51 protein-coding genes, 2 tRNA genes, 1 rRNA gene and 1 pseudogene (1 of these 55 running past the window's edge) are annotated in these 57,671 nt (G+C 41.9%); 24 read left to right on the top strand and 31 right to left on the bottom strand.

All coding sequences use genetic code 11. From position 1 onward, the window contains the following. The 7 genes from F957_RS20470 to F957_RS20440 form a co-directional block, all read right to left on the bottom strand. A tRNA-Ala gene (locus tag F957_RS20470) sits at positions 1-76 on the bottom strand. A gap of 55 nt (positions 77-131) precedes the next feature. Next, a tRNA-Ile gene (locus tag F957_RS20465) sits at positions 132-208 on the bottom strand. 59 nt (positions 209-267) lie between these two features. After that, a 16S ribosomal RNA gene (locus F957_RS20460) occupies positions 268-1,805 on the bottom strand. Positions 1,806-2,227: 422 nt separating this feature from the next. Further along, on the bottom strand, positions 2,228-2,785 hold the full coding sequence (locus F957_RS20455; RefSeq protein ID WP_016660063.1) for a peptidylprolyl isomerase: 558 nt from the start codon (positions 2,783-2,785) through the stop codon (positions 2,228-2,230). Between the two features lie 132 nt (positions 2,786-2,917). Beyond that, complete coding sequence (locus tag F957_RS20450) at positions 2,918-3,988, bottom strand: alpha/beta hydrolase (protein ID WP_016543246.1); 1,071 nt, start codon at positions 3,986-3,988, stop codon at positions 2,918-2,920. A 361-nt stretch (positions 3,989-4,349) separates the two neighbouring features. Beyond that, positions 4,350-4,589 carry a hypothetical protein gene (locus F957_RS20445; protein WP_016543245.1) on the bottom strand — a complete coding sequence of 80 codons (240 nt, stop codon included), beginning with the start codon at positions 4,587-4,589 and terminating at the stop codon, positions 4,350-4,352. A 389-nt stretch (positions 4,590-4,978) separates the two neighbouring features. Next, positions 4,979-5,833 (bottom strand): MBL fold metallo-hydrolase, encoded by an 855-nt coding sequence (locus F957_RS20440; protein WP_016543244.1) that lies wholly within the window; start codon positions 5,831-5,833, stop codon positions 4,979-4,981. Positions 5,834-5,940: 107 nt separating this feature from the next. Here F957_RS20440 and F957_RS20435 point away from each other — a divergent pair, with 107 nt between their 5' ends. The 3 genes from F957_RS20435 to dnaK all read left to right on the top strand — a co-directional run bounded on the left by F957_RS20435 (position 5,941) and on the right by dnaK (position 9,634). After that, positions 5,941-6,834, top strand: coding sequence for a LysR family transcriptional regulator (locus F957_RS20435; protein ID WP_016660065.1), 894 nt, complete (start codon positions 5,941-5,943; stop codon positions 6,832-6,834). Positions 6,835-6,994: 160 nt separating this feature from the next. Further along, positions 6,995-7,540, top strand: coding sequence for a nucleotide exchange factor GrpE (gene grpE, locus F957_RS20430; RefSeq protein WP_016543243.1), 546 nt, complete (start codon positions 6,995-6,997; stop codon positions 7,538-7,540). Positions 7,541-7,690: 150 nt separating this feature from the next. Beyond that, on the top strand, positions 7,691-9,634 hold the full coding sequence (gene dnaK, locus F957_RS20425; RefSeq protein ID WP_016543242.1) for a molecular chaperone DnaK: 1,944 nt from the start codon (positions 7,691-7,693) through the stop codon (positions 9,632-9,634). A 47-nt stretch (positions 9,635-9,681) separates the two neighbouring features. On the opposite strand, the gene F957_RS20420 is transcribed toward dnaK, so the two are convergent. Beyond that, positions 9,682-10,566: an MBL fold metallo-hydrolase gene (locus F957_RS20420; RefSeq protein ID WP_016543241.1), complete on the bottom strand. Its 885-nt coding sequence runs from the start codon at positions 10,564-10,566 to the stop codon at positions 9,682-9,684. 199 nt (positions 10,567-10,765) lie between these two features. Here F957_RS20420 and F957_RS20415 point away from each other — a divergent pair, with 199 nt between their 5' ends. The 5 genes from F957_RS20415 to F957_RS20395 all read left to right on the top strand — a co-directional run bounded on the left by F957_RS20415 (position 10,766) and on the right by F957_RS20395 (position 15,178). Further along, a complete protein-coding gene (locus F957_RS20415) occupies positions 10,766-11,182 on the top strand; it encodes a hypothetical protein (protein WP_016660066.1) in 417 nt (138 codons plus the stop codon). Then, positions 11,179-12,087 (top strand): matrixin family metalloprotease, encoded by a 909-nt coding sequence (locus F957_RS20410; protein WP_016543240.1) that lies wholly within the window; start codon positions 11,179-11,181, stop codon positions 12,085-12,087. The genes F957_RS20415 and F957_RS20410 overlap by 4 nt, the downstream gene beginning before the upstream one ends. A gap of 381 nt (positions 12,088-12,468) precedes the next feature. Then, on the top strand, positions 12,469-13,380 hold the full coding sequence (locus F957_RS20405) for a matrixin family metalloprotease (protein ID WP_016543239.1): 912 nt from the start codon (positions 12,469-12,471) through the stop codon (positions 13,378-13,380). 385 nt (positions 13,381-13,765) lie between these two features. After that, positions 13,766-14,674: a matrixin family metalloprotease gene (locus F957_RS20400; protein WP_016660067.1), complete on the top strand. Its 909-nt coding sequence runs from the start codon at positions 13,766-13,768 to the stop codon at positions 14,672-14,674. A gap of 120 nt (positions 14,675-14,794) precedes the next feature. After that, positions 14,795-15,178, top strand: coding sequence for a hypothetical protein (locus tag F957_RS20395; protein WP_167539957.1), 384 nt, complete (start codon positions 14,795-14,797; stop codon positions 15,176-15,178). Between the two features lie 58 nt (positions 15,179-15,236). Here F957_RS20395 and F957_RS20390 read toward each other — a convergent pair whose 3' ends face one another. The 5 genes from F957_RS20390 to purE form a co-directional block, all read right to left on the bottom strand. Further along, complete coding sequence (locus tag F957_RS20390) at positions 15,237-16,532, bottom strand: lytic murein transglycosylase (protein ID WP_016543237.1); 1,296 nt, start codon at positions 16,530-16,532, stop codon at positions 15,237-15,239. 564 nt (positions 16,533-17,096) lie between these two features. Further along, complete coding sequence (locus F957_RS20385) at positions 17,097-17,567, bottom strand: fatty acid desaturase (protein WP_228129665.1); 471 nt, start codon at positions 17,565-17,567, stop codon at positions 17,097-17,099. 81 nt (positions 17,568-17,648) lie between these two features. After that, on the bottom strand, positions 17,649-18,068 hold the full coding sequence (locus tag F957_RS20380; protein ID WP_016543234.1) for a fatty acid desaturase family protein: 420 nt from the start codon (positions 18,066-18,068) through the stop codon (positions 17,649-17,651). 328 nt (positions 18,069-18,396) lie between these two features. Beyond that, a complete protein-coding gene (locus F957_RS20375) occupies positions 18,397-19,518 on the bottom strand; it encodes a 5-(carboxyamino)imidazole ribonucleotide synthase (RefSeq protein WP_016543233.1) in 1,122 nt (373 codons plus the stop codon). 68 nt (positions 19,519-19,586) lie between these two features. Further along, complete coding sequence (purE, locus tag F957_RS20370) at positions 19,587-20,102, bottom strand: 5-(carboxyamino)imidazole ribonucleotide mutase (protein ID WP_004656816.1); 516 nt, start codon at positions 20,100-20,102, stop codon at positions 19,587-19,589. A 229-nt stretch (positions 20,103-20,331) separates the two neighbouring features. Here purE and F957_RS20365 point away from each other — a divergent pair, with 229 nt between their 5' ends. Beyond that, positions 20,332-20,790 carry a hypothetical protein gene (locus F957_RS20365; protein ID WP_016543232.1) on the top strand — a complete coding sequence of 153 codons (459 nt, stop codon included), beginning with the start codon at positions 20,332-20,334 and terminating at the stop codon, positions 20,788-20,790. A gap of 64 nt (positions 20,791-20,854) precedes the next feature. Here F957_RS20365 and F957_RS20360 read toward each other — a convergent pair whose 3' ends face one another. After that, positions 20,855-21,205, bottom strand: coding sequence for a DMT family protein (locus F957_RS20360; protein WP_016543231.1), 351 nt, complete (start codon positions 21,203-21,205; stop codon positions 20,855-20,857). A gap of 222 nt (positions 21,206-21,427) precedes the next feature. Here F957_RS20360 and mpl point away from each other — a divergent pair, with 222 nt between their 5' ends. Continuing rightward, on the top strand, positions 21,428-22,789 hold the full coding sequence (gene mpl / locus F957_RS20355) for a UDP-N-acetylmuramate:L-alanyl-gamma-D-glutamyl-meso-diaminopimelate ligase (protein WP_016543230.1): 1,362 nt from the start codon (positions 21,428-21,430) through the stop codon (positions 22,787-22,789). Positions 22,790-23,111: 322 nt separating this feature from the next. On the opposite strand, the gene F957_RS20350 is transcribed toward mpl, so the two are convergent. The 4 genes from F957_RS20350 to F957_RS20335 are packed head-to-tail and all read right to left on the bottom strand — an operon-like array spanning position 23,112 to position 26,935. Continuing rightward, positions 23,112-23,855, bottom strand: coding sequence for an SDR family oxidoreductase (locus F957_RS20350; RefSeq protein ID WP_016543229.1), 744 nt, complete (start codon positions 23,853-23,855; stop codon positions 23,112-23,114). Positions 23,856-23,872: 17 nt separating this feature from the next. After that, positions 23,873-24,571 carry a histidine phosphatase family protein gene (locus F957_RS20345; protein ID WP_016543228.1) on the bottom strand — a complete coding sequence of 233 codons (699 nt, stop codon included), beginning with the start codon at positions 24,569-24,571 and terminating at the stop codon, positions 23,873-23,875. Next, positions 24,568-25,689, bottom strand: a complete 1,122-nt coding sequence (locus F957_RS20340; RefSeq protein WP_016543227.1) for a phosphotransferase family protein — start codon at positions 25,687-25,689, stop codon at positions 24,568-24,570. The genes F957_RS20345 and F957_RS20340 overlap by 4 nt, the downstream gene beginning before the upstream one ends. Positions 25,690-25,705: 16 nt before the next feature. Further along, entirely contained in the window at positions 25,706-26,935 is a 1,230-nt protein-coding gene (locus tag F957_RS20335) for an acyl-CoA dehydrogenase family protein (RefSeq protein ID WP_016660068.1), read from the bottom strand. A 105-nt stretch (positions 26,936-27,040) separates the two neighbouring features. On the opposite strand from F957_RS20335, the gene F957_RS20330 reads away from it, so the two are divergent. Then, the gene (locus F957_RS20330) at positions 27,041-27,958 is read left to right on the top strand and encodes a LysR family transcriptional regulator (RefSeq protein WP_016543225.1); all 918 of its coding nucleotides are present in this window, start codon (positions 27,041-27,043) and stop codon (positions 27,956-27,958) included. A 59-nt stretch (positions 27,959-28,017) separates the two neighbouring features. Here the strand turns inward: F957_RS20330 and F957_RS20325 are convergent, their stop codons facing one another. Next, on the bottom strand, positions 28,018-29,217 hold the full coding sequence (locus F957_RS20325) for a low temperature requirement protein A (protein WP_016543224.1): 1,200 nt from the start codon (positions 29,215-29,217) through the stop codon (positions 28,018-28,020). Positions 29,218-29,609: 392 nt separating this feature from the next. On the opposite strand from F957_RS20325, the gene F957_RS20320 reads away from it, so the two are divergent. After that, complete coding sequence (locus F957_RS20320; RefSeq protein WP_016543223.1) at positions 29,610-30,566, top strand: TerC family protein; 957 nt, start codon at positions 29,610-29,612, stop codon at positions 30,564-30,566. 60 nt (positions 30,567-30,626) lie between these two features. Here the strand turns inward: F957_RS20320 and F957_RS21005 are convergent. Continuing rightward, a pseudogene (locus F957_RS21005) lies at positions 30,627-31,217 on the bottom strand (nucleotidyltransferase family protein). Between the two features lie 139 nt (positions 31,218-31,356). Between F957_RS21005 and guaD the strand changes: the two are divergent. From guaD to F957_RS20295, 3 genes are all read left to right on the top strand, one after another. After that, positions 31,357-32,685: a guanine deaminase gene (gene guaD / locus F957_RS20305; RefSeq protein WP_016543220.1), complete on the top strand. Its 1,329-nt coding sequence runs from the start codon at positions 31,357-31,359 to the stop codon at positions 32,683-32,685. 212 nt (positions 32,686-32,897) lie between these two features. After that, positions 32,898-33,428: a hypoxanthine phosphoribosyltransferase gene (hpt, locus tag F957_RS20300; RefSeq protein ID WP_016162105.1), complete on the top strand. Its 531-nt coding sequence runs from the start codon at positions 32,898-32,900 to the stop codon at positions 33,426-33,428. Between the two features lie 203 nt (positions 33,429-33,631). Then, positions 33,632-33,883 (top strand): GlsB/YeaQ/YmgE family stress response membrane protein, encoded by a 252-nt coding sequence (locus F957_RS20295; RefSeq protein ID WP_016543219.1) that lies wholly within the window; start codon positions 33,632-33,634, stop codon positions 33,881-33,883. Positions 33,884-33,937: 54 nt separating this feature from the next. Here F957_RS20295 and F957_RS20290 read toward each other — a convergent pair whose 3' ends face one another. Continuing rightward, the gene (locus F957_RS20290) at positions 33,938-34,636 is read right to left on the bottom strand and encodes a DsbC family protein (RefSeq protein WP_016543218.1); all 699 of its coding nucleotides are present in this window, start codon (positions 34,634-34,636) and stop codon (positions 33,938-33,940) included. Between the two features lie 434 nt (positions 34,637-35,070). Here F957_RS20290 and F957_RS20285 point away from each other — a divergent pair, with 434 nt between their 5' ends. Next, positions 35,071-36,258, top strand: coding sequence for a PilT/PilU family type 4a pilus ATPase (locus F957_RS20285; protein ID WP_016543217.1), 1,188 nt, complete (start codon positions 35,071-35,073; stop codon positions 36,256-36,258). A gap of 53 nt (positions 36,259-36,311) precedes the next feature. Here the strand turns inward: F957_RS20285 and F957_RS20280 are convergent, their stop codons facing one another. From F957_RS20280 to rpmH, 6 genes are all read right to left on the bottom strand, one after another. Then, the gene (locus F957_RS20280; RefSeq protein ID WP_016543216.1) at positions 36,312-37,127 is read right to left on the bottom strand and encodes a DUF2310 family Zn-ribbon-containing protein; all 816 of its coding nucleotides are present in this window, start codon (positions 37,125-37,127) and stop codon (positions 36,312-36,314) included. Positions 37,128-37,290: 163 nt separating this feature from the next. Beyond that, on the bottom strand, positions 37,291-38,646 hold the full coding sequence (gene mnmE / locus F957_RS20275; RefSeq protein WP_016543215.1) for a tRNA uridine-5-carboxymethylaminomethyl(34) synthesis GTPase MnmE: 1,356 nt from the start codon (positions 38,644-38,646) through the stop codon (positions 37,291-37,293). Between the two features lie 114 nt (positions 38,647-38,760). After that, positions 38,761-40,521, bottom strand: a complete 1,761-nt coding sequence (gene yidC / locus F957_RS20270; protein ID WP_016543214.1) for a membrane protein insertase YidC — start codon at positions 40,519-40,521, stop codon at positions 38,761-38,763. 2 nt (positions 40,522-40,523) lie between these two features. Beyond that, entirely contained in the window at positions 40,524-40,847 is a 324-nt protein-coding gene (gene yidD / locus F957_RS20265; RefSeq protein ID WP_004803336.1) for a membrane protein insertion efficiency factor YidD, read from the bottom strand. Positions 40,848-40,856: 9 nt separating this feature from the next. Next, entirely contained in the window at positions 40,857-41,252 is a 396-nt protein-coding gene (rnpA, locus tag F957_RS20260; RefSeq protein ID WP_004656857.1) for a ribonuclease P protein component, read from the bottom strand. A gap of 27 nt (positions 41,253-41,279) precedes the next feature. Further along, positions 41,280-41,414: a 50S ribosomal protein L34 gene (gene rpmH, locus F957_RS20255; RefSeq protein ID WP_000831329.1), complete on the bottom strand. Its 135-nt coding sequence runs from the start codon at positions 41,412-41,414 to the stop codon at positions 41,280-41,282. Positions 41,415-42,083: 669 nt separating this feature from the next. On the opposite strand from rpmH, the gene dnaA reads away from it, so the two are divergent. From dnaA to gyrB, 4 genes are all read left to right on the top strand, one after another. After that, positions 42,084-43,481: a chromosomal replication initiator protein DnaA gene (dnaA, locus tag F957_RS20250; RefSeq protein WP_004803339.1), complete on the top strand. Its 1,398-nt coding sequence runs from the start codon at positions 42,084-42,086 to the stop codon at positions 43,479-43,481. Positions 43,482-43,571: 90 nt separating this feature from the next. Next, positions 43,572-44,720, top strand: a complete 1,149-nt coding sequence (gene dnaN, locus F957_RS20245; protein WP_016543212.1) for a DNA polymerase III subunit beta — start codon at positions 43,572-43,574, stop codon at positions 44,718-44,720. Positions 44,721-44,747: 27 nt separating this feature from the next. Next, positions 44,748-45,830, top strand: coding sequence for a DNA replication/repair protein RecF (gene recF, locus F957_RS20240; protein ID WP_016543211.1), 1,083 nt, complete (start codon positions 44,748-44,750; stop codon positions 45,828-45,830). A gap of 49 nt (positions 45,831-45,879) precedes the next feature. Continuing rightward, positions 45,880-48,348, top strand: a complete 2,469-nt coding sequence (gyrB, locus tag F957_RS20235; RefSeq protein WP_005277650.1) for a DNA topoisomerase (ATP-hydrolyzing) subunit B — start codon at positions 45,880-45,882, stop codon at positions 48,346-48,348. Between the two features lie 32 nt (positions 48,349-48,380). Here gyrB and F957_RS21565 read toward each other — a convergent pair whose 3' ends face one another. The 4 genes from F957_RS21565 to F957_RS20220 all read right to left on the bottom strand — a co-directional run bounded on the left by F957_RS21565 (position 48,381) and on the right by F957_RS20220 (position 52,740). Then, positions 48,381-48,557 (bottom strand): hypothetical protein, encoded by a 177-nt coding sequence (locus F957_RS21565; protein ID WP_016543210.1) that lies wholly within the window; start codon positions 48,555-48,557, stop codon positions 48,381-48,383. Beyond that, positions 48,541-49,701: a PepSY-associated TM helix domain-containing protein gene (locus F957_RS20230; RefSeq protein ID WP_016543209.1), complete on the bottom strand. Its 1,161-nt coding sequence runs from the start codon at positions 49,699-49,701 to the stop codon at positions 48,541-48,543. The genes F957_RS21565 and F957_RS20230 overlap by 17 nt, the downstream gene beginning before the upstream one ends. A 210-nt stretch (positions 49,702-49,911) precedes the next feature. Continuing rightward, positions 49,912-50,469: a VTT domain-containing protein gene (locus F957_RS20225; protein WP_016543208.1), complete on the bottom strand. Its 558-nt coding sequence runs from the start codon at positions 50,467-50,469 to the stop codon at positions 49,912-49,914. A gap of 342 nt (positions 50,470-50,811) precedes the next feature. After that, positions 50,812-52,740: an ATP-binding cassette domain-containing protein gene (locus F957_RS20220; protein WP_016543207.1), complete on the bottom strand. Its 1,929-nt coding sequence runs from the start codon at positions 52,738-52,740 to the stop codon at positions 50,812-50,814. A gap of 213 nt (positions 52,741-52,953) precedes the next feature. Between F957_RS20220 and F957_RS20215 the strand changes: the two genes are divergently transcribed. From F957_RS20215 to F957_RS20200, 4 genes are all read left to right on the top strand, one after another. Beyond that, positions 52,954-53,961, top strand: a complete 1,008-nt coding sequence (locus tag F957_RS20215) for a putative solute-binding protein (RefSeq protein ID WP_016543206.1) — start codon at positions 52,954-52,956, stop codon at positions 53,959-53,961. 204 nt (positions 53,962-54,165) lie between these two features. After that, a complete protein-coding gene (locus tag F957_RS20210) occupies positions 54,166-55,167 on the top strand; it encodes a putative solute-binding protein (RefSeq protein WP_004803362.1) in 1,002 nt (333 codons plus the stop codon). A gap of 216 nt (positions 55,168-55,383) precedes the next feature. Further along, positions 55,384-56,391: a putative solute-binding protein gene (locus F957_RS20205; protein WP_016543205.1), complete on the top strand. Its 1,008-nt coding sequence runs from the start codon at positions 55,384-55,386 to the stop codon at positions 56,389-56,391. Positions 56,392-56,680: 289 nt separating this feature from the next. Continuing rightward, positions 56,681-57,671, top strand: the 5' portion of a protein-coding gene (locus F957_RS20200) for a putative solute-binding protein (protein WP_016543203.1). Its footprint extends 14 nt past the window's final position; the window shows 991 of its 1,005 coding nt (coding positions 1-991); it begins with the start codon at positions 56,681-56,683; its stop codon lies off the right edge, out of view.

Here is a 57,671-nt window from a genome sequence, read left to right on the forward strand (position 1 = left end):
TGGTGGAGACTAGGAGAGTCGAACTCCTGACCTCCTGCGTGCAAAGCAGGCGCTCTACCAACTAAGCTAAGTCCCCAGCTTATCACTTAATGAACGACATATCTTTCAATCTAAGCTACTGCAATCAGATTTGGTGGGTCTGACAAGACTTGAACTTGTGACCCCACGCTTATCAAGCGTGTGCTCTAACCAACTGAGCTACAGACCCTCAGATACATCTTCGAAGAACAACTTGTTGTGGATTCTTACCAGTCACCAATCTTTCGTTAAGGAGGTGATCCAGCCGCAGGTTCCCCTACGGCTACCTTGTTACGACTTCACCCCAGTCATCGGCCACACCGTGGTAAGCGTCCTCCTTACGGTTAGACTACCTACTTCTGGTGCAACAAACTCCCATGGTGTGACGGGCGGTGTGTACAAGGCCCGGGAACGTATTCACCGCGGCATTCTGATCCGCGATTACTAGCGATTCCGACTTCATGGAGTCGAGTTGCAGACTCCAATCCGGACTACGATCGGCTTTTTGAGATTAGCATCCTATCGCTAGGTAGCAACCCTTTGTACCGACCATTGTAGCACGTGTGTAGCCCTGGTCGTAAGGGCCATGATGACTTGACGTCGTCCCCGCCTTCCTCCAGTTTGTCACTGGCAGTATCCTTAAAGTTCCCGACATTACTCGCTGGCAAATAAGGAAAAGGGTTGCGCTCGTTGCGGGACTTAACCCAACATCTCACGACACGAGCTGACGACAGCCATGCAGCACCTGTATGTAAGTTCCCGAAGGCACCAATCCATCTCTGGAAAGTTCTTACTATGTCAAGACCAGGTAAGGTTCTTCGCGTTGCATCGAATTAAACCACATGCTCCACCGCTTGTGCGGGCCCCCGTCAATTCATTTGAGTTTTAGTCTTGCGACCGTACTCCCCAGGCGGTCTACTTATCGCGTTAGCTGCGCCACTAAAGCCTCAAAGGCCCCAACGGCTAGTAGACATCGTTTACGGCATGGACTACCAGGGTATCTAATCCTGTTTGCTCCCCATGCTTTCGTACCTCAGCGTCAGTATTAGGCCAGATGGCTGCCTTCGCCATCGGTATTCCTCCAGATCTCTACGCATTTCACCGCTACACCTGGAATTCTACCATCCTCTCCCATACTCTAGCTTCCCAGTATCGAATGCAATTCCCAAGTTAAGCTCGGGGATTTCACATCCGACTTAAAAAGCCGCCTACGCACGCTTTACGCCCAGTAAATCCGATTAACGCTCGCACCCTCTGTATTACCGCGGCTGCTGGCACAGAGTTAGCCGGTGCTTATTCTGCGAGTAACGTCCACTATCCAGTAGTATTAGTACTAGTAGCCTCCTCCTCGCTTAAAGTGCTTTACAACCAAAAGGCCTTCTTCACACACGCGGCATGGCTGGATCAGGCTTCCGCCCATTGTCCAATATTCCCCACTGCTGCCTCCCGTAGGAGTCTGGGCCGTGTCTCAGTCCCAGTGTGGCGGATCATCCTCTCAGACCCGCTACAGATCGTCGCCTTGGTAGGCCTTTACCCCACCAACTAGCTAATCCGACTTAGGCTCATCATTTAGCGCAAGGTCCGAAGATCCCCTGCTTTCTCCCGTAGGACGTATGCGGTATTAGCATTCCTTTCGGAATGTTGTCCCCCACTAAATGGCAGATTCCTAAGCATTACTCACCCGTCCGCCGCTAGGTTAGGTAGCAAGCTACCCTTCCCCGCTCGACTTGCATGTGTTAAGCCTGCCGCCAGCGTTCAATCTGAGCCATGATCAAACTCTTCAGTTTAAAATCATTAGTAGCTTATGGCTACAAATCTTGGCTCATCAATTTTCTGACTAAAAATTCGCTCAAATAAACTTCGAGAAATTTCTACTCTTCAATCAATGAAATATTTTCGATTGATCAACTAGTAAAAATCCACACAAGTTGTTCTTCTATTCTCTTAATGATCTTTTCACCACCTCGTCAGTGGCAAATCAACGCAATAAACATTCAACAACTTAACCAGTAAAGCTAAGTTATTTTTGCTTCATCGCGTCGGGATGAGTGCATTATAGGAGATTTTTTTTAGTGTGCAAGTCTTTTTAAACCCTTGTTTTATCAAGTGTTCTTTTTTTACACATTAACATGTATAACAAAGCAGCATAATTCTCGTAAGCACATAAAATTAAAGCAGAAATATTTTATAGATATTTCTGCTTTGTTTTTTACTTAGTGTTCTTTATCTGTACGCTGATAATTTTAATCGGTTGTTTTGGTACATTTTGATGCATCCCGTAGTTTGCCGTTGGTACATTTACGATCTTATCGACAATATCCATCCCTTTGGTCACTTTACCAAATACGGCGTACCCTGCATCCATTGCTGACTTATTTAAAAAGTTATTATCCGCCACATTAATAAAGAATTGGCTGCTTGCAGAATTCGGATTACTGGTACGTGCCATTGCCAAAGTACCACGTGTGTTCTTCAAACCATTGCTTGACTCATTCACAATCGGTGCTTTGGTTGCCTTCTCGATCATGTTGGCATCTAAACCACCACCCTGCACCATAAAGCCAGAAATCACACGATGAAAGATCGTGCCTGTATAGAAGTTGCTTTTTACATAGCTTTCAAAGTTTTTTGCCGACACAGGTGCTTTATCATCAAAAAGTTCAATTTCGATGTTGCCCATACTGGTTTTCATATCAACCATGGTATTTGCAAATAAATGGCTGCTTGCCAAAATTAAACCTGTTGTCATGAACAACTTTTTCATCATTGCTTTTCTCGGCTTGATCATTGATTTGTTGTGAACGCTCATCTTAGTTTTGCTAATTCTATTTTGCTATTTCTATTTGTTATCTTTAAAACACAAACCGATGTTTCACGTGAAACATCGGCTCAGACTTTATTAACTATGTTTATCCCAAAATTTTCTAAAGTTTTTGGCAACTTCAATGGTATTGCGTTTAGCCTTACTAGAGACTGGCGTGAGGTTAATAAAGCCATGGGTCTGATCTGGGTAATCAACGTATTGTACTTTCACCCCGTTTTGTCTGAGCTTATGACTATAGATTGCACCCTCATCATGCAGCAGATCATGCCCGGCAGTAATCACATAGGCTGGTGCCAGCTTTCTAAGACTGCCATAGGTTGGTGAGATCAACGGATCATCGAGTGCAACATTGTGCTGTGTCGCATAGTAGTCAGTGACATAGTCTACATCTTTGCTGGTCAACACCAAGCCCTCTCCATAGGCATAGAACGAAGGATGGCGGCTTTTGAAATCAACCACGGGATAAATCAATAATTGTGCTTGAGGTGCATAGGCCTTACCCACAGCATGTTGCGCAACCGTGGTACTGATATTACCTCCTGCACTGTCCCCTGCAACCGCAATCCGGTTTTTATAAATTTTTAATTGACGGCGATTTTGATACACCCATGCCAAGGCATCTTCACATGATTTGATCAACAGTTGTGGCGATGCTTCTGGTGCAAGTGGATAATCAATACTTAAGACCTGTACTTTTGCATACTTGGCAATGAGTCGACAGGCTTCATCATGGGTATCCAAACCACCCACCACAAAACCACCACCATGATAGAACACAATCATCGGTAATTTTTTATTGGGTGCAGGATGATAATGTCTGGCAAATACCGTACCGCTTTGCAGTGGAAGACGGATATCTTCAACAGATTCTATTGAGGTTGGCTTGTTAATGATTGCCAACATTTGTGCATCAAACTGACGGCGAGATTCAATTGGGTCATCACCAATGAAGCCAATGCGCCCTTGTTTAATTTGGACAGCCATCAGACATTTGATAAAAGAATCTAAATCTGGATATTGGTGTGGATAAGCGAGAAGCTTGGCAAGAGACTCCTGTACGATTTTGGGGAGCTTATCAAGCGCTCGTGCAGCAGGGCCTTGTCCTTTGTCTAGAATGGTTTGAATTTTTTGAGGTAATGCTGTCACTTCTGTCCCCTTCTTCGCTCTGTCCATAATTCTTGTTGTCTTCGACTATATGCTTTTCTAAAGTCTTAGATCAAGTTCAAGATTTGAAAAATATGTCGTACGCTAAAGGGCTATTATCAAAAAGTCATTAACCATAGTGCTTATTCACAACTACTTTTTATGTCAATTAAATGCTGTTTTAACATGCGATTGTTAAAACAATAAAACTAGAACCAATGAATTCGTTCTAGTTTTATAGCACTAAAAAAGTGTCAGTTTTATGAATTCAGTTAACTTCGCGTGATGTATAGCAGTACATCAATAAGATTGCATGCGGCATCGTGTGTTCAATCTTATGCGAAGCCAACTTCATCCTAAAAAATTATTGAGCAGTCGTACCTGCTGAACCAGAAACTGAACCTGATACATCCGCAGAAGCGCCACCAGGTTGAACATCAACGGATGATCCACCTTGCACACCAACACCACCTTGTACGCCTGCCGGGCTTGCACCTGTTGTTTGAGCTGAGCCAGATGCATCTAAACCACCTTGAGTTGAGCAACCTACAGCTGTTAATGCAACACCTGCTACAACCGCAGAAATCAATGCTAACTTTTTCATTTCGTATTTCCTTTCATTATGACAAAAAGCAAAGTTGTCTTTGCGATGCCTATGATTCACAATTTTTTTCTTAGACGTGATGCGGATTAGTTGCAGTTTGTTATGTAAGCCGCTCTATTTTGCAATTTTTCTTAAATCAACTCTTTTCATATTTCACATATTAAGAAAAACATTCAAAATCTCTAAAGCATTAGAGTTAAAGTAATTTCACGGTTTTTAGTTTTATTTTTTCAGTTAAAAAGAGATTATCTTATTTTTTTATAATTCATAGAAACACCGTACAATCTGCTTAAAAGATTACAATTGGGTAATTTTGATTAAAAATAAATGTAGCAGCCATAAAAAAACCGTGACCTCTGATCACGGTTTTTCCATTTATTTAGCTTGGTTTAAGGCCATTGCATCTCCCCTTTTACCACTTTAGCCCCCAACTCTAAACTGCTTGACTCACCTAAAGTTGGATACTGTTTTTGCATAATTCCAATTAATTCAGCTGAATTTTTGCTGGCTTTTACCGCTTTTTCATACTGCTTTAAATAGTCAATCGAGAAGTTTACCGCATCAAGACCTTCGGCTGCGCCTACTTTCATATGTGCAGGCACCACCACTTGTGGATTTAAGGCTTTGATACTCTCTAAAGTCTGTACCACTTCTGCACGATCTTTGGCTGTTGGGGTATCCGCAGTCCACAGATGAATCCCCGAAGACACTGGAATACCACCGACAACTGCTTTGGCACTCGGAATCCATAAATAAGTCAGTTCTTTCTTACCTTTAATTTCGATATTTTCATTTTCTAATTTTAAGGTTTTAGCTGTATACGCTTGTGGAACAATAATCTTGCTCGGTGCATTGGCACCCATTTTTGGTCCCCAATACTGTACTTTCAGCGCTTGCGTATCCTGAATATGCTTCACCGTTTCAGGGGTCGCAATCACTTGCACATTCGGGAAGTACTGCTTAAATACGTCCAAACCAAAATAGAAGTCTGGATCGCCATAGCTGACAAAAATGGTTTTTAAGGTTTTACCGCTATCTAAGATATCGGCCGCAATACGCAATGCCTCTGATTTAGAGAATTGTGCATTCACCAATAACACTTCTTTATCGCCTTCAATTAAGGTCGAAGTCACACCAAAGTGTTCAGGTTGAGCCAGAAAGTTTTGGATTTTTAAGTCTTGTGCAAAAGCAGTTGATGTTGCCGCTAAAGTAGATAAAGCAATGATATAAGGTTTGGTATTCATCTTATCGTCTCCAATCTGATAAGGAACACTTTAAATTGCAATTATTGCTGAATAAACACCCTGAATTAAGATAAAATGTTGCATATCTTGCAACAATGATAATAAACATGGACACCTTAAAAGCCATCCAAGTCTTTGTCTGTATTGCACATCAAGGCAATCTCAGTAAAGCGGCCGAACATCTAGATTATTCTAAGGCCATGGTGTCACGCTATTTAGAACATCTCGAACAAACTTTTTCGACGCGGCTGTTTCAACGCAATACCCGTAAAGTTTCACTCACCCCTGCGGGTGAAAAAGCCTTGGTCTATTGTGAAAATATTTTACAGCAACAACAACTATTAGAAGGCTTAGCCGCGCCTGAACAGCACAGTGGTACGATTCGTTTCACCTGTGGCTTGTTTCTGTTCCAACTGGGTGTGAATGAATGTATTAAACAGTTTAAGAAACGCTACCCACAGATCCATTTCGATGTCTATTTAACTGAAAATACGGTCGACCTGATGGATGCCCATGTCGATCTGGCACTGCGTATTACCCAAAAAGTTGCTGAAGGGCTGATTGCCCGACCCGTCTGTCAAATCGAATCCATCTTTTGTGCACATCCCCACTATTTACAGGATCACACGCCCCTATCACATCCCAGTCAACTCATTCAACATGAATGCATTGCCCATCACACACATAACCAATACTGGACCCTATTTGATACAGATCAGCAACCGCAGAACTATCCATTAAATGTTACGTTTAAAAGCAATGATGTGATTGCGCTTTATCAAATGTGTCTTAAAGCCCAAGGGATTGCCATGTTGCCAACATTACTGGTGCGTAAGGATATTGCGCAACAGCGTTTGCAACAGGTATTTACAGATTTTGCTGCACCCGATCTGACCTTGTCCTTAGTCTATGCTTCTCGACAACATTTACCGAAAATCACCCAAGAATTTATTGCTTTTGTCATCGAAAACTTAAATTTTTACTTAAATCAGCAAAATTAAAAGATTTAAATCGACCTGAACGCTTGAATTTTGTCGGCTTGCCCATACTTCATCCCTATCTATGAATGACCAAGATGTGGCAGTTCGGGTTTAACCCTATGAGCATTCACGCCAAAAAGGACTGTACATGTTTAAGAACCTTTTTCAACGGAGATCATCAATGGCTAATGAGCACAATGAGCAAGCTCAAGACATTCAAAATGAGCAACAGACTGAACAAACTCAAGCTGAAGGTGTAGAGCAGGCAAACGAGCTTAGCGTTGAAGATTTACAAGCGCAAATCACCAAACTTGAAGAAAGCTTGAAATTAGAAAAAGCACGTACTGCCAATGCTGTTTATGAAGCGCAGAAGAGTGTCGAGCGTATTCAACGCGAATCTGAAAAGCACAAAGAGACCGTGCTAGAAAAATTTGCAAAAGAATTACTAGATTCTGTCGATAACCTTGAACGCGCAATTCAAGCGGCTGGCGAAGAAGAAACGCCTGTGCTTGAAGGTGTCAAGCTAACCCTGAAATCATTACTGACCACACTGGAAAAATTTGGCGTGCTTGAAGCGGATACCCAAAATGGCTTCAATGCTGATCTACACCAAGCAGTTGGGATCGATCCAAATGCCAAAGCCAACCAAATTGGCACTGTTTTACAGAAGGGTTATACCTTAAATGGTCGCCTACTCCGCCCAGCGATGGTGATGGTCGGTCAATAATCCAAGCAGCAAAGCGTTTATTTGCTCAAAAGTGCAGAAATTTGAGAGTTTTTTGATTTTTTTTCATAAAAATGCTTGAAAAATACCAATTGACTCTCATATCGAATAACAAGCAAAACATTGCAACAAAATTTTAGAGGAACACAATCAATGGCAAAAATTATTGGTATTGACTTAGGTACTACCAACTCATGTGTTGCTGTACTTGAAGGCGATAAAGTAAAAGTAATCGAAAACGCAGAAGGCGCACGTACAACTCCATCGATCATCGCATATAAAGATGGCGAGATCCTTGTGGGCCAAAGTGCGAAACGCCAAGCGGTAACCAACCCGAAAAACACATTATTCGCAATCAAGCGTTTAATTGGCCGTCGTTATGAAGATCAAGCGGTACAAAAAGATATCGGTCTTGTCCCTTATAAAATCATCAAAGCGGACAATGGCGATGCTTGGGTTGAAGTTAACGATAAGAAATTAGCACCGCAACAGATCTCTGCTGAAATCTTGAAAAAGATGAAGAAAACTGCAGAAGACTACTTAGGTGAAACCGTTACTGAAGCAGTGATTACTGTTCCTGCTTACTTTAACGATGCGCAACGTCAAGCAACTAAAGATGCAGGTAAAATTGCAGGTCTTGATGTTAAACGTATCATTAACGAACCAACTGCTGCGGCACTTGCGTTCGGTATGGACAAAAAAGAAGGCGATCGTAAAATCGCGGTTTACGACTTAGGTGGTGGTACATTCGACGTATCAATCATTGAAATCGCGGACCTTGATGGCGACCAACAAATCGAAGTGTTATCAACCAATGGTGATACTTTCCTTGGTGGTGAAGACTTTGATAACGCATTAATTGAATTCTTGGTTGAAGAGTTCAAGAAAGAACAAAGTGTGAACTTGAAAAATGATCCACTTGCGTTACAACGTTTGAAAGAAGCTGCTGAAAAAGCAAAAATCGAGCTTTCTTCATCGAATGCGACTGAAATCAACCTTCCATACATCACCGCTGATGCGACTGGTCCTAAACACTTAGTGATCAACGTAACACGTGCAAAACTTGAAGGTTTAGTTGCAGACTTGGTTGCTCGTACCATCGAGCCTTGCCGTATTGCGCTTAAAGATGCGGGTCTTTCAACGTCTGACATCTCTGACGTAATTTTGGTTGGTGGTCAGTCTCGTATGCCGCTTGTACAACAAAAAGTACAAGAATTCTTCGGTAAAGAGCCACGTAAAGACGTGAACCCTGACGAAGCCGTTGCAATCGGTGCAGCGATTCAAGGTGCGGTATTGTCTGGTGACAAAACTGACGTACTTTTATTAGACGTAACACCTTTAACTTTAGGTATCGAAACAATGGGCGGCGTATTGACTCCGATCATTGAGAAAAACACCACGATTCCTGCGAAGAAATCACAAGTGTTCTCTACTGCTGCTGACAACCAGCCTGCTGTAGACATTTCGGTTTACCAAGGTGAACGTAAAATGGCTCAACAAAACAAATTGTTGGGTAACTTCCAATTGGGCGATATCCCACCTGCTCCACGTGGTGTACCGCAAATTGAAGTATCATTCGACATCAACGCAGATGGTATCTTGAAAGTATCTGCAAAAGATAAGAGCACTGGTAAAGAGCAATCAATCCAGATCAAAGCAAACTCAGGTTTGTCTGATGCTGAAATCGATGCAATGATCAAAGATGCTGAAGCGAATGCTGAAGAAGACCGTAAGTTTGAAGAGTTAGCGAAAGCACGTAACGAAGCAGATGCGCTGGTTTCTAGCTCAACAAAAGCAGTAAAAGATCTTGGTGACAAAGTCACTGAAGATGAAAAAACTGCCATCACAACTGCGGTTTCTGAGCTTGAAGCAGCAACCAAAGAAAATGATGTTGAAGACATCAAAGCGAAAACTGAAGCTTTACAAAACATCTTGATGCCAATCACTCAACGTGCTTATGAACAAGCACAAGGTGCTGGCGGCGCAGAAGGTTTTGATCCAAATGCATTCCAAGGTGATGCTGCTGGTCAACAACAAAAAGCGGACGATGGCGTTGTAGATGCTGAGTTCACTGAAGTAAAAGATGACAAAAAATAATTTGTCTCTTTAAAAAGACCGCGCGAAAGCGCGGTTTTTTTTATATTTTAAGATGAATCATTTTGTTCAAAATAAAGTTCGCCCAAAATTGGCATAAACAAAGGTATCACGCCACACGCTTTAATTTCATCCAGAAACTCAGCAATATTCACCCCAGGTAATAACTGCGCTGGTGCATCAATGGGTGTCACCATGCTGTCCCAATGACATGGAATAATATATTTCGGCTTGAGTAGTCGGACTACATCTTTGACATAGTTTGGTCGATATTTACGTCCGATTGCACATAAACAGACAATATCAGCGTGTTTGCCCTGTAACTCTTGCTCAATAAAGTCAGCAGAGTCGATGTGAACAACACGCAGTTGACCTGTGTCAATCCACCAGTTCAAAACCAAACCATGCCGTAACTGATGAAATTTTGGTGGATACGGTGGTGGTTCGATCATATCTCCAGGCAACGGAATACGACCAAACAAGGCTTTGCCATGGATTGAAGGTAAGCCAATCACCTGCCAAGAACCACAGTGAATCACATCCCTTCCCTGCGTTGCATGCATCTGTTGCTCAGGCAAACCTGCGGAACGCCCATACATCACACTGGCTTGTGAGCCAATCAAGCGAGCGCCTGTTTGTTTGCACACTTCTGCGGCATCCAGAATATGGTCATAATGCGCATGTCCAATCAGTACCTCATCCGCATCAGGAATATAGTGTTTGACCAATGCTGGATCACTCAATAAAGGTTGAGTAAAGGTCTGCCAAAGATTTGGACGGCTAATAAAAGGATCAAGCACTAAGCTTCGATTAGAATCAGACAAGATAAACCCTGCGGTCCCCAGATATTTAATTTTTAGATTTTCTGCCTTTGCTGGTGCGGGTGAAACGGCCGCCCATGCAGCCTCAGGCGCTTTGAGTAAATATTTCAGCATGCATATTCCTTCGCACTATTTTTTTTATTGTCCATCAGAATAAATTGTCTCATCGACCATATGGCCAGTGTATGAATTAGCCCCATCGAAATACTAAACCTGAACCAAATCGATTTGAATACCACAATATTGGCTTAATACACATGAAATTATTTTCGGTATAATCCAAATATTAAAAATAATGATACCTAGATTAAAGATGAAAATAGATCCTGTCATTAGCAGAACCCAATTTAGATTCATGCTTATTTTTTCGCTGCTGTGTATTTTTACAGGCGCAATATTCGATGCATATGATGAAACGTCGATTGCAATTAACCAACTATTATTCACAGACCCTCAGAACTGGGAACTCATTCTTTCAGGTCTTTTAGCTATTGGTCTCTTTGTTATCGTGATCGGTTTACTTCTATTTAAAGAGTGGGCAAGAAAGCTATACGTTTATAGCTTCTTCCTGGGTCTACTCATTTATCTGTTACCAAGTTATTCTTGGACATTCATCTCTGGTTTTGGTGCTATTTTTTATGAGCTAGGCAATATTCTCTCTACACTGATCTGGGGAATTTTAGTACTACCTAGCCTCTACCAACCTCTATTTTCCAAAAATAACGAATGAAGCTCTTTCTCATTATTGCATTGCTACTCTTTATCTTCTGGTCGGGTTATCAAACCCGCCAACACCCTCAACTTAAATTTAACTCGCTGACAGATCGCATCGCTAATCCACTAGATACACGTCTGCGTTATCGTATTGCTGAAGTCGATCCTCGCTTTAAACTCAGTATTGAACAAGTCAAAGATATTAGCCAACAAGCAACTCAAATCTGGAAAGATGGTACAGGAGAAGATTATTTTATCTATGACCCCAATGCTCAACTCGCCATTCACCTGATTTATGATGAACGTCAAATCGAAAGTGAGCAACGCCGAGAACATTTAAGCCAACTCGCGTCGAATCAACAACATTGGCAAGAGAAAAAACAACAACTGGATCAGATCGAACAGGAAATTATACGGAGCAAGCAATTTCTGGATTTAAAACAACAACAGCTGAATCAGCAAATCCAGCACTATAATCAAGAACAACAAAATGCACGACAGCATCCAAGCGCATTTGCCAATTCGGACTATTTTCAGCAACGGCAGCGGGATCTAGAGCAAAATGTGCAAACCTTGCAGCAGGAAATTAATCAATATAATCAGAAAATTGCTCAACTCAATCAGCAAGTCGATGAACTCAATGCTTTAGACCAACAACTCAATGCCTCGGTGAACCAATATAAGCAGCGCTTTAAGCCACATTTATTTCATAAAGGTTTATTTAATGGTAAACAGATCTTTATTTATGAATTCGAATCTGAGGATGATCTACGTTTAACACTCGCCCACGAGTTCGGCCATGCATTGGGCTTAGCCCACGCCGAGGATGCTCAAGCCCTGATGTACCCAATCATGAAAGAACAAAATGCTGCTCATTTTCGCCTGACCCCAGCCGATCGTGCGCTATTCCTGACACGATAGGCTTTGTCTTCGCCAAGGTTGAATATCTCCTCAGGCACCCCCAAATTTCATGGACTATAAATGTCACAAACAAACAATTATTCACTGAAAAGTCAAAAACTTGCCGCTTTCAGAAAAATTTTACAAAAGTTAACAATAGGTCTCTTCGTTGCGTTTATTCCTGAAAATTTTTACATCTGTTAATTTAATTCATTGATATTTTTTGAGTTATGCTTAAAAAAACAACAAAAAGCACTATTTTTTATTGTGTAAATCATTCGATTCATTTTTTTATTTATTAGAAAAAAATCACACTTTTTCATTTTATTTATTAACTACATAGCATTTTGACGCTCGCAAAATAATGATCAAAAATAAGTTTTTATTTGGGGAGATTTCACAATGCGAGCCTATTCTCTAGCATTTTTGATCGCTTGTTTAAGCATGGGCATATCTCAATTCAGCAATGCACAAAGCAATACCCATTCACAGGATAAACACCAACACGCAAGCCCAAAAAAAATCGTGCATTATCGTATTGCAGAGATTGATCCACGCTTTAATTTAAATCAGCAACAAGTGCTTGAATTGACCCAACAAGCCGCCAAACTGTGGGAACAAGAAACAGGACAACAAAATTTCATTTATGACCCACAAGCCGAATTTAGCATTCATTTAGTCTTTGATGAGCGTCAACAACGCAGTACTGAGCGATTACAAGGCTTAGATCAACTGAAGCAACAGCAAAAGCAATGGGAAATCTTGAATCAACAATTGAAACAAGCAAAGGATGAAATCCAAAAAACGACCGCTTTAATTGCCACGAAACAGGCACAGCTCGCTGCTCAGTTCCAGCACTATAATGCAGAAGTACAGCGTTTCAATCAAAGTCGTTCCAGTTCAAAAGACTTGGTACAACAATTTTCACAAAGACAGCAAGCATTACAACAACAGTCTTTAGCACTACAACAGGAAGTTCAAGAACACAATCAACGTACGCAACAACTCAATCAACAGATCCAGAATTTAAATCAGAATAATCAACAACTGGTTGCGTCCGCAAGTCAATTTAATCAAGTGTTTCAACCCCACTTATTCCATAAAGGCCATTTCAACGGTAAACAGATTCTGATCTATGAATTTTCATCAATGAACGACCTCCGTTTCACACTGGCACACGAGTTTGGACATGCGCTTGGCTTAGAACATACCAATGATCCAAGCTCACTAATGTACCCTGTGATCCAAAAACAAAATCTACAGCAATTTGCACTCACCGATTCGGATAAAGACCTCGTAAAAGCCATTTATTAAATTGATTTCAGGAAAAACAGTTACAAGAATTAACATTAACTAGACTTTGAGTATAGTTTTTGTACAAACAAATAAATATTTTATGTGAAATAGAATGTATTTTTTGAAGCAGAAAAAAATATGTTTTCTAAATGTTTCGATAAATTTTTATCAATCAAGCCGATTTAAAATAAAAAATAAACAGTTGTTCTGATGTTATTTTTAGATCATTTAATAAACAAATCTTGTTTTTTTATCACGATTTTTTAGCTATATGTCTACAAATGTATTTTTATTCATTTTACGGAAATATCGTTAAAACTCATAAGGCGCATCCTTTTACATCAATTTGACTACTGTCTTTTTTCGCTTAAAATGTGACCTCTTTCATGTTTTATCTCCTATTATGCGTCTTTTATCTCTCCTTTTGGCTACATGTTTTAGCGTGCTAGCCCCAGTCACGGCTTTTGCTCAAATTTCCTCAACGGCCTCGACACAGCCACAAATTCGCTACAGCACAGAGCAACCTTTACGCTACCGTATCGCAGAACTTGATCCACGCTTAAATATTGATCAAGCACAAATGGTTGCCTTAAGTAAACAAGCAGCAGCAATTTGGGAAAAAAACACGGGGCAAAAATATTTTGTGTATGACCCTGAGGCTGAATTTGCAATCAATCTGGTGTTTGATCAACGTCAAATTCGTAGCATGAAACGTGCTGAAAGTTTAGGTCAACTTGAGCAGGAACAACAGAATTGGGTGAGTCGAAATGAGCAGCTACAAAAAGTTAATGCTGACTTAGCTGAAAGTAGTGCCCAACTTGAGCGTCAAAAGCAAGTTTATGAAAACCAAGCTCAGCAATATCAACAAGGTCTAGCGCAATATAAGGCAGACAGCAGCAATAAAGCACTGTTTATTGCCTTACAAAAACAGCAGCAGCAATTGCAGCAACAAGCTCAGAAGTTACAAGCCAAGATTACTGAATACAATCATAAAGTTCAGCAAAATCAGCAACAGGCTGAAAAATCAAAGCAGATTCATCAGCAATTAAGTGCTTCTGTGAATGAATTTAATGAAACCTTTAAGCCTGAAGTACTGCACAAAGGTCAATTTGATGGAAAACAGATTTTTATTTACGAGTTTTCTTCAATTGATGATCTACGTTTAACTTTAGCACATGAGTTTGGTCATGCTTTGGGGCTCAAGCACACCCGTGACCCTAAATCTTTAATGTATCCACGTATTAAAGATCAAGATGCCAAAGATTTTCAGTTAACAGATACAGATCTCAAGTTACTCGGTTTTTCAAATTAAAAGCAGATCAATCTCACAGAATAGGTCGATATAAGATGATCTGCTAAGCAATAACAAGAATGGGTCGATTGTTTTGATTTATTCATGTTATTGTGGTGTTAAAACATCATCTTAGCCTTAATGGAGATCAGCATGAGTTATTATCATATCTTAATTGAAGTGAACGACCACATCAGTACGATTGAACAAACTCGTGATGTCGAACTTTTGGATATTCAAGATATTAGCCCATATCTGCACTCTATTTTAATTCCTTATTTCAATGAGCAGGAAATTGAGCTTGAAGATGAAAATGTAGCATATGACGAGATACTGCATTTAGAAGTTAAACAGACGTTATTACCGATTGAACACTTGATTGAAGAAGAACAAAAACAATTACCCAGTGATACTGATGTCACCATTACCGCTTTTGAGATCTTCAATGATCGTGATTTAAGCCAAGATGTGACTGCGGTGATTTTTGATATTTTAGAGGCCGTGAAATTAGACGCAGCACCATAAAACTGAAAGATAAAAAAGGTCTGCATTAAGCAGACCTTTTTGTTTTATCGAAGCCACTTTATTGCATCATTTGCTTGGCCTGTTCCTGACGGAATGCACGTAAGATCTGCTGTCCTGCACGCCCCGTCTGGTTTAAACCGAGACGGCTCTGCTCTTGGCGAATGGCTTGACGACTTTTATCACCAATCAAACCATCAACAGCACCAATATCATAGCCACGCTGAACTAAGAACTGTTGAATTTCACGACGTTCAGCACGTGATGTACCTGCATCATCAGTTGGCCACGTGGTTAAAAATGGCGTACCACCACGTAAACGATCAGATAAATGCGCAATGGCTAAACCATAGCTCTCGGCTGCGTTATAGCTATAAATCGCATCAAAGTTTTTAAACACCAAGAACACTGGACCATTGGCCCCTGCTGGTGACATGAGTCCTGCCGGTGTGCTACCCGATAAATTGCCTTGAATCAATGCTGTCCCATCGGCACGGGTGACGCCTTGTGCAATCCAGCTATTCAATGGCTTTTTATTACGACGGCTTTCACCAGAGATGGACATACCTTGTGGAATTTTGACCTCAAAGCCCCATGGCATACCAGTTTGCCAGCCAGCTCGCTTTAAGAAATTTGCAGTCGAAGCCAAGGCATCGGTGGTGCTTGAAACCAAATCACGGCGGCCATCGCCATCAAAATCAACCGCTAAACGTTCATAGGTCGATGGCATAAATTGAGTATGACCAAAAGCCCCTGCCCATGAACCATACAATTGATCTTGGGTTAAATCACCACGTTGCAAAATCCGCATGGTGGCAAAAAACTCACCACGGAAATAACTTTGACGGCGACCTTCACAACTTAACGTACCGAGTGCTTGTAATAAAGGATATTTACCCGAAATATCACCATAATTACTTTCTACCCCCCAAACGGCAACTACTGTTTCTGCAGGTACACCATAGGCCTGTTCAACGCGGTTTAAGACTGCACGGTGTTGGGTGAGTTTTTGCTGCCCAGCCTGTACGCGTTCGTTATCCACAAGGCCCGACAAATAATCCCAAATTGGTGTCGAAAATTCAGGTTGATAATTCAGACGATCAATCACCGAATAATCTGGGCTTAAATTTTGGGTATAACGATCATAGCTTGCGCCCGATACACCCGATGCAATCGCCTGTGAACGTAAATTGGCAATACAGCCCTGAAAGTTCGAATTTGGCGTATAATTACTACTAACAGCAGCAGCTGTGGTCGGTGTCGAAACCGTTTCACCGTTAATCACAAGCTCAGCATGCGCCTGATTAAAAAAAGTAAATAAGGCAGTGCCTAGAAAAAAAGAAAAATGACGTTTCATGACTGAACCAAAACTTTTGAATTTAAATTTCCTTTCCACCTTAACATGCTCGATCAAGATGTATAGTTTGGAAACGTAACTTTAAATTCATTTTTGGGTTTTAAATTTAAAATACGCTTTTTAAATTCATAATTTCACCTTTGTTTTAAATTTAAAAGTTATCAACACCCCTTATTTAAATTCAAAAAACATAACCACCAAACCACCCCTTTTAAATTTAAAAAAGTTATCCACTTTTAAATTCATTTCACCCCTAAAATCCAATCAAACACAGGATAGAACATCGAACCAACGCAATCCAAAGCACTTAAATCATGAAAACAATAGATATCCACACGCCATTGATTTAAATTTAAAACCCAGGATTACTTTTGAATTTAAAAACACATAACCACAGTCAGGCTGGTTTTAAATTCAAACCACCCACCTGATTTTAAATTCAAAATCCACAACCAAGTTATCCACAGAAAACCACCACATGTTTTTTAAATTCAAAACCATCGCACATAAAAAAAAGCTTAATGAAGTCAACTCCACCAAGCTTTTTTTCGACACTGCCTACAACTAACGAATCAAACTCAATACAGGACATTTAAAAGGCGCCTTAGTCCCTTTACCCTGTATTGCCCTATAAGTCAGTGCTTTTAAATTATGACGATGTGGTAAATTTTCAGGCAACACAATATCCCAAACCAAGCCCAAATTATTTAAAGCATTTAAAGCCCACCAACCCGGATCAGGCTGATTCTCATAGATTCCTAAAATTGCTGATTCAGGATAAGCATGATGGTTGTTATGCCACGATTCACCCATGGTAATATACGAAGCCCATTTCACATTATGCCCTTGAACAGCAGCATCCATCACCTCATTGTCCATTTCCCCATGATTATGAGCAAAATAACCAATCAACCAATGTCCTATCACAGAAACAACGATACGCGCGGAAATTCCCCAAATCACCCATGCAAAACCACCACAAATAAACAAAAGAATTGCCAATGGCAGCTGTTGCAGCATCCACGTTCTTTCCATAAATTGATAAACCCAATTATCCTTCAAATGAGATTCAGGTTTAAACACAGGTGGGTGCTTTAATCTAAGGTCACAATGTAATTACCACCAACCATCCTTCATCATATTTTCACCATGACGCAAATAAGAATGGCATTGCTTTTGTCTTTGCGCCCAGTCTCTTAAATCATGGGTGTGTACCATCCCAAATGGCCCAGCCAAGCCAACCAGCACCCCCAGATGAACCAAAAAATATTCTAGCCATTTTGGGCACTTATAGCTGTGATGAATCAATTTACGATGCATTCCCAAAGAATGCCCAAAACACAAAGTAAAAGCTGTCGTTAATATAAATACCAACAGTGCATCGAAAGAAAATGTCAGCGCACCACCAATCAATGCAATCGCCAAATGACTAAACACCCATAAAGATTTTAAAGGTGACCACCGCACCTCACCATCAATCGCATTGGTTAAACGACTCTGCATTTTTATTCGAGCAATTTCAATTTTTTCGGACATCAGCCCCCCCCCCACAGGCTTAGCCAATTTTTTTATTCAGAATCTTTTTATCTATTTGTTATAACGATTATTCCAAAGCAAGTAAATCACTGTTTTCTTTTTATACAATCTCAAATAAAACAACTCAACGCAGCTTATTCTCAGCAAATAAATTTAAAGTCATTCAATATATTTTGAATTCAAATAACCCCCTTGTTTTAAATTCAAAATCCACAATTAAGTTATCCACACCCCATTTATCAGTTTTTAAATTTAAAAGTTTAAATTTAAAATCAACCTGCAATAAAAAAGCGATCCGAAGATCGCTTTTTAGGAATTGTGGATAAGTTTAGAGCGTCATTTCTGCGGTTAGTGCCAATGGGACAGGTAAAATCTGAGCCAATTGACGACATAAATCCGTTAAATCATCCGTATTATTTGGCATCAAGGTAATATGACCCAGCTTACGACCTGTACGCTCAGACTTATTATAGAGGTGTAAATGTGCGCCATTTAGCGCCAAAACATCCTCAGAATTGGGATGTTGACCAATAATATTGATCATCACTGTAGGACGAATGACTTCTGTAGAACCTAATGGCAAGCCTGCAACTGCACGAATATGGTTTTCAAACTGCGAGCAAATTGCACCTTCAATCGACCAATGACCCGAGTTATGTACACGACATGCCATTTCATTGGCATATAAACCTTGTTCAGTGACAAACAATTCAAGCGTCAACACACCGACATAATTTAAGTGGTTTAACAAACGGGTAATATAGTCCTGTGCCACAGGCTGCAAATCGACACTATTCGGTGCAGGTACAATTGAATGCGACAGAATACCGTTATGGTGGTGATTTTCGGCCAATGCCCAAGTTTTCACATCACCATTTTGACCACGTACTGCAATGATCGAAACTTCACGGCTGAATTTGACAAAACTTTCCGCGATCAAGCTTTTCGCAGGACCGAGTTCAGCCCAAGCTGTCTCGATTTGATCTTGCGTACGTAATACGAATTGGCCCTTACCATCATAACCACCTGTTACGGTTTTTAAGACGATGGGTAAGCCTAATTCCGTCACCGCTTGTTTTAAGCTGTCCAAGCTATCCACAGCACGATACGGCGCAACTGGGATACCCAGTTCGTCAAACAAACTTTTTTCTGCCAAGCGATTTTGTGCGGTCGCCAAAGCAAGGCGAGGTGGGTACAAGGTTTTGCTTTGCGTCAACACATCTACATCTGCAACAGGCGTATTTTCAAATTCAAGGCTAAACACATCCGCACTGGCAATAAAATCGTGCAAGCCTTGCGGGTTTTGGCTAGAAAATACAGGACCTAAAATTGCAGCAGGGCAATCCGTTTCTGCTTCAAAAAAAGTACATTGAATATTCAGTGGTAAGGCTGCTTGCGCCATCATGCGACCAAGCTGTCCACCACCAAAAATACCGATGGTTTTATTCATATCTATAACTCTTTTGCTCAGACAAAGTCTTCGCCTTACATTCGGGCAAAGCGTTGCTTTGCTTATCCTCATTCATGACCAGGGATATTATTATTCGACACTTTTTCAGTTTGTGCGGTACGGAAGTCCGCTACATTTTTTGCAATGTCTGGGCGGGTTAAACCTAAAATCTGCGCCGCCATAATCGCTGCATTGGTTGCGCCAGCCTGACCAATGGCCAAAGTACCGACTGCAATACCTGCTGGCATTTGTACAATCGAAAGCAATGAATCTACACCATTTAAAATTGAAGACTTTACAGGCACGCCAAGCACAGGTAAATCAGTTTTCGCTGCACACATACCCGGTAAATGTGCTGCACCGCCGGCACCTGCAATAATCACTTGAATACCACGATCACGTGCAGTTTCCGCATATTCAAACAAACGGTCTGGGGTACGGTGTGCAGAAACAACTTCCGCTTCAAATGGGACACCAAGCTGTTTAAGCATATTGGCAGTATGTTCGAGAGTTGCCCAATCTGATTGAGAACCCATGATAATTCCAACAAGTGGTTGAGCGTCTTGTGCTGCGGCCGCATTCATTGCTAATGTTCCAGAGACAAAAATTAAAGAAGATAAATCTCGACGAGAGCCAAGCTTTAGAGGATTCAGAACCCGATTATTATAGACTGATTTTTCATCTCACGAAAATTTAACTGAACGACTGCAACTATATTTTTTAGGAAAAAATGAAATAAAGTGTGCTAACAATGACATAGCGCTATATTTCAATAATAATAGGGGAGCTTAAAAATCAACAAGAGCATTAATAATGAAAAAACGGCTAAGCCTATTGGCAATCACACTTTTCACGGCATACAGCAATGCCGCTTTAGTGAATTTAAATCTCGATGAGTTTCAAAAAACCTTTAAATCGTTAAATAAAGCACAGGGCTATAATGGCGAAATTAACAGTGACGCACTCACGGGTAAAGCCTATGAGAAATTCATTGTCACCGGTTCATCACATACCGATGAAAGAGAACCTGTATTGATGACAGGGTATTATATGAACCCGACTGAGCTCGGTACGCTTTATTCAATTACACAATATCGTGTGTACTGTGACGATGAGACCTATAGCTATGCCTTGTCTAATTTTGAACCCAATGGTGCATTGTCCACAACAACAATGGACAGTGACTATGGCTTTGAATATGAAAATCCTTCGGCAAGAGATCAAAAGTTTAGCAAAATTTTAAAAAATGCCTGTAAGCACCCAGCCAAATAGAGCTGAATGCGTATCTCACAATGGTGAAGGGCTTCAGACCATGTTTGATCCGAGCCATTGTGATTTACTGATTTCTAAAAACGAAATAGACACACCCCATTAAACACAGCATCGCCCAGACATAATCCAGTTTGAAGGGTTGTTTAAATAGAAAAATCATAAAAGGCACAAATACCAATAAAGTCACCACTTCTTGGGTAATCTTCATTTCGCCCAGACTCCAGCCATGCTGGTTGAGCAATTTGGTGGCAGGAATCATAAAACTGTATTCCAACAGTGCAATACACCAGCTAAATAAGATGGCCTGCCAGAGCGGTGCATCATGCAAAATCTTTAGATGCCCATACCATGCCAAGGTCATAAAACAGTTAGAAATAATCAACAAACATAGCGCTAAAAGTGTCGGGCTCAACATCGTGTTCTTTTATCCAAATCAGGGTTGAACAATAGGGAATAGCATGCCAGTAAAATCGTTGAAATATTAGCATCTATCCGCATCATTATAAGTAAACAACAACAACGAATTTTGACTATCTTTTCCATGCAAGCCTTGCTATCGTTGCGTTTGATTTTTATTGATAACGACAATCATACATACGATACCGTGCTGTATGAAAAGCAGTGGAGAAGGCGCGTTATGCATCTGCATATTTTGGGTATTTGTGGCACATTTATGGGGTCTTTGGCTCTACTCGCACGAGATTTAGGACATAAAGTCACAGGTTCAGATGCCAATGTTTATCCACCGATGTCGACTCAACTGGAAAATGCAGGTATTGAATTGATGCAGGGCTATGACCGTAGCCACTTGCAACCGCATCCTGATCTTGTCATCGTCGGCAATGCTATGAAACGTGGGATTGATGCGATTGAATACATGCTGAATGAAGGCCTGCCTTATATTTCTGGCCCACAATTCTTGGCCGATCATGTGCTCCAAGGCAAACATGTACTTGGTGTCGCGGGCACACACGGTAAAACCACCACCACCACCATGTTGGCTTGGGTGCTTGATCAAGCAGGCTTAAATCCGGGTTTCTTGATTGGCGGCGTACCACTGGGTTTCAGTGAAAGTGCACGTTTAGGTGGAGGTCAATATTTCTGTGTTGAAGCAGATGAATATGATTCTGCCTTCTTTGATAAACGTTCTAAGTTCGTTCACTATCACCCTAAAACCGCGATTCTCAACAACCTCGAATTTGATCACGCCGATATTTTTGATGATCTGGCTGCGATTCAAAAACAGTTCCATCATTTAGTGCGTACCATTCCAAGTGAAGGTCGTATTATTGCACCGATTACTGAAACCAATATTGATGAAGTCTTGCAACAAGGTTGCTGGACCCCTGTGGTTCGCACCAGTCTTGAGCCAAATGAGCAAGCCGCATTATCTGCTGAACTAATCAGTGCCGATGGCAGTCACTTTAAAGTGCTTGAGCACGGCAAAGTGGTCGGTGAAGTGAAATGGAATATGACAGGGCAGCATAGTGTTGCCAATGCGTTGGCAACGATTGCAGCTGCACAGCACGTCGGTGTCAGCCTTGCGCAAGCCTGTGAAGCCTTATCCAACTTCGGCGGGGTGAAACGCCGTATGGAGCTGTTAGGCACGGTGCGCGGCATCGAAGTCTATGATGACTTTGCCCATCACCCAACGGCGATTGAAACCACACTCGATGGCGCACGTAAACGGCTAGGCGAGCGTAAGTTGTGGGCGATCATTGAACCACGTTCTAACACCATGCGTATGGGTAGCCATAAAGATGGTTTAGCACATTCTGCACGTTTGGCCGATGAAGTGATTTGGTATCAACCAGAGGGCTTGGATTGGGATTTACAACCGGTGATCTCAGCATCAGCAAACAAGGCTGAAGTCAGCCGCTCTTTAGATGAGATCATTGCCCGTGTGGTCAATGAAGCAGGTGAGGGTGATGCGGTGGTGATCATGTCCAATGGCGGCTTTGGTGGTTTACACCAAAAGTTGATTACGGCTTTGTCGTAATTAACCTCAACACTTTCTCTAACTTATTGAAAAACTATTGTCTCAACGGAGTCTTGCAAGTTCTTATCTAATTTCTGGATCAGCCTGCGGCTCGCCCTACTTTTCTTTCGGGAAAAGTAGGCAAAACCATTGTCATCTGCAAAACCTGTCCTCTTCTTGCATTGATCAACATATATCGCAGAAACAGTCTCTTACTTAAACCACGCAGGTTGCAGATGACGTTTCCGAGTATCACATTTCCTCGAAGTTATATTAATTCAGATCGCGACAGGCGGCATCCATGCCGAATAAACATATTTGTCCAATCCATTTTAAATGGCAATCAACTCAATTTATTCACAAGCTTCAATGGCAAAATCTTCATTGCAATCCCCATTGGCAACCACGGCCACTGCGGTACATAAGCCTTCACAGGTTCCTTCTCAATGGCTTTCACCAAAGCCTTGCTTCCTGTTATCTCACCCACCTCAAATGGTAATTTCTTGGCACCCTCATTTAATTCAGTTCGAATATAACCAGGGAAAATCGTTGAGACTTTAATTGGGGTATGCAGCAACTCCGCACGAATCCCTTCCGCCAAATGCGCTACAGCGGCCTTACTGGCAGCATAGGTCGATAAATGCTTCGGTAAACCACGCATCGCACTCATCGAAGAAATCACCACCAAATGGCCTTTATTTTGCGCTCTAAAGATTTCAACTGCGGCTTCACACTGCGCCAAGGCCGAGATAAAGTTGGTTTCCGCGGTAGCGCGGTTCACCTCAAAATGTCCTTTACCAATACGGCGACCATCGCCAACACCAGCATTCACAATAATTCGGTCAATCGTGCCAAATTCTTGCTGAAAGGCATGGAACACCGTGAACACATCATCGTAATGGGTCACATCTAGGATTTTAATCTTGACCTGTATCGAAAACTGCTTTTGCAGCTCTTGCTGTAAGGCTTCTAAACGCTCTAAACGTCGTGCGCAAAGCGCCAGATTATAGCCTTTAGCCGCAAATTCACGCGCCATACCTGCGCCCAAACCTGAACTTGCACCTGTAATTAAAATGGTTTTTGCCATGCCTGCCACCTATTTTTTTAAATCCATGTTAAAAGTTCAGCATCACGCGCTTTTAAATAATGATGCTCATTAAAACTGAGTAATTGCAAACGATCATCTGACCAACGCAGTGTGGTGATACTTGCATTGGCAATCGACCAATTCAGTGCAAAAATCTGTTTGGCATTCAGTCCCAACACCTGACCGACCGCCACAGAAATCACACCGCCAGAACTAAATACCACGGCTTGACGGGGTTGCGTGGCATCAATGTGCTGACACAAACCGTGCAAAGCACTTTGTACACGCGATTGAAAGCCTAACCAGGTCTCATGATATTCATGGTCATACTGCTCGCCAATCCAGCGGTCGATGGCTCCATCGAAAATTTTGGCCAGATAAGCGCGAGGATTGGCCATCAAATCGACATCCTGTTTCAGCAATTCAGGTTGATTAAAACGCGGTTCGTATTGGGCAAACACATGCTGATGATCAAACTCATTCCAATCCGATTCTGTTTGTATCAGTGCATCCTGAAAACTTTGTGATAAAGCCAATTGTGCTGTTTGCTGATGACGTTGCATCGAACCTGCCACAATCAGCGGTGTTTGCTTCAGGGTCTGTTTAAAAAAATCACCGACGACCTGTGCCTGCTGTTCACCTTTGGCTGAAAGCTGATCATAACTTGCTGCACCAAAAGACGCCTGCCCATGTCGTACCAAATAAATTGTGGTCATCGTTTTAAAATATCCTGTAGTTTTGCACCATATTCAGCAATCAATGGTCGTGCCTGTGGATTGTTTTGCGCGATCAGTTTTAAAGCCCGAATATGTAAGGCATGAATCATAATCCAGAAATCTTTAAAGGCTGGATTATCGGTTTGCTGATGGTAATAACGATAATAAATCTGTTGCGCAATCACGGCCAAACGGAACAAACCAAACACTTCATAAAAAGCCCAATTGGCAGGCTGTAAACCGGTCTTTTCCAGATAGTAATCCACCACCTGTTGCCGTGTCAGCATGCCTTTTAAATTGGTCGGCTGACGGCGGCTAGATTTCATCAAGGCATCATCGTCCTCTTGAATCCAGTAGGCGAGAGCGCTGCCCAGATCCATCAAAGGATCACCGAGTGTCGCCATTTCCCAATCCAGCACGCCAATCACTTGCGTCGGTTGTTGTGGAGCTAAAATGACATTATCAAAACGCCAGTCATTATGAATCACGCAGGTTTTTGCATCAGTTGGGATATGTTCCAGCAACCACTGACGCACAAAGGCAAAATCAGGCACATTCGGTGTCAGGGCTTTGCTATAACGCGCATCCCAACCTTCAACCTGACGGCGGCAGTAGCCTTCACCTTTCCCCAATTTTTCTAGCTCTGTGCCTTGATAAGGTACTTGATGCAACTCAATCAATTTATCCAGAACATTCAGACACAGCTGCTGTACTTGCGGCTCATCCAGCTGTAATTCTTTGGGTAAATTGGCACGCGGAATAATGCCCTCGATCCGTTTCATGACATAGAAGTCGCAACCGATGACGCTGTCATCCTGACACAGCGCAATCATTTCAGGTAGCACAGGATAAAACGGTGCCAGATGCTTCTGCATATTGTATTCACGCGCCATATCATGCGCTGATTTGGCTTTGGTGCCTTTCGGTGGGCGACGTAAGATCAGGTCGGCATTGTCATACTGCAGCCGATAGGTCCAATTCGATGCACCCCCTGAATATTGGGTCAGTTGTGCCTGTCCTTGCAGATCCACACCTTGGTTTTTTAACCAGTTTTCAACCGCTGCAATATCCAGCTCTTCACCATGGCGAACCTGTCCACCGATATCAATCATTGTCATTGTTGTATTTTCCTTATCAACGAGCATAGCCACGTTTTTTCAGTTCGAGTTTGGCAATCATGCCTTTATGCACTTCATCAGGTCCATCAGCCAAACGTAAACTACGCGCTTGATTGAAAAATGCAGTCAGTGGGGTATCGCGTGAAACGCCTTCACCACCGTGAATCTGGATCGCCATATCGACCACATATTGCAAGACGCTCGGCGCCACCACTTTAATCGCAGAGATTTCTGTCAATGCCGCCATATTGCCCTGCGTATCCATCTTATAAGCGGCGTACAGGGTCAATAAGCGCGCTTGATCGATCTGCACCCGCGCATCTGCAACACGCTCTAAATTACCACCGAGTTTGAGAATTTCTTTACCAAAGGCTTTACGTGACATGCCTCGATCAATCATCAGCTCCAATGCTTTTTCAGCTGCGCCAATACAACGCATACAATGGTGAATCCGCCCAGGCCCTAAACGCCCTTGTGCAATTTCAAATCCTTGCCCAGCACCGCCAATAAAGTTACTCACTGGCACACGCACTTGGTCGAAATTGACTTGCCCATGTCCATGCGGGGCATCGTAATCACCAAAGACTGGCAACATCCGTTCAATCGTTACCCCTTGCGTATCGATTGGCACCAATACCATCGAATGCTGATGATGACGGTCTTTACTAGGATCTGGGGTATAGGCCATGAAAATAATCACTTTGGCATTGGGATCACCCAAACCCGATGACCACCATTTGCGTCCATTCAAGACGATCTCATCGCCCTCAATCACCGCCGTGGCTTGCATATTGGTGGCATCACTGGAGGCCACTGCAGGTTCAGTCATGCAGAATACGGAACGGATTTCGCCCGCGAGGAGAGGGTGGAGCCATTGTTGTTTTTGCTGCTCACTGCCATAGCGCCATAACACTTCCATATTGCCACTATCAGGCGCATTACAGTTAAAAACCGTCGGGGCGAGCAGACTGCGTCCTGTCAGTTCCGCGATATGCGCATATTCCTGTACCGACAGACCTGCACCCAGTTCTGCATCAGGCAAGAACATGTTCCATAAGCCCGCTGCTTTGGCTTTACTTTTCAGCTGTTCCAGTTGCTCAGGCCATTGCCATTGCGTCCAGTCGCCATCGACATTCAGATGATGGACTTCATCCCAGAAGGCTTTTTCAATCGGTTCTATTTCTTGTTGAATAAAGGCTTGCGTTCGTGCAATAAAATCCTGTGCGCGTTCAGATAATGCAAACATCCTCATTTCCCTCAATCTAAAATATGGCGAATATTGATTCGCTGCTTTACATCACCATAAGCGAAAATTTATTATGAATGAAATGATTTTATTTTATTCAAAACTATGAATCAGATTCATAATACCAGCCCACTGGAAGTGGCTCACTTTCATCGTATTGATATCAATTTATATCCGCTGTTTATTGCGATTTTTGAACAAAAGAGCATTTCCAAAGCTGCGCAATTGTTGTGTATCAGCCAATCTGCAGTCAGTCATGCCTTGCAACGTTTGCGTACACAACTTGGAGACGAGTTATTTGTTCGAAGCGGGCAAAAAATGCTGCCAACACCTTATGCCGAGCAAATTTATCAGCCGATTCAAACAGCATTACTGGCGATTCAACAGATTGCCGTGCCCCAGCAAGGCTTTATACCGAACATGCTGCACAGCCTAAAAATTGCCATTCATGATGAAATCGAACCGATTATTTTTCCACAATTGGTGCATCATTTTGCCCAATTGAATCTGAACATTCAGTTCTTGAGTTCCAAGCTGGATCGTAAAAATATGCTGGCCGATCTCTCAGCGCAACAAATCGATTTTGTGATTGATCTGGTGCAACCGCATCAGGATCATTTACAGTTTGAAAACCTGATTGACGACCATTTTGTGGTGTGTACCCAGCAGCCTGAGATCAGTTTATCTCAGTATTTATCCTCACCGCATATTGGTGTGTCATCACGGCGGACTGGCTTATTGCTGGAAGATATTTATCTAAATCGGCAACAGCTGTCTCGTCAAATTTTCCTACGTTGCCAACACTATTCAACCGCACTACAAGTTTTGGCCCAATACCCCGATGCAGTGCTAACGATTCCACAAAGTATTCTGAAAAATCTACATTATGCGAAGCATTTAAAGATCCATGCACTGCCGATTGAATTGCCTAAAATCAACATGGGCATGTATTGGCATGAACATGTCACACATAACCCACGACACCAATTTTTACGCACAGAAATTTTGAAAATTTTTAATTAGAACAGGCGAATGCATTGCTCATTCGCCTGTCTGCTCATCTCCATATTGGGAGGCTTTGATTATTTGTTTGATGCCAGCTGTTGCTGATCATGGCAATTGATCAAATACGCTTTGGAAAGCATGAGACGGAGGATATAAACCACCGCCATCGCAAAAATCATATAGCCAATATCGGCAAAGAAAAAAGGAATCGAGAAAAGGATCAAAATCGTCATTGGATAAAGCCAACGTCCCCATCCCGACAAATAGGAGGTCTCATAAAATAGCCAAATATAGGTGTTATAAACCACCAAGCAGATCGCAATCATCCATCCCATCATTTGACTGGAAATGTGAGCATGATGTGTTGAAACATCGACCGAGGCCGCTAAAGCTGCACCTAGGACTGCAATACTGATAAAGATAAAAAAATGGTCGTAACCCCATAAAAAAGGCTGCACCCCATGACGTTGATGGTGATGATGACTGCGATCAAAGTAGACCCACCACATGGCAAACATCATCAATAAGCCGCCAATCACTAAAAAGATTTCTTTGAAGTTCACGTCATGATTGGCAAAGGCTTCCTGAGTGGCAGCAAAACTGCCAATAATCGACTCTCCCAACACAATAATCGTGAGTAGGGCATAACGCTCAACAATATGATGTGGATGCCAAGGTGTCACCGCATATTTTTCGGCATACAGCGGTACGGCTAACTCAGCCAAAACCAAAATCAGGAACAACACAGGCGTCATATGAATGGCACTGAAATTACCAATTAACCATCCCAACTGCACCAAGACAATACCAATGGCATAGCGATAGGCTGTCACCCTTCGTTCAGGATCATGTTTGGCAACGCGTATCCATTGGGTCACTAAAGCCAAACGCATAATCACATAACCAATGATAATGACATCGAAATTATGTTGTTGAAAAACTGCGGGGATACCCGCCGCCATCACCAATGATCCGACAATTTGGACAAAGGTCAAACAGCGATACAACGTGTCATCATTGTCATAGGCGGAGGCAAACCAAGTGAAATTCATCCATGCCCACCACAGGGCGAAAAACACCATAAAATAGGTCGGTAAAGCATGCCATAAATGACCTTCAATAATCGCATGGTGGAGTTGCTGTCCTGCGGTTGCAATCGCAACCACAAAAATCAGGTCAAATAAAAGTTCTAATGGTGTGGCCGCACGGTGGGCTTCTTCAGGGTCACGGGGGACAAATAATTTCTGCGGTTTATTTTGATTGTTTTCAGCACTCATCTCTTATTCTCTGAACAATATAGGCCTTCACTTTTAAGTTAATCTATCTTCCAGCATTTACCTAATCCTGCAATCACAAAAAATGCTTAAAATTTATGCATTGAAAGTTTGCTTAAATCGATTATTTATGTAATTCTATGCCTATCTTTGGATGTCATCATCCATAACAGAATTTGACAAGGGGAGTAGCCTCCTCCAAGCCTAGGTTGTGCAACTGAGCAATTTAGGTGTCAGAGTTTCGTCATTACACTTTGCAAAAAGTCGGACTCTGAGCATCACAGGTTATCGTGATGTAGGCAAGACCTTGATCATGTTGAAACAGATGTTTTATTTAATTCATCTGGCAACTGGTCAAGGTTTTTTTATGTCCATTTGCCAGATAGGGAGTTGTGATGGAAACTATCGGTAATTTATGGCTGTACGTTGCGTTCTTCGGAATCGTAACGGTCATGCTCATAGTCGACTTTTTAGGCTTTAAACAAAAACAAAACCAAGATGTACCCATCAGGCAAGCGGCTTATTGGAGTATTGCTTGGGTCACCGTTGCCATGATTTTTGGTGGTGGTTTGTGGCTATACCTGCAACAAACCGTAGGCGCAACCATCGCCAACCAAAAAACCATGGAATACTTTGCGGGTTATTTACTGGAAAAATCGCTGGCAATTGATAACGTCTTTGTCTGGCTGATGATTTTCGCAGCGTTTGCGATTCCTCCTGCATTCCAACGTAAAATCCTGCTTTACGGCGTACTCGGCGCAATCATTTTAAGAACCATTTTTATCTTTATTGGTGCTTGGTTCGTACAAGAGTTCTCTTGGGTGCTGTATATCTTCGGTGCGTTCCTCGTCTACACAGGCTTTAAGTTCCTAAAAGGACAGGACGAAGAAGAGACCAATATTGAAGATATCAAGATGCTGAAATGGTTACGCAAACACATGCGAATTACCCCACAGCTAGAAGGCAATAACTTCTTTGTTCGTCAGAACGGTGTGTTATGGGCAACGCCTTTGTTCTTGGTGTTAATCTTGGTAGAAGCGTCTGATGTGATTTTTGCGGTGGATTCTATTCCTGCGATTTTCGCCGTGACCAGTGACCCGTTCATTGTGTTAACCGCAAACTTAATGGCAATTTTGGGCTTACGTGCGATGTTCTTCTTATTGGCAGGTGCTGCAAGCAAAATGCATTACTTACCGTATGGTTTGGGCATCATCTTATTGTTCATTGGTGCAAAAATGTTATTGCTCGATGTATTCCACATGCCAATCTGGATCTCATTAGGCTTTATCGTACTGGTGTTGAGCATCACCGCGTATCTCTCGTTACGTCATAACAAACGCCAAGAACAATAAACACAAACTATCTCCAAAGGGTCTTCAATGAAGGCCCTTTTTTATTTGAGCATCATCCACTCATTGCAATTTAGGCCATTGCTGTAACCACTGTTTGGATTCAATCCGTTGTTTAAAGATGTCATAGCTGACCAATGCAGGATTCCAACGTAATTTGAGTGCAAATAAATCATGCAGACCAAAGGGTGCGATCAATTCCAATTCTCCTGAGCGATTTAAGCGGACTGCAAGCGCCGTTGCTGTGTCTGGCCATAGTGACAAAGCCTGCTCAATCGAGACTAGAGGCTGAATTTTTTCGGTCTTATCCTGACCATACCAGGTATGCACCAAGGCCTGATTTACCACATCCCATTGTTATTCAGGAAAGATTAGCGCTAGTGCGCGCTGTAATTGCTTTTCTCTGCTGTGATCACGCTCAGTTGTATCATGGTAGATCACATCTATATCGCAATTGTTCAAGTCAAAGCTTTGACCATGTAAATGTGCCCATACGGTATTCCGAAGCACACCTGCACTTAAATAAGCCGTAGGATGCAATTGAGCCAATTGCTGCAACATCCCATACAAAGTAGGGCAGTGCATAATCAGATCAAATAGTCTATTTCGATTGCTTTGCTCTGTCTCTACGTTTCCCCCAGATAAGACATACATTTCGATCTCCCCAAACTGAGTTACTTTAAATTATGAGTCACATTTATATACCTTTTCAGCACGCGAATTAGACGAATAATCCAGTAACTTTGGCAAAATCAGGTACAATCAACCGAAAAAAGTAAAATTGTAGGTTGTTATGACTTTGGCTACTCCAATCACGGTGATTCGTGGTCGCTTCTTAGATATTCAAAAAACCGTTTCCCAAGCTGCTGAAATTGCCGATCAAGTGCGCTATCTCGAAGATGGTGTCATGATCACTGAGCAAGGCAAAATTCGCTGGTTTGGCACGTGGAACGACGCTCAAGCCCATCTTCCTGCAAACGTTGACATTCAGCATTATCCAGAACAATTAATTATTCCGGGTATGATCGATACCCATATTCATTTCCCACAAACCGAAATGGTCGGGGCCTACGGCGAGCAACTTTTAAGCTGGTTAAACACCTATACCTTCCCAACCGAAATCCAGTTCAAAGACCAAGCCTATGCGCAAGACATTGCCAAGTTTTTTGTCAATGAACTACTTAAAAATGGCACCACCACAGCATTGGTATTCTGTACGGTACATCCTGAATCGGTGGATGCTTTATTTGAGGCCGCAGCACAGCACCAAATGCGTTTAATCGCAGGTAAGGTGATGATGGATCGTCATGCACCCGAAGCCTTGTGCGACACCGCAGACAGCGGCTATGAGGATTCTAAGGCATTAATCGAGAAGTGGCATGGCCAAGGTCGTGCACTGTATGCGATTACCCCACGCTTTGCACCCACCTCAACGCCTGAACAACTCGAAAAAGCAGGCCAACTCAAAGCCCAATTTCCGGATGTCTATGTACATACTCATTTAAGTGAAAACAAAGATGAAATCGCATGGGTGAAAGATTTATTCCCTGAGCAAAAGGGTTATCTGGATGTCTATCATCACTATGGCTTAACTGGTCAACGTTCGGTATTTGCGCACTGTGTGCATTTAGAAGATGCGGAATGGAAATGTATGCATGAGACTGATTCTGCAATTGCCTTCTGCCCAACCTCAAACCTATTCTTGGGTAGCGGTTTATTTCCATTGAACAAAACCTGGCAACAACAAGTCAAAGTTGGTCTCGGAACCGATGTGGGGGCAGGGACCTCATTTAGCTTATTGCAAACTGTCAATGAAGCGTACAAGGTACAACAGTTGCAAGGCGATAAACTGTCTGCGTTTGAATCTCTATATCATGCAACCCTCGGTGGTGCCAAAGCCTTAGATCTAGATGACAAACTTGGCAACTTTAATATCGGGAAAGAGGCTGATTTTGTGGTGCTCAATCTCAAAGCAACTGCCTTACAACAATTACGTCAATCACGTTCAAAATCGGTTGATGATAGCTTATTTGCCTTATTCACCATGGGCGATGACCGAAATATTGAGGCAACCTATATCTATGGACAAAAAGCCTATAGCCAAAGCGAAACGCTTAAATAAACAAAAACTTGGGTGGATCATATTGGCCGTCGGATGTGCTGTTCTGTTAAAACGAGACCGTGCATCTGCTCAAAATGAAACATATTCTTCATCATCAAAAGGTGCATGAACGGTAATTTTGTTTTAAAATTGGCGGATTAGCTCAAGATTTCGAGGTGTTGCAGGTCAACACCTTTTTTATTTTCCCGTTTTTAAGTTTTAGGAATCTACCGATGACCATTGCAATGCGCATTATGATTTCAAGTGAAGAGATTCAAGCCAAAGTCAAAGAACTGGGTGAAAAGATCAATGCACACTATGCTCAAAGTGATAAAGAACTGGTATTGATTGGCCTGTTACGTGGTTCAGTTATTTTTATGGCCGACCTATGCCGTGCCATTGAAAAGCCACACGAACTCGATTTTATGACTGTTTCTAGCTACGTCAATGGCACCACGGTTTCATCAAGAGACGTCAAGATTCTGAAAGATCTTGATGGTGAAATTCATGGTAAAGATGTGCTGGTGGTGGAAGACATTATCGACTCAGGCAACACCTTAAGCAAAGTAGTTGAAATGCTGCAAACACGTAACCCGAATTCGATTGAACTGTGTACTCTGGTGAGTAAGCCATCACGCCGTGAAATTCCGCTAGAAGTGAAATTCCTCGGTTTTGAAGTCGAAGATCGCTTTATTGTCGGTTATGGTTTGGATTTCGATCAAAAGTACCGTCATCTGCCATTTATTGGTGAAATTGGTCTTTAATGAGTAGACCGTGACTGGCATTTTATCCATGTTCGCCGCTTACTCAGGTGCCTTAGGGCGCCTTTTTTATGGCCTGCTATAAACAAACTTTGCTCAAGAACGCACAAAAATACGACACAAATAGGCAATCCACTACAGACAAAGCACACTCAAATCAAGCAGGATAATAAGAAATACTGCTTTTAAAACAAGGAGAAAAGATAATGTGGTCTCTGATTGTAGCGATTGTTGTTGGTTTTTTTGCTGGTTTAATTGCACGCGCAATACATCCAGGTGATGACAAAGCGGGCTTTATTGTCACGACTTTATTGGGTATCGCAGGTTCATTACTCGCCACCTATGGCGGGCGTTTACTTGGCTTATATGCTGAAAATTCGGCAGCAGGTTTTATTGCGTCTGTGCTAGGTGCGGTGATTATTTTATTCCTTTATAAACTCGTCACCAAAAAAAGTTAAATCCATTCGGAAGGCTCCCCATTCATTTTAATTGATGATTGGGGAGCTTTTTCATTAGAGTCCGAGCTCTTTCCAAATTATCTGAATTTCTTCAGCACTGCGTCCACCCACCATTTTTAAACCATTTGAGAAAATCAAAGTTGGCGTGGCATCGACAGCAAGTTTACGACCGAGTTCGAGGTTACGATCAATCGGGTTGGCACAACTTTTCTCTTTCGGCTGCACATTCTTTTGTAGCAAGTTTTTCCATGCATAAGCTGGATTCGCATCACACCACACCGATTTTGACACCGCGATTGATTGTGGTTTTAGGGCATAGATAAAGGTATAAATCGTCACATCAGTCAGCTTGTCCAATTCAGCTTCTAATTTTTTGCAATATGAACAATTCGGGTCAGAAAACACGGCTAACTGACGCTTCCCATTGCCTTTGACCGTTTTAATCGCATCTTTTAAAGGCAGCTGTTTCCAGTCAATCGAATTTTGTTGAATGACTAAATCTTTGGTCAGGTTCTTTTGATCTTTTAAGCGCACCATAGACCCCACAAACATATGTTGGGCACTTTCATCCAGGTAAATAATCTGATTATCTAGACTGGCACTATATAAGCCTTTCATTTCTGTAGGTTGAATATTGCTGACTTCGATATTGGGATATTGCTGATTTAAATTGTTTTTTAAGCTGTCTACGTTGGCAAAACTCAGCGCTGAAATACAGCCCAATAATGAGAACATCCCAATTTTCTTTAACATGTCTGACACTCAATTCAAAAATCAGCGGCTATTGTAATCAGTCTCAAGCCACTCAACAGTTCAGCTTACTCAGTAACAACCAAAACTCAACCAATTCATGCGATGTTTCACGTGGAACGTTCGTTTATCCTGTTCACATCCCCCATACAGCATGCTGCAAGCGATCGATTCAGTAAAAAACTGACAATTTAGGTCCATCACATTGATAATTATTTAATAATTTTAAAAAGCACATAGATCAACACCTCGCTTTTTGGAATAATTCGTATCATTCAGCAACACAGTGAAAATGATGACGATAAAATGGTCCAAATCGAGTCACATTGATCTATCATCATTCATTTTCAAGAAACAAAAATGTTCCCCTATCGGGATGATTGTCATCGTATTACAGCAATGAACTTCGCTTCATTCTAAAAAATTTAGGTAGCTCAATGTATAACGCGGAACTATTAGAAGAAGCCAAAACCTTTATGTTTCACATGCTCAGCAAAGTGGTGGAATATGGAGGGTCTGATTTATTTATCACTGCTGATTTTCCACCAAGCATTAAATTGCAAGGGCTGATGCGTCCATTGGGGCAACAAGCACTCACCGCAGATAAAACCAAGCTGTTTGCCTATAGTTTGATGAATGAAAAACAACGCCAAGAGTTTGAAACAGAATGGGAATGTAATTTTGCCATCAATGTGCCCAATGTTTCCCGTTTCCGTGTCAACGTGTTTAAACAACAGCTACAAATCGGTATGGTGATTCGTACCATTACCTCAGAAATTCCAACCTTTCAGAAACTAAAATTACCAGAATCTCTGAAAAATGTGATTATGGAAAAACGTGGTTTGGTGCTGGTTGTTGGGGGTACAGGTTCAGGAAAATCAACCTCTTTGGCTGCCATGATTGACCATCGCAATGAAAACTCAGCGGGGCATATCATTACCGTTGAAGACCCAGTGGAATACGTGCATAAACATAAAAAATCAATGATTACCCATCGTGAGGTGGGGGTTGATTGTCATTCATGGCAGCATGCCTTGAAAAACACGCTACGTCAGGCACCCGATGTGATTCTGATTGGCGAAATCCGTGACACAGAAACCATGGAACATGCAATTGCCTTTGCGGAAACTGGGCATTTGTGTCTAGGTACATTACACGCTAACAATGCCAACCAAGCACTGGACCGAATTATTAACTTTTTCCCAGAAGAGCGTCGCAATCAATTACTGATGGATCTTTCATCCAATATGAAAGGGATTATTTCGCAACGCTTGGTACGTACCCAAGATGGCAAAGGTCGTCGTGCTGCAATTGAAATTTTGTTGAATACCCCATTAATTGCAGACAATATTCTCAAAGGGCAGTTCCACGCACTGAAAGAGATTATGAGCAAATCGCGTGAGTTGGGTATGCAAACCTTCGACCAAGCCTTATTTGAGCTGTATAACGAAGGCGCGATTAGCTATGATGAAGCCTTACGCAATGCCGATTCAGTCAATGAATTGCGTTTGCAGATCAAGCTAAAAAGTACTCGCCAAGAAGGCGCACCGGCCGCCATGATGACCGCGTTAAATGTGGTACAAGAACAAAAGCCTGAAGAAGAGCAACAAACTGAAGATAAGTGATAAAAATGGCTTGGATCAGCACAATCCAAGCCTTTTATTTAAATGATTTGTAATTAGTTTTTAGATGGTCGCCATTCACCAATAATTGCATGTCGCTCATCTTCGTAAGAGACGGCAAGATGTGAGACTAAACGACATGGATCACATTTAAAGGTAAAATTATAAAAAACATTCACTTCTGCGTCTGTGTCTATACTCCATTTTTGACCACAAGCTGGGCACAGCCGGGCATCTTCATTCTTTTTACGTCCCCAATAACGCATAACGTAATAGTACGTAGGTATATCTGTAACATCTTCAATATATTTACAGATTTTTTGACCTGTTTTTGCTAACTCACTATCTGGAGTTGCCAATTGTTTATAAGCTATTTTTTCCAAAGCGCTACTATGTATCCAAGCTTGATCATAGGTCTTATATTCTTGTTGCCAAAAAAATATTTCTTCTCGTTGCTGATGCTCTCCTGAAAGAAGAAAAATAGGTATTGGATGACCATTATCCCCTCGACACACAGGTGACTGCCAATCATTCATATGGGTATACAGGTAAAGGAAAGTAGCGTTTTGCCAATGGATATTTTTTTCAGGAACATCATCATCAATACATTCCCATAATGGTTCACAATCAAACAACTCAGTAATGCGTTTCAATCGTTCAATACCATATTTGCAATGATATTCTTTTAAATTTGCATCAAGACCTTGCAGATTGATATAGGTACACAACAGGCCTTGATGTACGATCAAATAGTACTCACCGCAGACTTGACCATTATGTAATAAAGCCGAAAGATAATCCTCAACCAACCATTCGGCTTGTTCTCGATTTGTTTTTGTAATTGGCCCAAAAATCACTTTATAAGCAATCATTTTTAACTCATCAGAAATTTTGTAATAAGAAAAATCAGCAATAAAAGTATAATAATTACACTAAATTTTATTATCAGTATATTTTAGAATAAAAAGTACGAATTCATTATAAATTAGTACTTTTATCTTGTTTTATGATTGTTAAAATGGCTTAAATACTTGATTACTTCCCAATACAGAACGAACCAAAAATCTTGCCGAGCAAATCATCGGCACTGAAATCACCAGTGATTTCACCCAATGCATTTTGCGCCAAACGCAATGACTCAGCTACCAGTTCACCAGCATTAAACACCACCAACTGCTCACGTGCCTCAGACAAATAGCGCTGAGTGCGCTTCATTGCGTCTAAATGACGTGTTCGGGCGATAAAGGTGTCTTCCTCAGGTTGGAAGCCCGCATGCGCTGTAATCGCATCTATGAGCGCCTGAACCCCCATATCCTGTTTGGCTGAGACACTAATATGACGGAAGCCCTGATAATCGGTCATTTCCGCCTGTTGTCCAGTTAAATCGCATTTATTCCCAATCAACAATAAACGCTTTGGCTCCAGATGATCAGCAAAATATTCATGTGCCAGCTGTAAAGGTTCATCGCCTTGATTCAAGTCATACACCAACAGCAATAAATCAGCCTGTTCAATTTCCTTGATCGCACGACGAATCCCTTCCTGCTCGACGATATCGCCCGTTTCACGTAAGCCTGCAGTATCGGTTAAAGTCATCGGCAAGCCATTTAAACTAATCTTTTCATGCAGCACATCACGGGTAGTCCCTGCAATATCGGTCACAATGGCACGTTCATGACCAGCGAGTGCGTTTAACAGGCTCGATTTACCCGCATTGGGCTTACCTGCAATCACCACCTGTAAACCTTCACGTAGCAATTGGCCTTGGCGTGCAGACTGCTGTACCGCTTGAACCGAGTCCTGTACACCATCCAGCAAGGCCAAAATCTTACCATCGGCCAGGAAATCAATTTCTTCTTCGGGGAAATCAATCGCAGCTTCAACATGCAACCGTAAGTGAATCAGTTGCTCTAAAACCATATTAATTTTAGTTGAAAATGCACCTTGTAAAGAGCGTACTGCTGAACGTGCTGCCGCCTGTGAAGTGGCATCAATCAAATCGGCAATCGCTTCGGCTTGTACCAAGTCCATCTTGCCATTTTCAAAGGCACGCATGGAAAATTCACCCGCTTTTGCGGCTGTCGCCCCCAAATCGAGTAAACGTGCTAACAGGGCATTTTGAATGACAGGACCACCATGACCTTGTAATTCCACCACATCTTCCCCGGTAAAGGAATGTGGGTTTGGAAAACACAATACAATGCCTTCGTCCATTACCGAGCCATCGGCATCACAAAACTGACGAAAACCAGCCATGCGTGCCGCAGGGAGCTTTTTCTGAGTCAGTTGCTCTGCAATCACATAAGCTTTCGGTCCAGAGAGTCGAATCACCCCCACACCACCACGACCTAATGGAGTAGCAATCGCAGCAATTGTGGTTTGATGTTGCATGTTAAATTCACCTAAAAAAAGCAAGGGTTGTTGGGTTCAAACCCTAAATACAGACAAAGAAAAATCCGCCTAAGATTACCATCTTAAGCGGATTTATTCAGTAAAAGTTCGAACTTAAGCGCTCGGCTCAACCTTGTTGAGACGGTCTTTTTCGACACCTTTGTTAATAAACCATTGTTGTAAAATGGTAATACTGTTGTTGACGATCCAGTAAAGGACTAAGCCCGCAGGGAAGAACAACATGAATACCGTAAACATGATTGGCATGATACGGAACACTTTGGCCTGCATTGGATCAGTCGGTTGTGGGTTCAACATTTGCTGAACGAACATGGTCACACCCATGATCAACGGCAAGATAAACCATGGATCCATTGCTGATAAATCTTGAATCCAGCCTAACCATGGTGCATGGCGCAGCTCAACAGATTCCATCAATACCCAATACAAGGCTAAGAAAATCGGCATTTGTAATAGCAATGGCAAGCAACCAGACAATGGGTTGACTTGTTCACGCTTGTATAACGCCATCATTTCTTGCGAGAAACGCATGCGGTCTTCACCAAATTCTTCTTTCATGCGTTGCATTTCGGGTGCAATCACACGCATTTTCGCCATCGAACGATAACTTTTTGAAGAAAGTGGCCATAAAATCAACTTCACCAAGATCGTCAATAAGATAATTGACCAGCCCCAGTTCCCAATAATGTTATGGAAGAATTGCAAGCCCAAGAACAATAATTTCGCAATTGGCCATAACCAACCATAATCTACAGTTTGGTTTAAACCATCAGCCAAGTCTTTCAGCTCAGACTGAACTTTCGGACCAGAATAAAGCTTAGCATCCACTTCCATTGAGGTACCTGCAGGTACATTAATCACTGGAGAGGTGAAGCCCATGATATTCATGCCGTCCGTAGACTGACGTGACTCTAATTTTGCATTATATGGCTGACCATCGGCCTGAGTGAGTTTTAAGTTCCCAGGAATCCATGCGCTCACAAAATAATGCTGAACCATGGCAACCCAGCCGCCTTTGGCTTCAACATTTAATTTTTCGTCATTAAAGTTAGCGAATTTTAACTTGTTATAATGCGCATCTGGTGTACCCCAAGCGCCGCCAAGATAAGTACCCAAGGTGAAAATACCTTGTGAAGACTTACCAGGATCATCCGAATTATCACGCTTTAACTGACCAAACATTTGACCTTGCCAGTTTTGCTGACTGCGGTTAATAACTTGATGTTTAACGGTAATTGGGTAATCGCCTTGCGTGAAGGTGAACGATTTGATCACTTCCACACCTTCAGGTGTTTTAAATACCAACGGCACAGTCAACACTTGATGTGTTTTACCATCTTTCGACGCAACGCTTTTCGCATCTGCCAAGGTATATGCTGTTTTTTCAACATCATACATTGGACGACCGCCACGGCTGCTATCTGGTCCATTTAAACCAATTAAACCAGATTGAGCGACGTAAGTACGTTTCGCATCACTTTCCAGCATGACAAACGGTTTATCGCTGTCTTTGCTTTCATCATGGCTTAACAATTCAATACGGACGATATCACCACCTTTTGGATTGATCCACAGGTGATAAAGATCAGTTTGTACTGAAATCAGTTGCTGGCTCACAGATGTATTATGTTCTGTAGCTTGTGATGCAGTCGCATTTGCTTGTGGCAAGTCTGAAGCCGCTGTTGCATTTTGAGCATTTGGCAAATCTGCAGATACTTCATGTGCAGTCACAGCAGCCGCTTGTTGTTGCGGTGCTGGTGCAGCATGACCATAATCTTTTTGCCAAGCCAAAATAAGCAAATATGCGGTAACAAACATGGCTCCAAGAATTGCAAATCTGGCCCATTGTTGCATATCTATAATCCCAAATGGTTAGAGAGATTTTGCTTGAATAAACGATCACGAAAGGGTACAGCAACGTGATGCATTTGAGAATCTATTTGATGAAACGAAATAAAACGAAGTGCTTTACGAGGCACTGGATCATAGCCTGACCCACCCCAAGGATGACAACGGCAAATTCGCTTAGTCGATAGCCATACACCTTTGACCGCGCCATGTGTCTGCAACGCTTCGATTGCATATTGCGAACAAGTGGGAATATAGCGACAACGAGGACCCAATAATGGACTAATTGCGATTTGGTAACATCTTATCAACCAATGCAGTAAACGTACCATTGGAGATCTCTAATTTTGGAGGGATGTCACAACGACTTTGGAATGCTTCTTTGCTAAGCGTTGTAATTTTTGCCAAGCAAAATCTAATTGTTGATGTAATTCTTGATTTGCGATTGCTTCTATACCTACTTTAGGCATCACCACAATATCGATATCAGCATTAAATTGCGCTTGATGTAAACGAAAGCTCTCCCGAGCAAGACGTTTTATTCGATTTCGTTCATGTGCACGACGCACCTTTTTTTTAGCAACGACAATACCCAAACGGCTTTTCGGCTGTTCGGTTAATTTTGCTAAAAAAAGGAAATGGGGCTGATGCACTTTAAAAAGCGCACCATCAAATACACTTTTATAATCAGCGGCACAACGAATACGAGATTCAGTGCCGAAACTGTAAAGTGTCATCACCCAAGTCTGGTCAGCTTAACAGTATTAAACAGTTAAGCTATGACGACCTTTTGCACGACGACGAGCTAAAACTTGACGACCTGCTTTAGTAGCCATACGAGCGCGGAAACCATGAACGCGTTTACGCTTTAATTCAGATGGTTGGAAAGTACGTTTCATTTCGAAACTCCAAAATGATCTTTCTATAAAGGTCCGCGATTTTATTGTGCAATGTTTACGCTGTCAATGGAAAATCAAAAACTTTACATTTTGTTTGTTCTGTTTTGAAGCGATAAAGCTGCTCGTAGTTATATGCTTTTATTGAAAACAAAAAATATACACAAGCTATCTATTTAAATAATATCAGTATTCGTCTATATTCACAGCTTACAAACAAGCTTATCAACACTCCACCATCTGATTTAAATTTAATTCTTGGATTTTGAATTTAAATTTCGATATGCTCAGTTATCCACAATTCGAGTGAACCCTATAAGTAAATTCAAATTTTAAAATTTAAATTTATTCTTATTAGGGTGGATATTTTCTGTGGAAAGTGATGTTTTTTTATGAATAAACATAAAGTTATACTGTGGATAAGCATGTTTTTATCAATTTTATAGTTTGTGGATAACTTTGAGCTCAAAACTATCCACAGCTTGTGCAAAAAGTTATGCACATGTGGTTTTGAATTTAAATTTATAAACGAATGCTGTCTTTTTCAGCAAAAGTCCCATAAATTGTCCTGACAGATGTGGATAACTTGGTTAGAATGGCGACCCCTTTGAAAGATGAGGGGTGACGGTTTTTTATTTTTGAATTTAAAAAATGGATATATAGGGGATGCACATGCTCTGGACAGACTGCTTAACTCGCTTGCGACAAGAGCTATCTGATAACGTCTTTGCGATGTGGATTCGTCCTTTGGTTGCTGAAGAGGTTGATGGTGTGATGCGTTTATACGCACCGAACCCTTATTGGACGCGTTATATTCAAGATAACCATTTAGAACTGATTTCTATTCTTGCTGAACAATTGTCGGAAGGTCGAGTTCGTCAGGTTGAAATTCTGGTTGATTCACGTCCTGGGACGATTTTGTCTTCTAATGAGCAACCTGCAACCACAACAGCAGCGTTGAGTAGTGCTCCTGTTGCTGTTCCAACAAAGGTAAAAAAAGAATCTGATCTGGTTCAACCGAGTCAAAATGTCACTAAAATACCGAAGAAAAGACAACTCAATCCGTTATTTACCTTCTCTTTATTTGTTGAAGGCCGTTCTAACCAAATGGCTGCTGAAACCTGTCGCAAGGTGTTAACCCAGTTAGGTGCTTCGCAACATAACCCTTTATTTTTGTATGGCCCAACAGGTTTGGGTAAAACCCATTTAATGCAGGCCGTGGGCAATGCGCTGTTACAAGCCAAGCCAAATGCACGTGTGATGTATATGACTTCGGAAAGTTTTGTACAGGACTTTGTCAGTTCATTGCAAAAAGGTAAGGTTGAAGAATTTAAGAAAAACTGTCGTTCTTTAGATTTATTGTTGGTCGATGATATTCATTTACTCGCAGGAAAAGAAGCAAGCCTTGTTGAATTCTTTTATACATTCAATGCCTTACTGGATGAATCTAAACAAATTATTTTAACATCAGATCGTTATCCCAAAGAACTCACTGAACTTGATCCACGTTTAGTTTCTCGCTTTTCATGGGGTTTATCTGTGGGGGTAGAACCGCCCGATATTGAAACCCGAATCGAGATCTTGCTGAAAAAAGCGGAAAATAGTGGTGTTGATTTACCGCGAAACTGTGCTTTGTTTATTGCCCAGCAAGTGGTTGCAAACGTACGTGAGCTTGAAGGTGCACTCAATAAAGTCGTCGCAATTTCACGTTTTAAAGGCACCGTGATTGATTTGGATGTGGTGCGGGAATCTTTAAAAGATGTTTTAGCAATTCGTGCGCGTACCATTAGCGTGGAAAACATCCAGCGGGTGGTGAGTGAATACTTCCGAATTCCACTGAAAGAGTTGATTGGGCCAAAACGTACCCGTATTTATGCACGCCCACGTCAATTGGCTATGGGGTTGGCGCGTGAATTAACTGGGGACAGTTTCCCTGAAATTGGTATGGCCTTTGGTGGTCGTGACCACAGTACCGTGATGCATGCCTGTGAAAAAGTGGTCAGCTTGCGTGAAGAAGACCCTATTTTTAATGAAGACTATAAAAATTTACTGCGCTTGTTACAAAGTTAATCTATTTTTCAGAGTTGCAAACTATTTTTAAGTGCAGCATAGTACACTGCTAACATTCATATCGGCTTCTGTTGTAAGAGGAATAAAATCGTGCGTTTGAAAATCGCTAAAGAAAGTTTAGTCAATGTTTTATCCCATGTGGTGGGGGCTGTTGAACGCCGTCATACCTTGAATATTCTTTCAAACGTTAAAATTCAAACCACACAACAGGCTTTAACCATTACAGGTTCTGACTTGGAAGTTGAATTGGTTGCCAGTACTACGTTAGCAGAAGGTGCTTGCTTGGAAGCGGGTGAAACCACAGTTCCTGCACGAAAACTGGTCGAAATTTGTAAATCTCTTCCTACAGCAGCCTTAATTGATCTACAAATTACCGAAGATCAACGTTGTATTTTAAAATCGGGCAACAGCCGTTTCGTCTTGGGTACACTTCCAGCAGAAGATTATCCATTATTGACCACCGAAAATAGCCAAGGGACACAAGTCCAGGTTACCCAACGCGAATTAAAGCGTTTATTTGAAAAAACCGCCTTCGCGATGGCGGTTCAGGATGTTCGTTTTTATTTGACTGGTACATTGTTGGAAATTGATCAAAATCAACTACGTACAGTCACTACCGATGGACATCGTTTAGCCTTATGTGAAGTGTTAGCTTCATCAACAGCAGCTGCACCAATGCAGGCCATTGTGCCACGTAAGGCGGTCGGTGAATTACAGCGTTTACTCAGTATTGAAGATGAACAATTAACCTTATTGATTGGTCGTGAATTATTGAACGTCACCATCAATACGCCAAGCCGTGATAAAGAGCAGGGCGATATTACCGTTCGTTTTACCACGAAATTGATTGACGGAAAATTCCCAGATTATCGCCGTGTGATTCCAAAAAATGGTGATAAGCATGTCTTTATTGCACATGATGTGTTTAAGCAATCATTACAGCGTGTGGCAATTTTAAGTAATGAAAAACTTCGTGGCGTGTTCTTGAATTTCAATCAAGACTCATTACAGTTGCGTGCCAATAACCCTGAACAAGATGAGGCGGTTGAAGATATTGCAATTCAATATCAAGATGCACCGTTGGAAATGTCATTTAATGCGCAGTATATCCTTGATGTTTTAAGCGTTTTAGATGGTGATGATGTGAAAATGAGCATGAGCGAAGCCAATCAATCTGTACTTGTTCAAGATCCAGCCCATCCAGATCAAACTTATGTTGTCATGCCAATGCGTGTTTAAGGTCGTTGATGGTTTGAGTTTAAAATCATGCAAATTACGCGTTTAAATATCGAGCGTGTACGTAATTTAAAGGCGGTTGCACTCAATGAGTTGCAACCGTTTAATATTTTTTACGGGGCCAATGGTTCTGGGAAAACCTCAATACTTGAATCCATCCATTTATTGGCTACAGGTCGCTCGTTTCGTACCCATATTCCAAAACATTACATCCAATACGAGGCGGACGATGCGATTGTGTTCGCACAATCGGCAAGTGAACGGATCGGCATGCAAAAACTGGCTTCTGGCGAGCAACTGATTAAAGTGAATGGTGATACCATTGCCACACAAGGTCAGCTGGCAAAACTATTGCCTTTACAGCATATCGACCCACAAAGTACCGATATTATTGATCACGGCGCCAAGCCCAGACGGCAACTGCTGGATTGGTTGATGTTCCACGTGGAACCTGAGTTTTATTTTGCTTGGCAGTATTATTCGCGAGCATTAAAACAGCGCAATAGTTTACTCAAAACACGGCGTAATCTCAGTCTGGCTGATTTAGAGCCGTGGAACAAAATGCTCAGTGATTATGGTGAAATTTTGCACTCACAACGGGTTGGAATCGTTGAACAATGGAATCAGTTTTTCCATGAAGATTTGCAGCAGTTGTTGCCGAATTTGCAGATTGAATTGGAATACAGTGCGGGCTTTCATACCGAGCAGGGCTTGCTACAGGACTTGATTCAGCAGCATCAAAAAGACCTTGATCGGCGTTATACCGAGTACGGTCCACACCGTGCGGATTTACGCTTAAAAACGCCATTTGGCAATGCCGATGATGTGCTGTCTCGCGGGCAAAAAAAGTTGTTAATCATGGCATTAAAACTGTCACAAATTGCAATGCTGCATGCGAGTAACAAGGAAACTGTGGTATTATTAGATGATCTGACAGCAGAGTTAGATTTAGCTGCACAACAACGTTTAATTGAGCGACTGAGTCAGTTGGGAAGTCAGGTTTTTATGACCACCTTAGACCATGCGTCGGTATTAAAACACTTACATGATCTGTCGATTCCCTTTCAATTATTCCATGTTGTTCACGGCCAAGTCAGTCTTGCTGCGCCATAATTTTATTTCCTCATCTTTGGATAGATTAGATATTTACTAGGGAGTAACCATGAGTTCAGAGTCTCAATCAGTCTCTCAAACAGAACAAACAAATGAAAAGGCTTATGATTCCTCTAGTATTAAAGTATTACGTGGATTAGACGCGGTTCGTAAACGCCCTGGCATGTATATCGGTGACACCGATGACGGTACAGGTTTGCACCATATGGTGTTTGAGGTGGTGGATAATGCCATCGATGAAGCTTTAGCAGGCCACTGTGACGAGATTTTGGTGACCATTCATGAAGATGAATCAGTCAGCGTCTCGGATAATGGCCGTGGTATTCCAACCGATATTCACCCTGAAGAAGGGGTGTCTGCGGCAGAGGTGATTCTGACCATTCTGCACGCAGGTGGTAAGTTCGACGATAACAGCTATAAAGTGTCGGGTGGTTTACACGGTGTAGGTGTTTCTGTTGTTAATGCTTTATCAAAAAAATTGCATTTGACCATTCACCGTGCCGGCCAAATCCATGAGCAAGAATACGCACATGGCGATCCGCAATATCCGTTAAAAGTTGTGGGTGAAACCGATACATCGGGCACAACCGTTCGTTTCTGGCCAAGTGAACTGACTTTTAGCCAAACCATTTTTAGTGTCGATATTTTGGCGCGTCGTTTAAGAGAGCTTTCGTTCCTGAACGCAGGGGTACGTATTGTATTGCGTGACGAACGTGTCAATCTCGAGCATGTCTACGATTATGAAGGTGGTTTATCTGAGTTCGTTAAATATATTAACGAAGGTAAAACCCATCTAAATGAAATCTTCCACTTCACCATGGATGCGGATAATGGCATCGGTGTCGAAGTCGCATTGCAGTGGAACGATAGCTATCAAGAGAATGTCCGTTGCTTTACCAACAACATTCCACAGAAAGATGGTGGTACACACCTCGCAGGTTTCCGAGCTGCATTAACCCGTGGCCTCAACAGCTACATGGAAAATGAAAGCTTACTGAAAAAAGAAAAAGTGGCTGTGACGGGCGATGATGCACGTGAAGGTTTAACCGCCATTATTTCAGTGAAAGTACCTGATCCAAAATTCTCTTCACAAACCAAAGAAAAACTGGTGTCGAGTGAAGTAAAACCGGCTGTTGAACAAGCCATGAACAAAGAGTTTTCAGCTTATTTGCTTGAAAACCCACAGGCTGCAAAATCGATTGCAGGTAAAATTATTGATGCAGCACGTGCGCGTGATGCGGCACGTAAAGCTCGTGAAATGACCCGCCGTAAGAGTGCTTTGGATATTGCAGGTTTACCAGGTAAGTTGGCAGACTGTCAGGAAAAAGATCCAGCATTGTCGGAACTGTATCTGGTCGAGGGTGACTCTGCAGGCGGTAGCGCCAAGCAAGGTCGTAACCGTAAGATGCAGGCGATTTTGCCACTTAAGGGTAAAATCCTGAACGTTGAACGTGCACGTTTTGACAAGATGATTTCTAGCCAAGAAGTGGGTACGTTGATTACCGCTTTGGGCTGTGGTATCGGACGTGAAGAATATAACCCAGACAAGTTGCGTTATCACAAAATCATTATCATGACCGATGCGGACGTGGATGGTTCACATATTCGTACCTTGTTATTGACCTTCTTCTTCCGTCAAATGCCTGAGTTGGTTGAACGTGGTTATATCTATATCGCGCAGCCACCGTTGTACAAGTTAAAGAAAGGCAAGCAAGAGCAATACATCAAAGATAACGATGCACTTGAGACCTACCTGATCTCAAATGCGATTGATGAACTTGCATTACATATCAGCGCTGAAGCACCAGCAATTAATGGCACCGCGCTAGCGAGTGTTATTGCTGATTATCAAGTGTCGCAGAAGAGCTTACAACGCTTAACCCAACGTTATCCTGCAAGCTTGCTCGATGGTCTACTTGAGTTGGATGCATTTAAAGCGGATCACAATCACGAACGCGATTATGTGGAAGCATGGGCAGAGCAATTACGTGTTGCAATTGAAAAATTACAACCAAGCTTACGTCCAGAAATTACATTGGAAGCGTTTGAACGTGAAAATGCGCAAGGTGAGAAGTCGGCACATTATTGGCCGCGTGTCACCGTATATGTACATAATTTGCCGCATTCGTATTTATTAGATGCAGGTTTGTTAAATTCTGCTGAATATGCACGTTTGCTGAAAAACTCGAAGAGCTGGTTCAAGTTGCTTGAAGAAGGGGCTTATCTACAAAAAGGTGATCGCCGTATTCAAGTCAGCAGTTTCCATCAAGTGTGGCAGCATATTTTACAAGACTCGCGCCGTGGCATGATGATCCAACGCTATAAAGGTTTGGGTGAGATGAATGCTGAGCAACTTTGGGAAACTACGATGGATCCTGAAAACCGTAATATGTTGCAAGTGACCATTGATGATGCGATTGAAGCAGATCGTATGTTCTCATGCTTGATGGGTGATGACGTAGAACCACGTCGTGCCTTCATTGAAGAAAATGCCTTAAATGCAGATATTGATGCTTAATTAGTTTAAGCATCAATATCAATCAAGCTGGCTTATCTTTTACCACGCTGTAAAAGATAAGCTCGCCATCCTGCAAGCAACAGGGGCAGCAGGGTAATCATTAGAAAAATAACATCTGCCATACCATCCATTAGCAGCATTCCAATAATCCCACCAATACTGCAGAGTGCGAGTAACCATAAAGTACTGAGCTTATTCCATCGTTGCATTGTTGTTGCCTCCTTTTAAGCTCTTTTGTTGACGTTTTGCCCACCACAACCAGGCGCCATTCAGGGTAATAAATAGGGTGAGTAGGGTGCATAAACTCCATAGAATCTTTAATGGCAGCCCACCGTAATTGCCAAAATGCAGCGGTTGTGACAGTAAAATGGCTTTCAAATAAGTCGGTAACTCCTCAACAGTATCCACTTGTCCTGTTTCTGCATTGACCAAGGCCACTTTAAGCATCTTTTCTTTTAGCCCTTCATTGCCTTGTAACAGCACCATATAATGTCCTTGGGTGGCATATTCAGTTTTTGGGTAGAACACACTGGTCGGATGCCATTCTGTTTGACCCTTTTGTGCAGCGGCATAAACTTGATCAATGCTTAAATGGGGATGAATCACACGGGCATGCTGATATTTTTCTTGCAGTGCTTTCAGTTCAGTCATTTGCCAAACCCCAATTGCAACCGTGCCAAAACCCAGTAAAAACCCAGTGATCGTCACCACCAGCGCCCAGCCCAGTACAGCAGAACCAATTAAGTTATGTAGATCGAGCTGTAATAGCCGTTGCCCCTTATTAAAACGCAAAATGCCAAACAGGAATTTTTTCACGTACGGGGCATAGACCACCAAGCCAGAAATAAGGGATAACAACACTAAAAAGGCGATCAGTGCACCAATCAGTTGTCCAATAAAGCCTAAAAACCAGTTGGCATGCAGTTCCAGCAAAAAGCCCGTTAAGGTATCTCGTTCATTTGGTTGCTGAATCAAACGTGCCGTTCCAATGTCAGTAAACAGCCAACGTGCTTGTTCGAAGCTTTGATCGGGCTTGGCCATCCCAATCAACAGCACACCAGGATGGTGTTCAGGATCATAGCCTGTACTGATAATCTGCTCATTGGGGTAGGTGCGCTGTGCAGTCGCAATAGAATCGGCTAAAGGTCGTTGCTGTGCTAAAGAAGAATGCAGCGCTGTAGGCTCGACACCAAGCGCATGATCAATCTCTTCATGAAAGATCAGAATGACCCCAGTGATCGATAGAATCGCAAAGGGAATCACAATCACCAAGCTGACCCAGCGATGAATCCATAAATTAAGACGGTACCAGCGGGAGTTGGTTTTCTTGGTTGAAGGTACGGTTTGCTTCATAACTGATTTTCCCATGCGGCTTAGTGCATGGGATCCCCTTGATGATTAGATTTTTTATAAGGTGATTTTATTTTTATTGATAATTATTTTCATTATTATTTACGATTGTTTTTTGCGTTCCACGTGGAACTTAGCAGGGAATAAATTGATTAAAAAAAAGCAGGAGAGCTGAGCTTTCCTGCTGAATAAGAAAATAGTGTGCTATTAAAATTAACTTTCTACAAAGTCGCTTACTTGAATCAGTGCATGACCGAACAGGTATCCAGCAGTAACCAATACACTAATCCACAGCAATGCGCCTAAGATGTTATAAATCACAAAATGGCTATAGTTCATATTACTAGAACCAGCTGCCAATGGCGCAAATGAACGGGCAAACGGAATAAAACGAGCCAGTAAAATGGTTTTTCCGCCGTGTTTCAGAAAGAACACATTGGTCTTTTGTAGATATTCTTGCTTAATAAAGCGTGATTTCATATTGAAAATACGGTCGCCAAAATGACGGCCAATATGGTAGTTCACCATATAGCCCAACGCTGCAGCAAAGAACAACAGACTAATCATGTAGCCGAGGTGCATGATTTCCACCACAGAACATAATGCACCTACGGTGAGTAATAGACTATCACCAGGTAGGAAGAACATAAAAACAAAGGCGGTTTCTGAAAAAATAATCAGAAAAAGGATGGCATAAATCCATAAACCGTACTCTTGAACCAAGACCGGTAGAATATGTTCAAAATTAAAAATAAAATCTAAAGAATTCATTCAGTTTGTATGATCCAAAATAGAGTACTCACCAAATCAAAGTACAAAAAATGTGAAATGAATTTAACCCTCAGGATTCATTCGTCAGTTATAAATTTACAACAGTGGGGGTCGAGTATATCGAGCCTGAGACTAAAGCTCAATTTTCTGAGAAAATTCCAATTTTTACCTTATCTTAAATTACCGACAAATTCATGACATTTTTCATGCTATTCATAGTGTTTTTAAGTATCCGAAACATCTTTTAAGGCCATAAATGGGATGATTCTGTTTAAAACACTGACCTTAAATGTTGTGATTCATACACACTCAATCAGAGATGTGTATGAATCTGCGAACTGCTTAATCTGCAAATGAGCTTTCCAATTCTTCCAGTTCCATCATTAGTTCTAAAAGTTGTTCTTCATGCTGTTCCAACTTGGCTTTTAGCTCATTTTGTTCATTCATCAGCTTGATCAAATCATTTTTACGGTCGGCCTCATATAGGGCGCTATCCGCTAAAGCATGTTCAATCTCAGCTAAGCGTGGTTGAACCTTTTCAATTTGAGCCTCGACTTTTTCGATGTTTTTACGAATTGGCCGCGTCATTTCACGGCGACGAGCTGCTTCTTTACGTTGCGCTTCTTTATCTACTTTTGCGGCAGGGGCTTGAGTAGTTGCACTTTGTTGCTGTGATGCATTTTGTGCATTGATCTGTTGTTGGCGCGCTTCACGTAACCATTTGGCATAGTCTTGTAAATCACCCTCAAACTCGGTGCATTGACCTGCATGTACTAATAACAAGTCATCACAGACACTCGCAATCAATTGGCGTTCATGTGAAACCAGCACCACCGCACCATCAAAGTCTTGTAGCGCCATGGTCAATGCCAGACGCATATCCAAGTCCAAATGGTTGGTTGGTTCGTCCAGAATCAAGACATTGGGGCGTTGCCACACAATCAGGGCTAAGGCCAAACGGGCACGCTCACCGCCAGAGAAGCTCTCACATGGCGTATCCATCCGTTCGCCACTAAAGCCAAAACCACCTAAAAAGGCACGTAAAGCGGCTTCGCTGATTTTTTTATCGGCAATACGGGCCAATTGCAACATTGGACTGGCATGGGCATCCAAGGCATCCATTTGATGCTGAGCAAAATAACCAATATTGAGCAGTTCAGAAGCCTTACGTTCACCTGAAAGTAGTGGTAAATCACCGACAAGGGTCTTGATCAAGGTTGATTTACCCGCACCATTCATTCCCAATAAGCCAATGCGTGAACTTGGTGTAATTTGCAGGCGAATTTTTTCAGCAATGATTTTATCGCCGTAGCCAATTGTAGCCGCATCTAGACTGAGCAGCGGTGAACTCATTTTAGTCGGTTCACGGAAGCTAAAGGTAAACGGTGTATCAACATGTGCGGGTGCTAGCTGCTGCATACGCTCCAATTGCTTAATTCGGCTTTGTGCTTGGCGGGCTTTGGTGGCCTTCGCTTTAAAGCGGTCAATAAACTTTTGTAGGTGTGCACGGGTTTCTTGCTGCTTTTCAAAGGCTTGTTGTTGCTGGGCTAAACGTTCACTGCGGGTGGTTTCAAAGGTGGAATAATTGCCTGTATATAAGGTCAGTTCTTGATTCTCGATATGAAGAATATGATCGGTAATCGCATCGAGGAAATCTCGGTCATGTGAAATCAGGACCAAGGTGCCTTCATAGGCTTTGAGCCAGTCTTCTAACCACAAGATCGCATCCAAGTCCAAATGGTTAGTCGGTTCATCCAATAACAGCAGGTCTGAACGGCTCATGAGGGTACGCGCCAAGTTCAAACGCATGCGCCACCCACCCGAGAAGCTGGCGACATTTAATTTTAATTGGTGATCGAGAAAGCCGAGACCTGCCATCAATTGCGCTGCTTTGGCAGGTGCTGCATATCCGTGAATCTCGTCAAAACGACCATGCAATCGGGCTAAATCATCATTACTCAACTGGTCTGGATGGGCTAATTTTTCTTGAATATCCCAATACTCTTCATCTCCAGACAGGACAAAATCAATTGCTGGTATGTCCAAGGCCTTAATTTCTTGCGCCATGTGGGCCACAGTCCACACCGCTGGGCGAGTCAGATTACCTTCATCTGCGACCAAATCTCCTAGAAATGCAGCAAATAAGGTCGATTTACCTGCACCATTCACGCCAGTAAGACCAATTTTCCAGCCTGGATGAAGCTGCATCGATGCTTTTTGGAACAGAACTCGCCCACCACGGCGTAATGAAACTTGGTCAAATTGGATCATGAGCATGCAAAATAGCGAATAGATAGCTGCATTTTAAGGTGATCGTCCATGAATGCAAATTTTTATATTTAAGATCAAGTTGTTCGAATTGAGCTGATCAATCAATGATAAAATAGAGTAAAAGCTCTATTTTTGTGATGCGAATCAGATTATTATTTAAATTATATGAAAAAATAAGCAACAAGACTAAAAGTAGTAGCATAGGATTTAAGGATGAAAAATGGAATTCTTGCATTGGGGGCAATGCTGGTGTTGGGGACCTATACAGAAACACAGGCAGCGAGCAAAATTTGTGTTTTTGATTTGTTGGGGAGATCAGGAGAAGCCTATAAGGCTATGGAAGAATGGGCCTTGGCTGCTAAAGCATGGCGTGGTGATACCTTTTTGATCAGCTATCAGAATGAAGCGTTGGCTGAAAATGACTTTGAACAAGGCAAATGTGATGGCGTCTATATGACCTCGATGCGTGCGCGTCGTTATAACAAATTTGCAGGTTCGATTGATGCCATTGGCGCTGTGCCCAGCTATGCAATTGCACAGAAAGCGATTAGTTTTGCTTTGGACAAACGTAATCAACGCCGTTTGGTCAGTAGCGTTGATAATGAAAATTATGAAGTTGCAGGGATTTCGCAAATCGGCTTGGCCTATATTTTTGTCAAAGACAAGAAAATGAATACCATTGAGCAAATCAAAGGCAAAAAATTTGCAGTGCTGGGCTATGACGAAGCTCAAAAGATCGTAGTGAAAAGCCTCGGTGGACAAGCCGTACTTGCGGATATCTCTGATATCGCCAAAAAGTTTAATACTGGTCAGGCCGATATTATGGCGGCACCTGCCTATGCCTATAAGCCTTTAGAATTGTCAAAGGGATTGGGAAATGAGGGCGCGATTATTACTTTCCCTGCGGTGAATATGACCATGGACTTGATTATCCGTCCTGAAAAATTCTCCAGCAATTTTGGACAGAACTCTCGGGCATGGTTTCTGAGCCGTCTGAATACCAATTTCGCACTGATCCAACGTCTTGAAGCAGAATTACCTGCCAAATATAAAATCAACCTCAGTAACGAGGATAAAACTCGTTATCAGCAAATCCTGCGTGAAGCACGTATGGGATTGACCAAGCGTGGTATTTACGATGCCAGCATGATGAGTGTACTGAAACGCGCGCGCTGTACGGTAGACCGAACCAATTTTGAATGTACTTTAGGTGGTGAATAAACCAATACATAAGAGGATGGATGTCTCAACATTCTCCTTTTGAGTTGATATTGGCCTAAAACATTAAAACGTGATCAAGTCTGTTAAAACAGATGAAAACCCGACATATGTATATAAAAGCGCTATTCTTTTGGTCAAAATCTGACTATATTGAATATGCACTGCTGGAAAATTGTGCAAAATAGCAAAGTAAGGGAAAACAAGATGAAAAAAGGACTTTGGGCATTGAGTGCTACAGCGCTATTTGTCATGAGCACTCCTGTACAAGCAAAACAACAAATTTGCGTTTTTGATTTATTGGGTAAGGCGGGGGAGTCTTATAAACTGATTGAGGAATGGAAACTGGCTTCTAAAACATGGCAGGGCGATGTTGAGCTGATTCCTTATCAAGACGAAGAAAAAGCAGAAAAAGATTTCGATGCGGGCAAATGCGATGGCGTCTATATGACCTCGATGCGTGCTCGTAAATATAATAAATTTGCAGGCTCTGTGGATGCGGTCGGGGCAGTCACCAGCAATGCCATTGCGCAAAAGGCGATTACGTATGTACTGGATAAACGTAATCAGCATCGTTTAACTGCAACGATGAACGGCGAGAAATTTGAAGTTGCAGGCATTATCCAAGTCGGGCTGGCGTATATTTTTGTACGTGACAAAAAGATCGACACCATTGAAAAAGCCAAAGGCAAAAAATTTGCTTATTTACATTATGACCAAGCGCAAAAGGCCATTGTAGAAAGTATCGATTTGGTGGCGGTACCATCGGATATTTCTGATTTTGTGAAAAAATTTAATAGCGGTCAGGTGGATGTAATTGCAGCACCTGCCTATGCCTATAAGCCTTTAGAGATCAGTAAGGGCTTGGTCAATGGGGCATTGTTTAATTTCCCAGTGGTGAATATTACCGGTGACCTGATTATTCGCCCTGCACAATTCCCAAGTGGTTTTGGTCCACAATCTCGACAGTGGTTCGTCAACAAACTGCCAAGTAACTTTGCCATGGTGCAGCGTTTAGAGGCCGGAATGAATGCCAAAAAGATTACTTTGACCAATGAAGATAAAACCCGTTATCAAAAAATGTTGCGCGATGGACGCATGAATTTAACCAAGCAAGGTGTGTACGATGCGAGTATGATGAATGTGCTGAAACGTGCCCGTTGTACGGTTGAACGGACTAACTTTGAGTGTACTTTGAGTGGTGAATAAAAAAGGAGAACAGTAGCCTAGATATAAATCTATACACAAAGTGAGGCAGATATAACAAAATTGCCTAAGAAAATAATAGAAATAGATAAAAGAGGGTAAAAAATAAACAATCTAGTCATAAAAATAGAGTAGAAGCTCTATTTTTTTTCAAAAAACATGATTAATATTTGCTTCGAACAAGGAGACAAACATAAAGTTTGTGAAAGGATGAAAAATATGAAAAAAATTGCACTTGCTCTTGCAGCAACTTCGATCTTTGGTGTATCTGCTTCTACTCAAGCAGCAATTGATGTGTGTGTATTCGACTTATTAGGAAAGTCAGGTGAATCATACAAAATGATGCAAGACTGGGCACTCGCAGCGAAAGGCTGGGGCGCTGATGTCAACCTACTTGCAATCACGGATGAACAGGTTGCAGACAATAACTTTAAAGCGGGTAAATGTGCTGCTGTTGCGATGACAGCAATGCGTGCTCGTCCTTATAACAAATTTGCGGGTTCAGTTGATTCATTGGGTGGTGCGCCAAGCAATGAAGTTGCACAGCGTGCGATTACCTATGTACTTGATGCACGTAATGCAGCAAAAATGACCACTAATTTGGGTGGTAATAAATATGAAATCGCGGGTATCGCGCCTTTAGGTGCTGCTTACATTTTCGTACGCGACAAGAGCATTAACTCCATTGAAAAAGCAGCGGGTAAAAAATTCGCCGTATTGGGTTATGACGATGCACAAAAAATCATGGTACAACGCGTAGGCGCACAAGCGGTACTTTCTGATATCTCTAACTTCGCTGCTAAATTTAACAACGGTCAAGTGGATATGGTCGGTGCGCCTGCTTATGCTTACAAACCATTAGAGTTAAGCAAAGGCTTAGGTTCAAATGGTGCGATGTTTAACTTCCCAGTGTTACAAGTTACTGCGGATCTTGTGATTCGTCCAGAGAAGTTCCCTGCTGGTTTTGGTCAAAAATCTCGTGACTACTTTGTAAAACAACTTCCAAAAGCATTCTCAATGATCAAACGTTATGAAGCTGAAATTCCAGCCAAATATAAAATGAACTTGAGTGCTGAAGACAACTTGAAATATCAAAAATTATTACGTGATGGTCGTATGGATCTGACTAAACGTGGTATTTACGATGCGGGTATGATGTCTGTATTGAAGAAAGCGCGTTGTTCAGTAGACAAAGCAAACTTTGAATGTGCATTACCGGGTGAATAATCCAGAATTGCCATAATCAAGACTTAAAGCCTAGATTGATCTAGGCTTTTTGTTTTTTTGTAGATGTCATTTAAGCCATTGTCTTGATTTAAAAAGATCGTAATTATATAAAAATATAAAAACCAAATGGAATATTGGTGATTTAAAAAGATGTTTCAATCAGGATGATTAAACATGACTGTATTCAAACATTGATTCATTGGTAAAGCGTATTTCAAGATAGACCACCAGTCTTTTGATTTTGGATGGGATGCAACAACAATCAGCATAGATGCAAAGGAAAAATAAAATGCAATGGTTTAAAACTTTATTACTTGCGACTGGGATCGCTGCGGTATCTGCGGGCACTCAGGCAAAACAAACAATTTGTGTATTTGATATCGTGGGCAAAAGTGGCGATGTTTATGCATTAATGAAGGATTATCAACTCGCTGCAAAAACGTGGGGCGCTGATATTGAGCTGAAGGTCGGAACTAACGAAGCTGTTATTGCCGAAGATTTCAAGGCAGGTAAATGTGATGGGGTCAGTATCACAGGGATGCGTGGCCGTCAGTTTAACCAGTTTACCGGTTCATTGGATGCAATCGGGGCGATTACCGACCTTAAATTGGCCGTTAAAGTGATGCAGGGCTTAGCTAGCCCGACCTTTGCTAAAGCGATGGTGAATGGTAAATATGAAGTGGTTGGGGTCATTCCTGTAGGTGATGCCTATTTATTGGTGAATGACCGTAACATCAATACGGTGGCGAAGGCTGCAGGTAAGAAAATCGCTGTCCTAGATTATGATGAAGCCCAAAAAATTATGGCTTCACAAGTTGGCGCACAAGCTGTGAGTTCTGATATCACCAACTTTGGTGCCAAGTTCAATAATGGTCAGGTGGATATTATTGGTGCACCAGCCGCGGCCTTTAAACCTTTGGAACTGTATAAGGGCTTAGGAACCAAAGGGGCAATTGTCAATTATCCAATTCTGCAAGTAACAGGCAATTTAATTATTCATCCAGAGAAATTTCCGACAGGTTTTGGTCAAAAATCTCGAGAGTGGGTGAAGGCACAATTGCCACGTGCATTTACCATTCTTGGGAAGATGAAAGCAGACATTCCACAAAAATATTGGATGGAAGTGCCCACTTCTGATAAGCCTGGCTATCAAAAGTTGATGCGTGAAGCGCGTATCAACCTGACCGCAAAAGGAATTTATGACAAGCGTATGATGAAATTGTTATGGCAATTCCGTTGCCGTGAAGATGCCAAGAATTTTGAATGTGGCCTACAAGACG

The sequence above is a fragment of the Acinetobacter gyllenbergii CIP 110306 = MTCC 11365 genome, from assembly GCF_000413855.1.
Lineage (GTDB): Bacteria > Pseudomonadota > Gammaproteobacteria > Pseudomonadales > Moraxellaceae > Acinetobacter > Acinetobacter gyllenbergii.

Coding starts and splice junctions, on each gene's coding strand:
- F957_RS20455 (WP_016660063.1), bottom strand. CDS start 2,785: ATGATGAAAAAGTTGTTCATGACAACAGGTTTAATTTTGGCAAGCAGC.
- F957_RS20445 (WP_016543245.1), bottom strand. CDS start 4,589: ATGAAAAAGTTAGCATTGATTTCTGCGGTTGTAGCAGGTGTTGCATTA.
- F957_RS20440 (WP_016543244.1), bottom strand. CDS start 5,833: ATGAATACCAAACCTTATATCATTGCTTTATCTACTTTAGCGGCAACA.
- F957_RS20435 (WP_016660065.1), top strand. CDS start 5,941: ATGGACACCTTAAAAGCCATCCAAGTCTTTGTCTGTATTGCACATCAA.
- grpE (WP_016543243.1), top strand. CDS start 6,995: ATGGCTAATGAGCACAATGAGCAAGCTCAAGACATTCAAAATGAGCAA.
- dnaK (WP_016543242.1), top strand. CDS start 7,691: ATGGCAAAAATTATTGGTATTGACTTAGGTACTACCAACTCATGTGTT.
- F957_RS20420 (WP_016543241.1), bottom strand. CDS start 10,566: ATGCTGAAATATTTACTCAAAGCGCCTGAGGCTGCATGGGCGGCCGTT.
- F957_RS20415 (WP_016660066.1), top strand. CDS start 10,766: ATGAAAATAGATCCTGTCATTAGCAGAACCCAATTTAGATTCATGCTT.
- F957_RS20410 (WP_016543240.1), top strand. CDS start 11,179: ATGAAGCTCTTTCTCATTATTGCATTGCTACTCTTTATCTTCTGGTCG.
- F957_RS20405 (WP_016543239.1), top strand. CDS start 12,469: ATGCGAGCCTATTCTCTAGCATTTTTGATCGCTTGTTTAAGCATGGGC.
- F957_RS20400 (WP_016660067.1), top strand. CDS start 13,766: ATGCGTCTTTTATCTCTCCTTTTGGCTACATGTTTTAGCGTGCTAGCC.
- F957_RS20395 (WP_167539957.1), top strand. CDS start 14,795: ATGGAGATCAGCATGAGTTATTATCATATCTTAATTGAAGTGAACGAC.
- F957_RS20390 (WP_016543237.1), bottom strand. CDS start 16,532: ATGAAACGTCATTTTTCTTTTTTTCTAGGCACTGCCTTATTTACTTTT.
- F957_RS20385 (WP_228129665.1), bottom strand. CDS start 17,567: ATGGAAAGAACGTGGATGCTGCAACAGCTGCCATTGGCAATTCTTTTG.
- F957_RS20380 (WP_016543234.1), bottom strand. CDS start 18,068: ATGTCCGAAAAAATTGAAATTGCTCGAATAAAAATGCAGAGTCGTTTA.
- F957_RS20375 (WP_016543233.1), bottom strand. CDS start 19,518: ATGAATAAAACCATCGGTATTTTTGGTGGTGGACAGCTTGGTCGCATG.
- purE (WP_004656816.1), bottom strand. CDS start 20,102: ATGAATGCGGCCGCAGCACAAGACGCTCAACCACTTGTTGGAATTATC.
- F957_RS20365 (WP_016543232.1), top strand. CDS start 20,332: ATGAAAAAACGGCTAAGCCTATTGGCAATCACACTTTTCACGGCATAC.
- F957_RS20360 (WP_016543231.1), bottom strand. CDS start 21,205: ATGTTGAGCCCGACACTTTTAGCGCTATGTTTGTTGATTATTTCTAAC.
- mpl (WP_016543230.1), top strand. CDS start 21,428: ATGCATCTGCATATTTTGGGTATTTGTGGCACATTTATGGGGTCTTTG.
- F957_RS20350 (WP_016543229.1), bottom strand. CDS start 23,855: ATGGCAAAAACCATTTTAATTACAGGTGCAAGTTCAGGTTTGGGCGCA.
- F957_RS20345 (WP_016543228.1), bottom strand. CDS start 24,571: ATGACCACAATTTATTTGGTACGACATGGGCAGGCGTCTTTTGGTGCA.
- F957_RS20340 (WP_016543227.1), bottom strand. CDS start 25,689: ATGACAATGATTGATATCGGTGGACAGGTTCGCCATGGTGAAGAGCTG.
- F957_RS20335 (WP_016660068.1), bottom strand. CDS start 26,935: ATGTTTGCATTATCTGAACGCGCACAGGATTTTATTGCACGAACGCAA.
- F957_RS20330 (WP_016543225.1), top strand. CDS start 27,041: ATGAATCAGATTCATAATACCAGCCCACTGGAAGTGGCTCACTTTCAT.
- F957_RS20325 (WP_016543224.1), bottom strand. CDS start 29,217: ATGAGTGCTGAAAACAATCAAAATAAACCGCAGAAATTATTTGTCCCC.
- F957_RS20320 (WP_016543223.1), top strand. CDS start 29,610: ATGGAAACTATCGGTAATTTATGGCTGTACGTTGCGTTCTTCGGAATC.
- guaD (WP_016543220.1), top strand. CDS start 31,357: ATGACTTTGGCTACTCCAATCACGGTGATTCGTGGTCGCTTCTTAGAT.
- hpt (WP_016162105.1), top strand. CDS start 32,898: ATGACCATTGCAATGCGCATTATGATTTCAAGTGAAGAGATTCAAGCC.
- F957_RS20295 (WP_016543219.1), top strand. CDS start 33,632: ATGTGGTCTCTGATTGTAGCGATTGTTGTTGGTTTTTTTGCTGGTTTA.
- F957_RS20290 (WP_016543218.1), bottom strand. CDS start 34,636: ATGTTAAAGAAAATTGGGATGTTCTCATTATTGGGCTGTATTTCAGCG.
- F957_RS20285 (WP_016543217.1), top strand. CDS start 35,071: ATGTATAACGCGGAACTATTAGAAGAAGCCAAAACCTTTATGTTTCAC.
- F957_RS20280 (WP_016543216.1), bottom strand. CDS start 37,127: ATGATTGCTTATAAAGTGATTTTTGGGCCAATTACAAAAACAAATCGA.
- mnmE (WP_016543215.1), bottom strand. CDS start 38,646: ATGCAACATCAAACCACAATTGCTGCGATTGCTACTCCATTAGGTCGT.
- yidC (WP_016543214.1), bottom strand. CDS start 40,521: ATGCAACAATGGGCCAGATTTGCAATTCTTGGAGCCATGTTTGTTACC.
- yidD (WP_004803336.1), bottom strand. CDS start 40,847: ATGGTACGTTTACTGCATTGGTTGATAAGATGTTACCAAATCGCAATT.
- rnpA (WP_004656857.1), bottom strand. CDS start 41,252: ATGACACTTTACAGTTTCGGCACTGAATCTCGTATTCGTTGTGCCGCT.
- rpmH (WP_000831329.1), bottom strand. CDS start 41,414: ATGAAACGTACTTTCCAACCATCTGAATTAAAGCGTAAACGCGTTCAT.
- dnaA (WP_004803339.1), top strand. CDS start 42,084: ATGCTCTGGACAGACTGCTTAACTCGCTTGCGACAAGAGCTATCTGAT.
- recF (WP_016543211.1), top strand. CDS start 44,748: ATGCAAATTACGCGTTTAAATATCGAGCGTGTACGTAATTTAAAGGCG.
- gyrB (WP_005277650.1), top strand. CDS start 45,880: ATGAGTTCAGAGTCTCAATCAGTCTCTCAAACAGAACAAACAAATGAA.
- F957_RS21565 (WP_016543210.1), bottom strand. CDS start 48,557: ATGCAACGATGGAATAAGCTCAGTACTTTATGGTTACTCGCACTCTGC.
- F957_RS20230 (WP_016543209.1), bottom strand. CDS start 49,701: ATGAAGCAAACCGTACCTTCAACCAAGAAAACCAACTCCCGCTGGTAC.
- F957_RS20225 (WP_016543208.1), bottom strand. CDS start 50,469: ATGAATTCTTTAGATTTTATTTTTAATTTTGAACATATTCTACCGGTC.
- F957_RS20220 (WP_016543207.1), bottom strand. CDS start 52,740: ATGATCCAATTTGACCAAGTTTCATTACGCCGTGGTGGGCGAGTTCTG.
- F957_RS20215 (WP_016543206.1), top strand. CDS start 52,954: ATGAAAAATGGAATTCTTGCATTGGGGGCAATGCTGGTGTTGGGGACC.
- F957_RS20210 (WP_004803362.1), top strand. CDS start 54,166: ATGAAAAAAGGACTTTGGGCATTGAGTGCTACAGCGCTATTTGTCATG.
- F957_RS20205 (WP_016543205.1), top strand. CDS start 55,384: ATGAAAAAAATTGCACTTGCTCTTGCAGCAACTTCGATCTTTGGTGTA.